At 62.2% G+C, this 57,169-nt stretch carries 46 protein-coding genes and 10 tRNA genes (1 of these 56 cut by a window edge); 11 read left to right on the top strand and 45 right to left on the bottom strand.

Annotated elements, in window-relative coordinates:
- The 5 genes from ACK59H_RS09865 to ACK59H_RS09845 all read left to right on the top strand — a co-directional run.
- A protein-coding gene (locus tag ACK59H_RS09865) for a tetratricopeptide repeat protein (RefSeq protein WP_060477740.1) crosses the window boundary here: on the top strand, positions 1-1,668 show its 3' portion. Its footprint begins 51 nt before the window's first position; the window shows 1,668 of its 1,719 coding nt (coding positions 52-1,719); its start codon lies off the left edge, out of view; its stop codon occupies positions 1,666-1,668.
- On the top strand, positions 1,665-3,290 hold the full coding sequence (locus ACK59H_RS09860; RefSeq protein ID WP_060477741.1) for a BatD family protein: 1,626 nt from the start codon (positions 1,665-1,667) through the stop codon (positions 3,288-3,290). Before ACK59H_RS09865 ends, ACK59H_RS09860 begins: the two co-directional genes overlap by 4 nt.
- 147 nt (positions 3,291-3,437) lie before the next feature.
- Positions 3,438-4,676 (top strand): exonuclease SbcCD subunit D C-terminal domain-containing protein, encoded by a 1,239-nt coding sequence (locus ACK59H_RS09855; protein ID WP_060477742.1) that lies wholly within the window; start codon positions 3,438-3,440, stop codon positions 4,674-4,676.
- Positions 4,673-8,317, top strand: coding sequence for an AAA family ATPase (locus ACK59H_RS09850; protein ID WP_060477743.1), 3,645 nt, complete (start codon positions 4,673-4,675; stop codon positions 8,315-8,317). Before ACK59H_RS09855 ends, ACK59H_RS09850 begins: the two co-directional genes overlap by 4 nt.
- Positions 8,314-8,907: a glutathione S-transferase gene (locus ACK59H_RS09845; protein ID WP_060477744.1), complete on the top strand. Its 594-nt coding sequence runs from the start codon at positions 8,314-8,316 to the stop codon at positions 8,905-8,907. The genes ACK59H_RS09850 and ACK59H_RS09845 overlap by 4 nt, the downstream gene beginning before the upstream one ends.
- Positions 8,908-8,962: 55 nt before the next feature.
- Here ACK59H_RS09845 and ACK59H_RS09840 read toward each other — a convergent pair whose 3' ends face one another.
- The 11 genes from ACK59H_RS09840 to ACK59H_RS09790 form a co-directional block, all read right to left on the bottom strand.
- Positions 8,963-9,139 carry a hypothetical protein gene (locus tag ACK59H_RS09840; RefSeq protein ID WP_196375126.1) on the bottom strand — a complete coding sequence of 59 codons (177 nt, stop codon included), beginning with the start codon at positions 9,137-9,139 and terminating at the stop codon, positions 8,963-8,965.
- 123 nt (positions 9,140-9,262) lie between these two features.
- On the bottom strand, positions 9,263-10,393 hold the full coding sequence (locus ACK59H_RS09835; protein WP_196375128.1) for a lactonase family protein: 1,131 nt from the start codon (positions 10,391-10,393) through the stop codon (positions 9,263-9,265).
- A complete protein-coding gene (locus ACK59H_RS09830; protein WP_060477746.1) occupies positions 10,359-10,649 on the bottom strand; it encodes a DUF5629 family protein in 291 nt (96 codons plus the stop codon). The genes ACK59H_RS09835 and ACK59H_RS09830 overlap by 35 nt, the downstream gene beginning before the upstream one ends.
- Before the next feature lie 68 nt (positions 10,650-10,717).
- On the bottom strand, positions 10,718-13,093 hold the full coding sequence (locus tag ACK59H_RS09825) for an RND family transporter (protein WP_186476898.1): 2,376 nt from the start codon (positions 13,091-13,093) through the stop codon (positions 10,718-10,720).
- 20 nt (positions 13,094-13,113) lie between these two features.
- Positions 13,114-14,139, bottom strand: a complete 1,026-nt coding sequence (locus ACK59H_RS09820; protein ID WP_371326764.1) for a WD40/YVTN/BNR-like repeat-containing protein — start codon at positions 14,137-14,139, stop codon at positions 13,114-13,116.
- Positions 14,140-14,396: 257 nt separating this feature from the next.
- Positions 14,397-17,054, bottom strand: a complete 2,658-nt coding sequence (gene pepN / locus ACK59H_RS09815) for an aminopeptidase N (RefSeq protein WP_409264422.1) — start codon at positions 17,052-17,054, stop codon at positions 14,397-14,399.
- A 13-nt stretch (positions 17,055-17,067) separates the two neighbouring features.
- Positions 17,068-17,898 (bottom strand): DUF2797 domain-containing protein, encoded by an 831-nt coding sequence (locus tag ACK59H_RS09810; protein WP_207936292.1) that lies wholly within the window; start codon positions 17,896-17,898, stop codon positions 17,068-17,070.
- Complete coding sequence (locus ACK59H_RS09805) at positions 17,895-18,155, bottom strand: YeaC family protein (protein WP_054885767.1); 261 nt, start codon at positions 18,153-18,155, stop codon at positions 17,895-17,897. Before ACK59H_RS09805 ends, ACK59H_RS09810 begins: the two co-directional genes overlap by 4 nt.
- 13 nt (positions 18,156-18,168) lie before the next feature.
- Positions 18,169-19,035: a rhomboid family intramembrane serine protease gene (locus ACK59H_RS09800; protein WP_060477750.1), complete on the bottom strand. Its 867-nt coding sequence runs from the start codon at positions 19,033-19,035 to the stop codon at positions 18,169-18,171.
- On the bottom strand, positions 19,032-20,003 hold the full coding sequence (locus ACK59H_RS09795) for a metallophosphoesterase (protein WP_060477751.1): 972 nt from the start codon (positions 20,001-20,003) through the stop codon (positions 19,032-19,034). Before ACK59H_RS09795 ends, ACK59H_RS09800 begins: the two co-directional genes overlap by 4 nt.
- The gene (locus ACK59H_RS09790) at positions 20,003-20,893 is read right to left on the bottom strand and encodes an NAD(+) kinase (protein WP_060477752.1); all 891 of its coding nucleotides are present in this window, start codon (positions 20,891-20,893) and stop codon (positions 20,003-20,005) included. The genes ACK59H_RS09795 and ACK59H_RS09790 overlap by 1 nt, the downstream gene beginning before the upstream one ends.
- Positions 20,894-20,937: 44 nt before the next feature.
- On the opposite strand from ACK59H_RS09790, the gene ACK59H_RS09785 reads away from it, so the two are divergent.
- Together ACK59H_RS09785 and ACK59H_RS09780 are read left to right on the top strand one after the other, a co-directional pair.
- Positions 20,938-21,963, top strand: coding sequence for a DUF1853 family protein (locus ACK59H_RS09785; RefSeq protein WP_397468357.1), 1,026 nt, complete (start codon positions 20,938-20,940; stop codon positions 21,961-21,963).
- Between the two features lie 57 nt (positions 21,964-22,020).
- Entirely contained in the window at positions 22,021-22,566 is a 546-nt protein-coding gene (locus tag ACK59H_RS09780; protein WP_060477754.1) for a cytochrome b, read from the top strand.
- Here ACK59H_RS09780 and ACK59H_RS09775 read toward each other — a convergent pair.
- Together ACK59H_RS09775 and ACK59H_RS09770 are read right to left on the bottom strand one after the other, a co-directional pair.
- Positions 22,557-23,447, bottom strand: a complete 891-nt coding sequence (locus ACK59H_RS09775) for a 1-aminocyclopropane-1-carboxylate deaminase/D-cysteine desulfhydrase (RefSeq protein WP_060477755.1) — start codon at positions 23,445-23,447, stop codon at positions 22,557-22,559. The genes ACK59H_RS09780 and ACK59H_RS09775 overlap by 10 nt on opposite strands.
- A gap of 51 nt (positions 23,448-23,498) precedes the next feature.
- Positions 23,499-25,535 carry an NADPH-dependent 2,4-dienoyl-CoA reductase gene (locus tag ACK59H_RS09770; RefSeq protein ID WP_060477756.1) on the bottom strand — a complete coding sequence of 679 codons (2,037 nt, stop codon included), beginning with the start codon at positions 25,533-25,535 and terminating at the stop codon, positions 23,499-23,501.
- 184 nt (positions 25,536-25,719) lie between these two features.
- Between ACK59H_RS09770 and ACK59H_RS09765 the strand changes: the two genes are divergently transcribed.
- Complete coding sequence (locus ACK59H_RS09765) at positions 25,720-26,838, top strand: nitrilase-related carbon-nitrogen hydrolase (RefSeq protein WP_060477757.1); 1,119 nt, start codon at positions 25,720-25,722, stop codon at positions 26,836-26,838.
- A gap of 4 nt (positions 26,839-26,842) precedes the next feature.
- Positions 26,843-27,883 (top strand): AraC family transcriptional regulator, encoded by a 1,041-nt coding sequence (locus ACK59H_RS09760; protein ID WP_261745115.1) that lies wholly within the window; start codon positions 26,843-26,845, stop codon positions 27,881-27,883.
- Between the two features lie 222 nt (positions 27,884-28,105).
- On the opposite strand, the gene ACK59H_RS09755 is transcribed toward ACK59H_RS09760, so the two are convergent.
- The 21 genes from ACK59H_RS09755 to leuC form a co-directional block, all read right to left on the bottom strand.
- On the bottom strand, positions 28,106-28,951 hold the full coding sequence (locus ACK59H_RS09755; protein WP_060478263.1) for a DUF2242 domain-containing protein: 846 nt from the start codon (positions 28,949-28,951) through the stop codon (positions 28,106-28,108).
- Between the two features lie 192 nt (positions 28,952-29,143).
- Positions 29,144-29,220, bottom strand: a tRNA-Asp gene (locus ACK59H_RS09750).
- A gap of 140 nt (positions 29,221-29,360) precedes the next feature.
- A tRNA-Asp gene (locus ACK59H_RS09745) sits at positions 29,361-29,437 on the bottom strand.
- A gap of 98 nt (positions 29,438-29,535) precedes the next feature.
- Positions 29,536-29,612 (bottom strand) — tRNA-Asp (locus ACK59H_RS09740).
- Between the two features lie 67 nt (positions 29,613-29,679).
- A tRNA-Val gene (locus tag ACK59H_RS09735) sits at positions 29,680-29,755 on the bottom strand.
- 148 nt (positions 29,756-29,903) lie between these two features.
- Positions 29,904-30,674 carry an SDR family oxidoreductase gene (locus tag ACK59H_RS09730; protein WP_196375134.1) on the bottom strand — a complete coding sequence of 257 codons (771 nt, stop codon included), beginning with the start codon at positions 30,672-30,674 and terminating at the stop codon, positions 29,904-29,906.
- Positions 30,674-31,885, bottom strand: coding sequence for an O-succinylhomoserine sulfhydrylase (locus ACK59H_RS09725; protein WP_409264421.1), 1,212 nt, complete (start codon positions 31,883-31,885; stop codon positions 30,674-30,676). The genes ACK59H_RS09730 and ACK59H_RS09725 overlap by 1 nt, the downstream gene beginning before the upstream one ends.
- A 15-nt stretch (positions 31,886-31,900) precedes the next feature.
- Positions 31,901-33,406 carry an amidophosphoribosyltransferase gene (gene purF / locus ACK59H_RS09720; RefSeq protein WP_060478260.1) on the bottom strand — a complete coding sequence of 502 codons (1,506 nt, stop codon included), beginning with the start codon at positions 33,404-33,406 and terminating at the stop codon, positions 31,901-31,903.
- A 42-nt stretch (positions 33,407-33,448) separates the two neighbouring features.
- Positions 33,449-34,006, bottom strand: coding sequence for a CvpA family protein (locus ACK59H_RS09715; RefSeq protein ID WP_060478259.1), 558 nt, complete (start codon positions 34,004-34,006; stop codon positions 33,449-33,451).
- Between the two features lie 218 nt (positions 34,007-34,224).
- A complete protein-coding gene (locus ACK59H_RS09710) occupies positions 34,225-34,881 on the bottom strand; it encodes an SPOR domain-containing protein (protein WP_060478258.1) in 657 nt (218 codons plus the stop codon).
- 4 nt (positions 34,882-34,885) lie between these two features.
- The gene (folC, locus tag ACK59H_RS09705) at positions 34,886-36,172 is read right to left on the bottom strand and encodes a bifunctional tetrahydrofolate synthase/dihydrofolate synthase (RefSeq protein ID WP_060478257.1); all 1,287 of its coding nucleotides are present in this window, start codon (positions 36,170-36,172) and stop codon (positions 34,886-34,888) included.
- Entirely contained in the window at positions 36,172-37,065 is an 894-nt protein-coding gene (gene accD, locus ACK59H_RS09700) for an acetyl-CoA carboxylase, carboxyltransferase subunit beta (protein ID WP_060478256.1), read from the bottom strand. The genes folC and accD overlap by 1 nt, the downstream gene beginning before the upstream one ends.
- A gap of 221 nt (positions 37,066-37,286) precedes the next feature.
- Complete coding sequence (locus tag ACK59H_RS09695) at positions 37,287-37,907, bottom strand: phosphoribosylanthranilate isomerase (protein ID WP_060478255.1); 621 nt, start codon at positions 37,905-37,907, stop codon at positions 37,287-37,289.
- Positions 37,908-37,971: 64 nt separating this feature from the next.
- Positions 37,972-38,832, bottom strand: a complete 861-nt coding sequence (truA, locus tag ACK59H_RS09690) for a tRNA pseudouridine(38-40) synthase TruA (RefSeq protein ID WP_060478254.1) — start codon at positions 38,830-38,832, stop codon at positions 37,972-37,974.
- A 181-nt stretch (positions 38,833-39,013) separates the two neighbouring features.
- Positions 39,014-41,692: a FimV/HubP family polar landmark protein gene (locus ACK59H_RS09685; RefSeq protein ID WP_409264420.1), complete on the bottom strand. Its 2,679-nt coding sequence runs from the start codon at positions 41,690-41,692 to the stop codon at positions 39,014-39,016.
- 72 nt (positions 41,693-41,764) lie between these two features.
- Positions 41,765-42,769, bottom strand: a complete 1,005-nt coding sequence (locus ACK59H_RS09680; protein WP_207936279.1) for an aspartate-semialdehyde dehydrogenase — start codon at positions 42,767-42,769, stop codon at positions 41,765-41,767.
- Positions 42,770-42,972: 203 nt separating this feature from the next.
- Positions 42,973-44,085 carry an aspartate-semialdehyde dehydrogenase gene (gene asd, locus ACK59H_RS09675; RefSeq protein WP_060478251.1) on the bottom strand — a complete coding sequence of 371 codons (1,113 nt, stop codon included), beginning with the start codon at positions 44,083-44,085 and terminating at the stop codon, positions 42,973-42,975.
- A gap of 63 nt (positions 44,086-44,148) precedes the next feature.
- Entirely contained in the window at positions 44,149-45,231 is a 1,083-nt protein-coding gene (gene leuB / locus ACK59H_RS09670) for a 3-isopropylmalate dehydrogenase (RefSeq protein ID WP_060478250.1), read from the bottom strand.
- 54 nt (positions 45,232-45,285) lie between these two features.
- Positions 45,286-46,050, bottom strand: a complete 765-nt coding sequence (locus ACK59H_RS09665; protein WP_261745109.1) for a class I SAM-dependent methyltransferase — start codon at positions 46,048-46,050, stop codon at positions 45,286-45,288.
- A 111-nt stretch (positions 46,051-46,161) separates the two neighbouring features.
- Positions 46,162-46,806: a 3-isopropylmalate dehydratase small subunit gene (leuD, locus tag ACK59H_RS09660; protein WP_027919154.1), complete on the bottom strand. Its 645-nt coding sequence runs from the start codon at positions 46,804-46,806 to the stop codon at positions 46,162-46,164.
- Positions 46,803-48,236: a 3-isopropylmalate dehydratase large subunit gene (gene leuC, locus ACK59H_RS09655; protein WP_060478247.1), complete on the bottom strand. Its 1,434-nt coding sequence runs from the start codon at positions 48,234-48,236 to the stop codon at positions 46,803-46,805. The genes leuD and leuC overlap by 4 nt, the downstream gene beginning before the upstream one ends.
- 131 nt (positions 48,237-48,367) lie before the next feature.
- Between leuC and ACK59H_RS09650 the strand changes: the two genes are divergently transcribed.
- Positions 48,368-49,246: a LysR family transcriptional regulator gene (locus tag ACK59H_RS09650; RefSeq protein WP_060478246.1), complete on the top strand. Its 879-nt coding sequence runs from the start codon at positions 48,368-48,370 to the stop codon at positions 49,244-49,246.
- A gap of 61 nt (positions 49,247-49,307) precedes the next feature.
- On the top strand, positions 49,308-52,604 hold the full coding sequence (locus tag ACK59H_RS09645; RefSeq protein WP_060478245.1) for a PAS domain S-box protein: 3,297 nt from the start codon (positions 49,308-49,310) through the stop codon (positions 52,602-52,604).
- A 63-nt stretch (positions 52,605-52,667) separates the two neighbouring features.
- Here ACK59H_RS09645 and ACK59H_RS09640 read toward each other — a convergent pair whose 3' ends face one another.
- From ACK59H_RS09640 to ACK59H_RS09590, 11 genes are all read right to left on the bottom strand, one after another.
- Entirely contained in the window at positions 52,668-53,111 is a 444-nt protein-coding gene (locus tag ACK59H_RS09640) for an Hsp20 family protein (protein WP_060478244.1), read from the bottom strand.
- A 222-nt stretch (positions 53,112-53,333) separates the two neighbouring features.
- Positions 53,334-54,305, bottom strand: coding sequence for a tRNA-dihydrouridine synthase (locus ACK59H_RS09635; protein WP_060478243.1), 972 nt, complete (start codon positions 54,303-54,305; stop codon positions 53,334-53,336).
- A 51-nt stretch (positions 54,306-54,356) separates the two neighbouring features.
- Positions 54,357-54,791: a thioesterase family protein gene (locus ACK59H_RS09630; protein ID WP_060478242.1), complete on the bottom strand. Its 435-nt coding sequence runs from the start codon at positions 54,789-54,791 to the stop codon at positions 54,357-54,359.
- An 85-nt stretch (positions 54,792-54,876) separates the two neighbouring features.
- Positions 54,877-55,704 (bottom strand): alpha/beta hydrolase, encoded by an 828-nt coding sequence (locus ACK59H_RS09625; RefSeq protein ID WP_060478241.1) that lies wholly within the window; start codon positions 55,702-55,704, stop codon positions 54,877-54,879.
- A gap of 24 nt (positions 55,705-55,728) precedes the next feature.
- Positions 55,729-56,268 carry a TetR/AcrR family transcriptional regulator gene (locus tag ACK59H_RS09620; RefSeq protein ID WP_060478240.1) on the bottom strand — a complete coding sequence of 180 codons (540 nt, stop codon included), beginning with the start codon at positions 56,266-56,268 and terminating at the stop codon, positions 55,729-55,731.
- A gap of 165 nt (positions 56,269-56,433) precedes the next feature.
- Positions 56,434-56,509 (bottom strand) — tRNA-Glu (locus ACK59H_RS09615).
- Positions 56,510-56,551: 42 nt separating this feature from the next.
- Positions 56,552-56,627 (bottom strand) — tRNA-Ala (locus ACK59H_RS09610).
- A gap of 64 nt (positions 56,628-56,691) precedes the next feature.
- Positions 56,692-56,767, bottom strand: a tRNA-Glu gene (locus ACK59H_RS09605).
- Positions 56,768-56,809: 42 nt separating this feature from the next.
- A tRNA-Ala gene (locus ACK59H_RS09600) sits at positions 56,810-56,885 on the bottom strand.
- A gap of 52 nt (positions 56,886-56,937) precedes the next feature.
- A tRNA-Glu gene (locus tag ACK59H_RS09595) sits at positions 56,938-57,013 on the bottom strand.
- A 72-nt stretch (positions 57,014-57,085) separates the two neighbouring features.
- Positions 57,086-57,161: transfer RNA gene (locus tag ACK59H_RS09590), tRNA-Ala, on the bottom strand.
- Between the last annotated feature and the right edge of the window lie 8 nt (positions 57,162-57,169).

Below are 57,169 nucleotides of genomic sequence, written 5' to 3'. Positions count from 1 at the left end.
CCTCTGCTCGGCTGGCTGTTGTTCAAGCTATGGCACCGGCGCAAACGCGCCGGGCGCTGGCAGATGATTCTGCCAGTGGCGTTCCAGCCGGTACTGCTCGGCGGCGGCAGCGGCAGTAACAGCAAGCTACCTTGGGTGGCCCTGGGCTTGGCCTGGCTGCTGGTGGTGCTAGCCCTGCTGGGCCCGAGTTGGCAGCGCCTGGAAGAAACCCGTCAGCGCCCGGCCGATCCGCTGGTGATTCTGCTCGAACTGACCCCGCAGATGCTTGCCGAGGATGTGACCCCCAACCGTCTGGAACAGGCCCGGCGCAAGATCCTCGATCTGCTCGAACATCGCAACGATAGCCAGACCGCGCTGGTGGTCTATGCCGGCAGCGCACACACCCTGGTGCCGCTGTCGGATGACCTGAGCACCACGCGCAACCTGCTGGAGGCCATCGACCCATCGATCATGCCCAAACCCGGGCAGCGCGCCGATTTGGCCGTACAGAAAGGCCTGGCACTGCTGGCCCAGAGCGGCCTGGGTCAGGGTCGCCTGTTGCTGGTGGGCTCGGCGCTCAGCGCAGCCGAGCGCCAAGGCATCACCCAGGCTCTAGGCCGTCAGGGTCCAAGCCTGCTGATGCTGGGCATCGGCACACGCGACGGCGCACCGGTGCGTCAGCCCAACGGAGAATTCCTCAAGGATGACCAGGGTGGCATCCTCGTGCCGCGGCTCGACAGCGCCAGCCTCAAAGGTTTCATCAATGGCACCGGCGGGCGCTACCGGCACGCCCGTATTGATGACCTCGACCTGCGCGGCCTGGGGCTGTTCGACAATCCGCGGCAATTGCGCGATGCTGACCAGACCCTGCAACTGGACAGCTGGGCCGACCAGGGCCACTGGCTGTTGCTGCCCTTGCTGCTACTGGCCGCCTGCGCCGGACGGCGCGGCTGGCTGTTCTGTCTGCCGCTGCTGCTGGCCCTGCCACAGCCCAGCCAGGCTTTGGAGTTCAACGATTTGTGGCTGCGCCCCGACCAGCAGGGCCAACAGCTGCTGAACAAGCAACGCCCTGCCGAGGCCGCACAGCACTTCCGGGACCCGCAATGGCGTGGCATGGCGCTGTACCAGGCCGGTGACTTCGCCGGCGCCGCCGAGGCTTTCGCTCAGGGCGATAGCGCTGCCGACCACTACAATCGAGGCAATGCCCTGGCCCGCAGCGGCGAGTTGGAGGCTGCTTTGGATGCCTACGAACAGGCCCTGGAGCGGCAGCCCGACCTGCAGCCGGCGCTGGCCAATCAGGCACTGGTGCAACAGTTGCTGCAGCAACGCGAGGGCCAGGCGCAAGATCAACCTGCCAACAGCGATGCGCAGAGCACCCCTGGCAGCGAAACTGAAGGCAACAGCAGCTCGGCCAGTAACCCCGCACAAGGCACGCCAGGCAACGAAGAACAAGCCGCAACCGAGCATGCCGGTGACGGCAACAACGACAGCCAGGCAGCCCCTGGCAACCAGGGCGGCGATGACGACAGTGTCACCCAGCCCCCCCAGCGCCCGGACTCGAGCAACCTCGATGCCGAACAGCGCCAGGCCCTGGAACAATGGCTGCGCGAGATCCCCGACAATCCGGCGGAGCTGCTGCGGCGCAAGTTCTGGTATGAACAGCAATTGCATCAGGAAAAAACACGATGAGTCGCTTCGGCGTCTTTGTTCTGAGTCTGTTTTGGGCCGTCATGGCCCATGCCCTTCCTACGCTGCAGGCTAGTGTTGACCGCACGCGCCTGGAGGCTGGCGAAACCCTTGAGCTGACCCTGGAAAGCCAAGATGTGACCCAGTTCGGCAAGCCCGACCTGCACGCGCTGGAAGACGACTTCGAAGTGCGTGGCACACGCCAGTTGAACAGCCTGCATACGCTGGATGGTGAAACCCGGGCCAGCACCCGCTGGATCATCACCTTGCTGCCAAAGCGCAGCGGCAGCCTGCGAATCCCTGAGCTGCAACTGGGCCAGTCGCAGAGCCAGCCCATCGATGTGCAGGTGGTGCAAGCCGACGCCAGCCGCCCCGAAACCGCCTCGCAAGTCTTCATCGAAGCCACCTTGGACAGCGATGAGGTCTACGTCCAGGCCCAGGCCGTGCTGACGTTGCGCATTTACCATTCGGTGTCGCTGTACGATGACAGCACCTTGAGCCCGCTGCAGCTGGACAACGCCAAGGTGGAACCGTTGGGGGAGTCGCGCACCTACGAGAAAGAAATCAACGGCATACGCCACGGGGTGATCGAAACCCGCTACGCCGTGTATCCCCAGCAAAGCGGTAGCCTGGATATCCCCCCGCTGACCTTCACCGCCACCGCCGCCGACAACGGCGAGCAGCCGGCTGGCACTACCCGCGCTGGCCGCCAAGTGCAGGTCAGCTCACTGCCACTGCACCTTAGTGTTCGCCCGATCCCCAGCGCCTGGCCTGCCAGTGCACCATGGCTACCGGCACGCGAGCTGACCTTGGAAGAACACTGGAATCCCGACCCAGCCAACCAGCCACCGCAGATTGGCGACTCGCTGACCCGTAGTATCACCTTGCGCGCGCAGGGCTTGTCCAGCACCCAGCTGCCACAGTTGCCGGCCACCGAAATCGTCGGCTTGCGCCGCTATCCGGACCAACCGCTGCTACGCAACGAGATCAGCGAACGGGGCATGACTGCCAACCGCGAGGAACGTGAAGCGCTGGTGCCGACCCACAGCGGCAAACTGGCCCTGCCAGCCCTGGAAATCACCTGGTGGAACACGCGTGAAGACCACCTTGAGCACAGCAGCCTGCCAGCGCGTACTCTGGATGTGCAGGATAACCCGGCACTGAGCGCCGACACCCCGGTCGCGGATAACAACGCAGCCAGCCACCTGATCTGGCCGTGGCAGCTGGCGACTTTGGTGTTCGCCCTGACCACGCTCATGGGGTTCGCTCTTTGGTGGCGCGCCCGCTCGCAACCGGCGGTATTACGTGCTGCGCAGAACGGCCCGAGCCCTCGCACCTTGCTGGACGACCTGAAACGCGCATCCCAGGCCAACGACCCGCAGGCTACCCGCCAGGCCCTGGATGCCTGGGCGCGGCAGCAGCCTGAAACATTGGCCGAGATGGCTGCGCGCTTCGTGCCGCTGTCCGATGCGCTGGATGGGTTGAACGGGGCGTTGTACAGCGAAAGTGGCCAGTACTGGCAGGGTGAGGATCTGTGGCGCGCGATCAGGACGATTCCGCCGGCTGAGCAGGTATTGTTGCCGGCGGGTGACGGTGGGAGCTTACCGCCGCTTTATCCCAAGTGAGGGGTGTGGCGCAGAGGTGCACGCCTTGGGATTTTCAGCGCCTGTGAGATCGAGCGCCGCCCGGCCTTGGGTTACCATACCCGGCTGCGCAAAGCCCACCATTCACGCCAAGCCCCGGCTTGCTGACTCGACATCGACAGGTCATCCATGCGTCTGTTTCACACCTCCGACTGGCACCTTGGCCAAAGCCTGCACGGCCAGGAACGCGACTTCGAACACGCCTGCTTCCTTGACTGGCTGCTCGGCCAGCTGCACCTTCGCCAGCCGGACGCGCTGCTGATCGCCGGGGACATCTTCGACACGGTCAACCCTCCGGTCAAAGCCCAGGAACGGCTCTATGACTTCATCGTCCAGGCCCACGAGCAGCAGCCCAAGCTGCAGATCGTCATGATCGCCGGCAACCACGATTCGGGCTCGCGCATCGAGCTGCCCGCCGCCCTCATGCGCCGCCTACGCACCCACGCGCTGGGCCGGGTGCAATGGCTCGACGAAGGCCAGCTCGATGCCGACCGCCTGCTGATCCCGCTCACCAACAGCCGCGGCAAGGTCGCTGCCTGGTGCCTGGCCCTGCCCTTTCTGCGCCCGGCTGAAGTCACTGGCCCGCAGTTGGGCGACGACTACCTGCAAGGCATTACCCAGGTGCATCAACAGCTGATCGGGGCGGCGCAGAAGAAACGCAAGAAAGACCAAGCCCTGATCGCCATCAGCCATGCGCACATGGCAGGTGCAGCCGTGTCGGAGGACTCCGAGCGCAGCCTGATCATCGGCAACGCCGAGGCCCTGCCGGCCAAGTTGTTCGATAAATCGATCAGCTACGTCGCACTCGGCCATCTGCACAAGCCGCAGAAGGTCAACCGCGAAGACCGTATCCGTTACAGTGGCTCGCCGATCCCATTGTCGTTCGCCGAAATCAGCTACCCGCACCAAGTGCTTGAAGTCGAGTTCCAAGGCAGCGAACTGGTCAGCGTCGAAGCTCGCCCGGTACCCCGCGCCGTGGCCCTGCAGCGGGTCGGCCCGGCGCCGCTGGGCGAATTGCTGGAACAACTGGCCGAGTTGCCAGTGATCGACCTGCTCGATGACCCCAACCGCCAGCCGTGGCTGGAAGTGCGGGTAAGGCTGGATGAACCGCAGCCCGACCTGCGCCAGCAAATTGAGGGCGCCCTGCATGGCAAGGCCGTTAGGCTGGTCCGCATCAGTACCGAATATGCAGGCAAAGGCCCTGCAGAAGACGATGACCAGGTGTTCGTCGAGCTGGCGCAGATGACCCCACAGGACCTGTTCAGCCGCGCCTGGGAGCAGGCCTATGGCAGCCCCGCCGACGAGCAGGCCCTGGCCGACTTCGCTCTGCTGTTGCAGGACGTTCAGTTGCAAGAGGAACAGCCATGAAGATTCTCGCCATCCGCCTGAAGAACCTGGCCTCCCTGGCCGGCCCAGTCGACATCGATTTCACCACCGAGCCCTTGGCCAGTGCCGGCCTGTTCGCCATCACCGGGCCGACCGGCGCCGGCAAGAGCACCCTGCTCGATGCCTTGTGCCTGGCCTTGTTCGGCACCGTGCCGCGCCTGAACGATATCGCCCGTGAAGCGAAGGTACCGGACGGCGAAGGCGAGATCCCTACATCGGACCCGCGCAACCTCCTGCGTCGCGGGACCGGTAGCGGCTTTGCCGAAGTTGATTTCATCGGCATCGATGGCCATCGCTACCGTGCGCGCTGGGAAGCCAACCGCGCCCGCGACAAGGCCAACGGCAAGCTCCAGCTCAGCCGCCAGAGCCTGTATGACCTCGACAGCGAACAGGTGCTGGGCAGCGGCAAGAGCGAATACAAGCAATTGATCGAAGCCCGCCTGGGCCTGAATTTCGAGCAGTTCACCCGTGCGGTGATGCTGGCCCAGAGCGAGTTCGGCGCGTTCCTCAAGGCCGATGACAAAGAGCGCAGCGAGCTTTTGGAAAAGCTCACCAACACCTCCATCTATACCCGTTTGGGCCAGCGTGCGTTCAGCAAGGCCCGGGAAACCGCCGAAACCCACAATGCCCTCAAAGAGCGCGCCAGCCATCTGCTGCCGATGGCCGCTCAAGCGCGCGCTGAGCTCGACCAGCGCCTGGAGCAGGCGTTGCAGCAGTTTAAGGCCGACCAGGCCGGTGAGCGTCAGCTGGAGCAGCAGCGCAACTGGCTCGCTGAACAACGTCAGCTGAACACTCAGCACGCCCAAGCCCAGGCCAGCCTGCAAGCTGCCGAGCAAAGCTGGCAGCAACTGGCCGACCAGCGCATGGACTTGCAGCGCCTCGAGCGCCTGGCGCCGCAGCGGCATCAATTCCACCGCCAGCAGATGCTGCGCCTGCAACTGGCCCCGCTGGCCGAGCAGCTCACCGAACAGCAACGCCAGCAATTGGAGCTGCAGACACACACCGCGGCGTTGGAGCAGGCGCAAATAGCCGCCCGTGAAGCCTTGGCCCACAGCCAGGCCCTGCACAGCGAAAGTGCGCCGCGCCTACGCCAGGCGTTCGCAGGCCAAGACACCTTGGCCCGCCTCGGCCAGCAGCAGCTCGAGCAGCAAACTGCCTGTCAGCTTGCCGAACAGCAGGTGGCCGACGGGCAGCAGCACCTGCTGCAAACCGAGCAACAGCAGCAGCGTTGCGAACAACAGTTGGCGATGATCGACGCCGCCCTGGTCGACAGCCAGCATCTGGCTGGCCTGGCCAATGCCTGGCAGGCCTACCTGCCACAACTCAAGCAAGTGATGTTGATTGGCGGCCGCCTGGCCAAGGGCCGCGAGGAGCTACCGGCCCTGCAGGCTCAAGCCAGTCAGGCCAACGCACACCTGCAAGCTGAACGTGAGCAGCTCGAGCTGTTGTTCCGCGAAGCCAAGGCTGAACCCCAAGCACTGGCCGAACAGATCGACCTGCTCGGCAACATGCTGCAGGACAACCGCAAGCAACAACGCGCCGTCGAGGAGCTATCACGCCTACATGGCCGTGAACAGGAACTGCGCCAACAGCTGGATGCCGTGCGTGAACGTCAGCAGCAAGCCATGCAACAGCGCCAGCAGCTCATTGGCGAAGGGACCGCGGCCAAGGCTGAGCTCGAAGCGGCCGAACAGGCGCTCGATCTTACCCGTCAGTTGCTGCAACGCCAGCGACTGGCACGCAACACCAGCGTCGAAGAACTGCGCGGCCAACTGCGCGATGGCGAGCCCTGCCCAGTGTGCGGCAGTGCCGATCATCCGTTTCACCAGCCCGACGCACTGCTGCAAAGCCTCGGTCGCCATGATCAGGCTGAAGAGGACGCCGCGCAAAAGCAGGTCGAAACCCTCAACGGCAAACTGGTTGAGCTGCGCACTCAACTCGGTGTGGTGAACGCCCAGCTCAAGGACCATCAGCAACAGCAGCAGACCATCAGCGAGCAGTTGCAGCCACTGCTGGCACAATTGCAAGCCCATAGCCTCTGGCCCGCGCTCGCGCCGCAAGCCGACAAGGCCCGCAGCGCCTGGCTCGACAGCCAGTTACGACGCCTGGAGGAGGAAATCGGCAAGGACGAGAAACGTCAAAGCACCCTGCTCGCCCTGCAAAAAGATGCCGCCCGCCTGAACCAACAATTGCAGGTAGCCGAGCAGGCCCAACAGCAGGCCCAGCGTTATCTGGACCAACAGCACCAGGCAATGGCCAGCGATGAACGGCTGCTGCAACAAGGGCTCGATGACCTGGCAGGTGTGCTGCCAGGCGATGTGCTCAAGGCCTTGGGCGATGACCCAGCCAACGCTTTCATGGCCCTCGACCAGCAGATCTCCCAACGCCTGCAGCAACTGGAGCAGCGCAAGGACGAACAAGGCGAGCTGCAGGCGCGCCAGCAACAGTTGGACAAACTGCGCGACCAGCAACAGCTGCGCATTCAGGCGCTGGCGCAGGCGCAGCAGCAGCTCGCCGAACTCGACACGCAAAACCAGCAGGCCCAGGCCGCCTTGACCGAGTTGCTGGCCGAGCACGCCAGCGCCGAAGCCTGGCAACAGCATCTGGACAGCCAGCTCGAACAAGCCCGCGCCGCCGATGCAGAAACCACCCAGCGCCTTCAGGAACTGCGCACACAGGGCGTGCAACTGGCAAGTGAGCTGAAGGCCACCGCCCAGCAACAGCAGGCGCTGAACGATGAATGCCAGCAGCTGCAAGGCGATATCAGCCAGTGGCGCGCAGCGCACCCAGAGCTCGACGACGCTGGGCTCGATCGCCTGCTAGCCATCGACGAAGGCCAGTTGAGCGAGCTACGCCAGCGCCTGCAACTGGCCGAGAAAACTCTCGAACAGAGCCGCGTATTGCTTCAGGAGCGGGCGCAACGGCTAGAGCAGCACGCGGCGCAGATGAGTGTGCAGGCGACCGTCGAAGAGCTTGAGCTCGCCCTGGGCTCGATACGCCAACGCCTGGCCGAGCATGAACAGCTCTGCGCCGAACTGCGCGCGCAGCAAGCCGATGACCAACGCCGCCAGCAGGCGAGCCAGGTGCTGGCGGCAGAAATCGAGCAGGCTTACACCCAGTGGCAGCGTTGGGCCCGGCTCAACGCGCTGATCGGCTCGGCCTCAGGCGATGTGTTCCGCAAAATCGCCCAAGGCTACAACCTCGACTTGCTGTTGCACCACGCCAATGCCCAATTGCGCCAATTGGCGCGTCGTTATCGGCTCAAGCGTGGTGGCAGCGCCCTGGGTCTGCTGGTGCTGGATACCGAAATGGGCGATGAACTGCGCTCGGTGCACTCACTGTCTGGCGGTGAAACATTCCTGGTTTCGCTGGCATTGGCCCTGGGCCTAGCCTCGATGGCCTCGAGCACCTTGCGCATTGAATCGCTGTTCATCGATGAAGGGTTTGGTAGCCTGGACCCCGAGTCGCTGCAACTGGCCATGGATGCCCTTGACGGTTTGCAGGCACAGGGACGCAAGGTCGCGGTCATCTCCCACGTACAGGAAATGCACGAACGGATCCCAGTGCAGATCCAGGTGCGCCGCCAGGGCAATGGGTTGAGCGATGTGCAGGTGTGCGGATGATCCTCTATTCATTCCGCCGCTGCCCCTGGGCGATGCGTGCACGCCTGGCGCTACGCTACGCAGGCTGCACGGTGCAGGTAATCGAGGTGGCGATGAAAAACAAGCCTGCAGCACTGCTGGCTCTGTCGCCCAAGGGCACGGTGCCGGTGCTCGATACTGGGGCAGGTGTACTGGATGAGAGCCTGGACATCATGCGCTGGGCGCTCGAGCAGCACGATCCACAGGACTGGCGCCTGTTGGCCGACCCCGCTGCCGCACAGCATGCCCAAGCCCTGATAGCCCGTAACGACAGCACGTTCAAGGCACAGGTGAACCTGTACAAATATGCCGAGCGTTACCCTGAGCATACCCGCGAGCACTACCGCCAGCAGGGGGAGTATTGGCTGGCGGAGCTTGAACAGTTGCTCGAGGGCCGGCCGTATTTGCTGGCCGATCATCCAAGCCTGGCCGACGCCGCCCTGCTTCCGCTGGTGCGCCAGTTTGCCGGGGTCGAACCGCAGTGGTTCGCCGAGGCGGCTTATCCGCGTGTGCGCAGCTGGCTGGCGGGGTGGTTGGCTTCGCAGCTGTTCACGTCAGTGATGGCTCGCTAGAACCTGCTCTGCTGCAGCTTGGTTCCTGCTGATGCGGGTTTACCCGCAGGCCAGATCAGTGGCTGTGCTTGCCACTCAAAGCGGCATAGAAGGTAGCGCTTTGGCGCAGGTACTGCTGGGTGTAACTGTGGGTTGCCGTTGCCTTGATGCCGTCGGCATGGGCATGGGCTGGCAACACCACAGAAGCAGAAATGGCCGATGCGGCGATGACGGGGAACAGATTGAAGTTCATGGTGGCGGACCTCGACTTATAGAGTTTGACGTTGAGCCACTTGGGCCTTGGGTCAAACGTACGCCGCCCAGATCCGCTGCAGAAATTCATTGCACTGCTAAGGTTTATCACCGCTATCGATGGTTACTCGACGAACTTGAGATCCGATGGCGCATCCTGCGCGAAGGTCTGCACCGTCTCGCCGAGCATGCCGCTGCGCAGGTCACGGCGCATGACCACGATCTGGTTACTTTTCTGGTTGGCCACCAGCAGGTAGTTGCCGCTGGGGTCCAATGCAAACTCCCGCGGGTGATCGCCTTGCACCGAATGGCGCTGCAGCAACGTCAGCTGACCGTCGTCCTTGTTTACGCTGAACACCACGATCTCATTCGCTGTGCCGCGGTTGCTCACGTAGAGAAAACGCCCATCGGCCGACAAGTGCAGCCCGCCGGAAGCCTTGGCGGCGGCATCCTGCTGATCGGTAAGCGGCAGGCGCTGACGCGCCTGCAGCACGGCGTCCTTGACGTCGAACATTACCACCTCGCCGCTCATCTCCAGCGTCAGGTAGGCATGCCGGCCCTTGGCATCGAACAGCAGGTGCCGCGGCCCACTGCCAGGCGGCAAGTCGACCGACGCCGGCACCGCCGCACTCAGCGGCTGGTCGGGGCTGGCGCCGTCATAGCGGTAAATGAACACCTTGTCGGCCCCAAGGTCGCAGGCATACACATGTTGGCCGTCCGGCGACAGTACCAGCGAGTGAACGTGCCCGCCGGCCTGGCGCTCAGGGTTGACGCCGCTGGGTGCATGGCGCAATTGCTGTATACCGTCCTGGAGCTTGCCGTCCTTGGCCACCGGGATAACCACCAAACTGCCACCGGGGTCGGGGGCGACGGCGTAGTTCGCGACGAACAGATAGCGCTGGTCGCGGCTGAGGCTGGCGTGGGTTGGCTCATCGCCCCGGCTGCTCACCTGGTTCAGCAACTTGATCTGCCCGTCGGCAGCGATACTGAAGCTGGAAACCTTGCCGTCAGGCGTTTCGTTGACAGCAAACAGCTGGCGATGGTCCGCTGAGAGCACCAGCCAGGACGGGCTTACGCTGTCAACGACCTGTAGCGGCGGCGAGGCAATCTGGCCGGTCTTGGGATCGAAGGCATAGCGATAGATGCCTTGGCTCTGGCCGTCTGTGTAGCTGCCCACGAGCAAGGTGGCAGCATTGGCGGTGATTGTCAGGCTCATCAGGCTAGCGGTCAGCAGGCTGGTCCAGGTCCGGTTCATCATCGTCTTCATCCGGGGCGCGAAAGGCACTCATACAGACTAGACGATGCTCGCCCTGGGCATCGCTGAGTTGCCATTGATCACCTTCGCCTACAGCGGCCGCGACCTGCTCCGGGGTGAACGACCAGCGGCGGTGCTGGCGGCCGTCCATGCATTCGATGGAAAGGCCCGATTCGTCGCAGGTGAACTCGAAGGCATGCAGGCCATCGATCAGGAGCATGTCGCAGCAAGTGAGGGCGGTAGCGAGGGGGGACATGGGAGTACCGTAGAGAAATGAGCCAGCAGTATAACCTGAGGGCCGCATTGCGGCCCCCCGGTGATGCATCAATGGGCGAAGATCGAACCGCCCTGCTTACCTGCCATTTTCTCAGGCTTGATCAGGAACCGCGCCAGTGCTGGCAGCAGCCATAGCGCACCGAACATGTTCCACAGCAGCATGAAGGTCAGCATCAGGCCCATGTCGGCCTGGAACTTGATGGCCGAGAAGATCCAGGTGCACACGCCGATCGCCAGGCACAGGCCGGTGAACAACACGGCCTTACCCGTCGAGCGCAGGGTCTGATAGTAGGCTTCCTGCAACGGCAGCCCGGCACGCAGGAAGCTTTCCAGCCGGCTGTAGATGTAGATGCCGTAGTCCACGCCGATGCCCACGCCCAGGGCCACCACCGGCAAGGTAGCGACCTTCACGCCAATGCCCATGAATGCCATCAAGGCGTTCCCCAGCACCGACGTCAGTACCAGCGGTAGCACGATGCAGAGTGTTGCAGCAAACGAGCGGAAGGTGATCATGCACATCGCCGCCACGCACAGATAAACCAGGATCAGGATGGTCAGCTCGGCCGACTTGATGACCTCGTTGGTGGCCGCCTCGATACCGGCATTACCTGCCGCCAGGAGGAACTGCAGGCCCTCTTTGTCATGGCTGTCGGCGAACGCCTTGGCCACGGCTGTCACCCGTTCCAGGGTTTCGGCTTTGTGGTCGTTGAGGAACACCAGCACCGGTGCCAACGAACAGTCGGCGTTGTACAGGCCGTCAGCGCGGGCGATGGAGTTGTTGAGGATGTCCGGGTTGCGCGACAGGGTTTCCCATTTCAGGCTGCCCTCGTTCATGCCCTTGATCACCTGTTTGGAAACGGTTACCAAGGAGATCGCCGACTGCACGCCTGGGGTGTTCTGCATGGTCCACATCAACTCGTCGATCGGCGCCATGGTCGAGTAGACCGAGCAGCTTTCAGCCGGGGTCTTGACCATGATCACCAGCACATCGGAGCTGGTTGAATAGTTACTGATGATGAAGTTGTTGTCCTGGTTGTAGCGCGAGTCCGGGCGCAGTTCTGGCGCGCCCTGGTCGAGGTCGCCGATCTTCAGGTTCTGGCTGTACCACAGGCCACCTGCGAACGCGATCAAGGCCAGAACGATCGACACTGGAGCCACCTTGGCGCTGGCGAAGTTCGCCAACAGGCGCCAGAACGGGTGCTCGCGGGTAGCGTCCTTCTTGCTGCGCTCGATGGCCTTCTTGCTGATGCCAACATAGGAAATCGCTACCGGGAGCAAGATCAGGTTGGTGAACACGATCACCGCCACCCCGATGGACGCGCCGATGGCCAACTCGCGGATCACCCCGATGTCGATGATCAGCAGGGTGATGAACCCGACGGCGTCGGCAAGAATGGCAATCATCCCAGGCAGGAACAACTGGCGGAAGGTGCGCCGGGCGGCGGTCAAGGCATTGTCCGCATCACTGGATTGCAAGGCGATGCCATTGATCTTCTGCACACCGTGGGAAATACCGATCGCGAAGATCAGGAACGGCACCAGCATCGAGTAAGGGTCCAGGCCGAAGCCGACCGCATGCATCAGGCCCAGTTGCCAGACCACTGCCACCAGGGTGGTGATGAGGACGGCGATGGTGCTGCGGATGCACCAGGTAAACCAGTAGAGCAGCACCCAGGTAATCACCAGCGCGATGCCGAAGAACATCGCCACCATCACCAGGCCGTCGATCAGGTCACCGACCTTCTTGGCAAAGCCAATGATGTGGATCTTGACGTTGGGGTTCTGCGCCTGGAACTTGTCGCGGATCTTTTCTTCAAGTTGGTGCGAGAACTGCTGGTAGTCGAGTTTGACCTGCTTGCCGGGGTCGTTGGGGTCAGGGAAGCTTTCAAGCAGCGGCACGTCGACGATGCTGGACTTGAAGTTGTTACCCACCAGGCGCCCAACCTGGCCAGATTTGAGCACGTTGTCGCGCAGGGTATCCAGGCTCTGCTGTGACCCATCATAGGTATTGGGGATCACCTCACCGCCTGAAAACCCTTCTTCTGTCACCTCGCTCCAGCGCACGCTCGGGCTCCAAAGCGACTTGAGCCCGGCGCGATCGACGCCTGGAATGTAGAAAACCTCGTCATGGATCTGGCGAAGGGTTTCCATGTAGTCCTTGTCGAAGATGTCGCCGTTGACCGCCTCGACCGAGATACGCACGGTGTTGCCCAAGTTGGCCAGGTCGCTGCGGTGGGCCATCATCTGTTCGATGAATGGATGCTGCAGCGGGATCATTTTCTCGAAACTGGTCGAGGGGCGGATCTGCGTGGCTTGCCAGAACAGGAAAATGCTCACCAGCAGGCACAGGGCGATGACCACCGGGCGGTTGTTGAAGATCAGGCGTTCTAGCAGAGTCGCCTTGTCCTGATGATGCGGGTGCATGGTGATGCTCTCCCTGCTGGTCATGGGCGCACCTGCTTAGCCGCAGGCTGCGCACCGTCGGCACTGGCCAGATGTACGCCACCCTGCCCCACCAGCAACAGGCCGCCGTCGGCCAGGCCAGTGACACCGGCCAGCGCGATGCGGTCGCTGCGGTTGTAGACACTGAACGTCTGCCCGTCATCGATGCTGCGCAGCACGCTGCCGCCGTTGCCGACCAGTACCAGGCTGCCATCCTCGACAAGCGTAGCGCCTGCCAGGCCGAATTCGAGCTCGCCACGGGCGACCTTGAGGGCGATCGGCTGCCAACTGTCACCGAAGTCGCTTGAGCGGAACAGATTGCCGCGTAGCCCGTAAGCCAGCAGCGTCTGCGCCTTGGCGGTGCCTATCACGCCGAACAGCGAGCCTTCATAAGGGCCCTGCACCTTGGTCCAGCTCTGCCCTTCGTCGCTGGAGCGATACATACCGCCCTGCTCACCGACGATGAACAGGCCAGCATCGCGCACGCGGGCGATGCCATTGAGGTGCAACTGGTCGGGGTTGTCCAGGCGCTCGGCGATGTCCTGCCAGTGCTGGCCGCCGTCGCGGGTTTCCAGCAGCGCGCCATAGGCGCCCACGGCAAAACCATGCTGTGCATCGAGGAAGGTGACATCGAGCAGAGGCGCTTCGCGGGCCAGGTCTTCGAATTGCTTGGTCCAAGTAGCGCCGCCGTCGCTGCTGGCAAGAATCTGCGCATCGTGACCCACCGCCCAGCCGCGCTTGTCGTCGAGGAAGAACACGGCGGTGAGCAATTGCCGGGTGGGCACCCGGGCCTGGGTCCAGGTGATGCCTTGGTCATCGGAAAACAGAATGTGGCCACGATCACCGACCACCACAAGGCGCTTGCCGGCATGGGTCGCGCCAATCAGCAGGCTCTGGCTGGCCTTGACGGATTCGGTGGAGTATTCATCGGCAGCAGCGGCCTGCGCGCTGTCGGCCCATATTCCCAGTACCAGCGCCAGCATTGCGCCGGCCGCCGACGGCCAGGCACCACGCCTGGCCTGCGTCATCACCCGCTGCTTCATGACCATCCCCTGTTGTTTTGTTTTTGATGGGTCCGTGCTGTGAAAGGCCTGCATTAGAGGCTTGTGGGGATCGTATCGGGGAAGTTTGAAGGATTACAACGTGCGGGACGTTATGTTTTGTTAACCGCTAAACAGCTTCGCGGATAAACCCGCCCCAGCAGGTCTGGCCCAGGCCTCAAAGCCTGGGCGGTCTCTGTTGGAGCGGGTTTACCCGCGAAGCGGTCAGTTGCGGTTACAAAACCTCAAGCCAGGCTCTTGCTCACCACCTCATAGACATCACTGGACAGCTCCCCGGAGGCGAGAATCCGCTCCAACTCACCCTTCATCAGCACCTGCCGGGCAGCGTCATACTTACGCCAGCGGGTCAGCGGTGCCAGTTGACGCGAAGCAATCTGCGGGTTCAGCGCATTGAGCTCGATCACCAGGTCCGCCAAGAAGCGATATCCGGAACCATCGGCGGCGTGGAAGTTGACCAGGTTCTGCCCGGCAAAGGCACCGATCAGCGCCCGCACCTTGTTCGGGTTTTTCAGGGTGAATGCCGGGTGCTGCATCAACGCTTTAACCCGCGCCAACCCGCCTGGCAGCGTGCTGGCTGCCTGCACGCTGAACCACTGGTCCATGACCAATGGGTTGTCCTTGAAGTGCTCGGCGAAGCTTGCCAGGGCCTCAGCGCGCTCAGCTTCGAACGGCGAGTTGACCAGCACCGCCAGCGCCGTCAGGCGTTCGGTCATGTTGTCGCACTGTTCGAACTGCTCCAGGGTCGCCTTGAGCACCTGAGGTTTGCCGGTCAGCATCAGATAAGACAGGGCGATGTTCTGCAGGCTGCGGCGGGCAAAGTGCTCGGCGGCGGCCACGTAAGCGGTGCTGCGCGACACGTCGCGGTTGGCCTGGTAGCGCGCCCACAGCGCATCGAACAACTGCTCGGCGATCTGCTGGCGAGCGAATTCGCGGGCGGCGTGGATGGCATCGACGTCGGCCACTTGGCTGATCTCGGTCAGATACGCTTCGCCAGGCAGCGAGAGCATTTCGGCAACCATGGCCGGGTCCAGCGATTCGTTGCCCAGTACCGTGCCCAAGGCCGTGATCAGGCGCTGGTCGAGCGCCAGTGCTTCGCCGCGCTGATGCTGGCCGATCAACTCCTGCAGCACCTGCACCGACAGCTGCTGGCCCGCCTCCCAGCGGTTGAAGCCGTCGCTGTCGTGCTGCATCAGGAATATCAGCTGGTCGCGGTCATAGGGGAAGCTCAGCTTGACCGGTGCGCTGAAACCACGCAGCAGCGAAGGCAGTGGTTTGCTCGCGATACCCTGGAAGGTGAACGTCTGCTCGGCTTCGGTCACCGACAGCACCCGCGAATGACCAACGGCCGTTGTTTCCCCGACCAGTTGCAGCGCCAGATCGTTGCCTTGGGTATCGAGCAAGCCCAATTCCACTGGTATCACGAACGGAAGTTTCTCGGCCTTGTCAGGCGTCGGCGGGCAGCTCTGACGGAAGGTCAGGCTGTAAGTCTGGGCGCCAGCGTCATAGGCCTCGCTGACCTCCAGGCGCGGAGTACCGGCCTGGCTGTACCAGCGCTTGAACTGGGCCAGATCGACGCCATTGGCGTCTTCCATGGCCTTGATGAAGTCGTCGGTTGTCACCGCCTGGCCGTCGTGGCGTTCGAAGTACAGGTCGCTGCCTTTGCGGAACCCCTCGGCGCCCAGCAGAGTGCGGACCATTCGCACCACTTCTGCGCCCTTTTCATACACCGTCAGGGTGTAGAAGTTGGAAATTTCGATGAAGCTTTCCGGGCGCACGGGGTGGGCCATGGGGCCGGCGTCTTCGGCGAACTGGTGCGTGCGCAGGTAAGCCACATCCTCGATGCGTTTGACGGTACGCGAGTTCATGTCGGCACTGAACTCGGCATCGCGGAACACCGTGAAGCCTTCTTTGAGCGACAGTTGGAACCAGTCGCGGCAGGTCACACGGTTGCCCGACCAGTTGTGGAAGTACTCGTGAGCGACAACCCCCTCGACTCGCTGGTGGGCAGCGTCCGTAGCCGTTTCGGCACGGGCCAGCACGCAGCTGGAGTTGAAGATGTTCAGGCCCTTGTTTTCCATGGCGCCCATGTTGAAATCGTTGACCGCCACGATCATGAAGATATCCAGATCGTACTCGCGACCGTAGACCTCTTCATCCCAGCGCATGGACTTCTTCAGGCTGACCATGGCGTGGTCACACTTGTCGATGTTTTCGGGCTCGACATAAATGCGCAGGGTGACATCACGGCCAGACTGGCGCGTGAAACTGTCTTCGACGCACCAAAGATCGCCAGCCACCAAGGCGAAAAGGTAGGCCGGTTTCATGAACGGGTCTTCCCAGGTGGCCCAGTGACGGCCATCTTCGGCCGGCCCGCTGCCAATCGGGTTGCCGTTGCTGAGCAGCACCGGGTAGCGATGCTGTTCGGCGATCACGGTGGTGGTGAAGGTACTCATCACGTCCGGACGATCGAGGTAATACGTGATCTTGCGAAAACCCTCGGCCTCGCATTGGGTGCAGAACATCTTGCCGGACTTGTACAGGCCTTCCAGCGCGGTATTGCTCTCGGGGTGAATTTTCACGCTGGTGTCGAGGGTGAAACGCTCGGCCTTGGGCTGCACGGTCAGGCTGTCGGCGTCGAGCTGGAACTCGCCCGCGTCGAGTTCATGATCGTCCAGCGAGGCGCGCAACAGCTCCAGTTGCTGGCCGTCCAGTACCAATGGCGGCAGGCCAGCCCCAAGCGCCGGATTGCGGCGCATGACCAATTGCGCGTGGACCAGGGTGTGGTCCTCGAACAGCTCGAAGGTCAGGTGCGTCTCGTCGATCAGGTACTCGGGCGCCTGGTAATCCTTGAGGTAGATCACTTGCGGTTGTTCGGTACGCATGTGCAGGTCCTTTTTACTGGAGCACGGCCAACTGGTAGGCCGTGTACTTGCGAATATTGATCACGCCGGTATCGAAGATCAGGTACTGACCCTTGATGCCGAGCAACGTGCCTTCGGCGACCGGGTCTTTGTCGAGGTTGAAGCTGACGACCTTTGTCGGGTAGGCCTGAACCGGGTAGCGCATGTGCACCACTTCGGCATCGGCCAGCGGCTGGATCGCCTGCAAGCCAAAGCGCCCTTGCAGCTCGCGCAAGCCATCGGCGCAGGCGTGGAAAATCTGCTCGCGAATCGCGGGCAGGTCGAGCACTTCGGCGTCGCCCTTGAGCAGCGTGCGCCAGTTGGTGCGGTCTGGCACCTGGCTGCGCAGAATGTCTTCGACCAGGCCCGATTGCTGGCGGGTAGCGACGCGCATGATCGGCAGCGCCTGGCTGGCGCCTTGATCGAGCCATCGGGTGGGCAACTGAGTGGCGCGGGTAATGCCGACCTTGATACCCGACGAGTTGGCCAGGTAAACCACATGGTCGGTCATGCAGAACTGCTCGCCCCATGACGGCTCACGGCAGGTGCCCGAATCGTAGTGGCACTTCTCCGGCGCCATGATGCATACATCGCACTGGGCCAGCTTGGTCATGCAGGGGTAGCAATAACCCTGGCTGAAGCTGGTCTTGGTGCGTTTACCGCAATGGCTGCAGTGGATGGCGCCAAGGTATTGCAGACGCAGACGCTGGCCTATCAAGGGATTGACCGGCACCAGGGTGTCATCGAGCCGAAAGCTGTACTGCACCACAGGCGCCTGCAGGCTGACGGACATCTTGCTCAAAGAGCCACGAGCGATTTCGATCAATGTACCGAGTCCGACTTGAACAGAATGTTGGCGATGGGTGCGGACTTCGAGGCGCACTCCTGCGGGCCCATGTAGCCAGTGCGCTGCTCTTCGGGCAGGTTTTTCATTTCCCAGGCGATCACCGCCTGCAGCGACAGCTCTTTCTGCTCGGCGGTGAGCTTGCGGCCGTCCGACCATTTGCCGATTTCCACCGCCAGCTTCAGGCTCTGGTAGATCTCCGGGGTGATGTTTTCAATCATTTGCGCGAAAGTGGACATACAGTCTCCTGATTCAAGCCGACAGTTTACGCCGGGCCAGCGCCCCACCCAAGAGGCCGGTCAGGCATCCGATGAGCAACCCGCCCACATGGGCGGCGTTGGCGATCTGGCCAAAACCCAGCTGGCCGACCACACCGCTCAGGCAGATCACCAGCCAGATCAGCATCATCACCAATACGCCTTTGGGCAGCCTGAAGTACGGGTTGGGCGCCAGCCACTGGTACAACCAGACATGGCCGAGCAAGCCATACAGTACCCCGGACAGGCCACCGAACAAGCTCGGGCCGCTGGTGTAGTGCTGGGCAAGGTTCGACACCAGGCTGAACAGCAAGGTGAGGCCCAACAGCTTCCAGGGGCCCTGGTGCAATTCGATGCGTTTACCCAGCTCCCAGTACCACAGGCCGTTCATCGCCAGGTGCAGCACACCGAAATGCAGCAACATGGGCGACACCAGGCGCCACCACTGGCCGTCGGCCAAGCTTTGGGCCAGCGGCGTGAAATGCAGGTAGTCACCCTGCACGCGAAAGTCGAGGAAGGTGAACCAGCTGATGGCATTGAGGTTGTCGCCCAGGCCCGTGAGGCCGGCGACCACAAGGCACATCACCAGCACAGTGGCAGTCACCTTGCAGGCCTTGGCCTGCTCGGCAAGCGAAGGCTGGGTGGTCATCTGCGCCGAGGCGTCTTGCACCACGTCGGCATTGCCATCGGGGTAGCGCTGATACAGCTCGCGCACCTGCGTAGCCATGCTGTCGGGGGCCCAGAGCACCTGGTCCTCGCCCTCCTCGCTGACCCGGTGCGGCACCTGCAGGCGCTGCAGCAGGTTAACGAAGCCGCTGAGGTCAACTGCCAGCGGCAAGCGCATCACTTCGATGATATTCATGGGTTGGCCTGCGGGCGTTCGACGTCGACCCAGACGAACTTGTGCGGGTCGATGCGGGTTTCATCATCCAGCCGATAGGCCACAAGCTTGCCGTACAGCACCGCACTGTAGTCCAGGCAGGCCAAGTTGGCGCGGATCGGCCCAGGGCGACCGCTGCGCCAGTAATGCCCGACGAATAGCATCGGTTCGTCCTCGGCATAGCGCAGCAGTGCGTTCTTTTCGGTGTGGCTCAGGGGGGTGCGGGCAACATTTTCGGGCAACGCATCGGGCTGGAAGACGATGTCGCCATAGGTTTGTGGGTCTTCTTCCCAGAACTTGGTGCGGAAGAAGGCTCGGGTCAGGCCGTCGCCACCGGTCAACGTCAGGCCATCAGGCAGGCGCATGTCAGTACCGCGCAGCAAGCGGTTGCACACCGTGGCAGCAAAACTACCGGCCACCGCCGATGACTGAATGAAGTGCTCATCGATAACCCCGCCGGGGTACTGCTGGCGCAGTGGCTCGATCAGCCGCGCATCCCAACAGGCGTGCACCAGCCGGAAACGCCCGGCGTCGACGAACAATGGCATTTGATAGAACCACTGAAGAAAGTCGTGCCAGTCGCCAGGGTGGTGGGCGAACTGGGTCAGGGTTTCGTCGATCAGCCGCGCGTGGCGGGGGGTATGCTCGCGCACGAACGACTTGCCGCTACCAGGTAAGGCCGGTGTTACCCAGCCCAGGGCGTTGTACTCGTGGTTGCCCATGATGCAGAAGGCCTGCCCAGCCTCGACCATGTCATGAACGATATGCAGGGCCTCGCGGATACGTGGGCCGCGGTCAACGATGTCACCCAGGAACAACGCTTGGCGCCATGGATGGCGCCATACACCGCCGACGCGCTTGTAGCCAAGGGCATCGAGCAAGCGTTCGAGGGTCTGTGCACAACCATGCACGTCACCGATGATGTCGAAACTGCGCGCCGGATCGAGCATCAGTCGTCCCTGCCCCCCAGGCGGCTGCCCCAGCCGAGCTTGGTACGGCACACCTCATAGTAATTGTGGTCCAGCGGGTGAATCAGGCGCAGTTTCTGAGGTTTCTTGCTGACCGTGATGGTGTCGCCGGGAGCGCAGGTGAAGTGGTTCTGGCCGTCGCAGGACACTTGCGGGTAGATCTGCAGGTCCTTGGCTACGACGATCTTCAGCTCGCTGTTGCCGTCGACCACGATCGGCCGGCCCGACAGGGTGTGCGGGTACATGGGCACGATCACGATGGCGTCGAGCTTGGGGTGCATGATCGGGCCACCGGCCGACAGGGCGTAGGCGGTCGAGCCGGTGGGAGTAGCGACAATCAGGCCGTCGGCCTTCTGGCTGCAGACGAACTGACCATCGATGTAGATTTCGAATTCGATCATCCGCGTCGACTTGCCAGGGTGCAGTACCACGTCGTTGAGCGCATCGCCCTGGCCGATAGCCTCATGATGGCGACGTACCTCGGCCTGAAGCAGGAAGCGGTTTTCTACCAGGTAGTGGCCGTCGAGCACTTCGGCGACTTTCTGCTCAAGCTCATCGGGGCGGATGTCGGTCAGAAAGCCCAGATTGCCGCGGTTGATACCCAGTACCGGTACATTGTGCCGGGCCAGCGCGCGGGCAGCGCCAAGCAGGCTGCCGTCGCCACCGACCACGATCACCAGGTCACAGACCTCACCGAGTAGCTTGCGCGTCGAGGTTTGCAGGCCATGGCCGGGCAACACTTCGGCGATGGTGTCCTCGAGAATCACATGCAGGTGGCGCTCGATAAGGAATTTTTTCAGTCGGCGAATGGTGTCGAGCACCTGCGAGCTGCCAAGGCGGCCAATGATACCGATATTGCGAAATTGCTCCATGGGGCTCCTGGGAGGCTCTGCGGCGGGGTGACTATGTGGCGATTATGGGCGAAACGACCGGGCAGCGGCAAACCGGCTATGCTCGCAGCATGATGCCATTTGCCGAACTCAACGAACTGCCCCGCTGCCTGCACCGCCCTGCCGTGCGTGACTTGGCCTGGACGCTGCTGTCGCCGCCACTGCTGAGCGCACCGCCCTGCCCCCAGCGCCACCCGCTGGCGGGCAGTGCTTGGGCGGGCGACCCACAACGCCTGTGCGACTGGTTACGCGCCTTGGATGCCGATGACCTGCCATTGCGCAGTTGGTTGGCAACCATCACCAGCAAGCGCCTCGGGCTGTATTACGAAGGGCTTTGGCAATTTGCCCTGACCCACGCGCCCGGCGTGCAGCTGCTGGCATCCAACCTTGCCATTCGGGCTGGGGGCCGTACCCTGGGCGAGCTGGACATCCTGCTGCGTGATGGCCAAGGCACTCATCATCTGGAGTTGGCGATCAAGCTCTATCTCGGGCCGACCGTGGGCGACGCAGGTGATGCTACGAATTGGCTGGGGCCAGGCTGTCATGATCGCCTGGGGAGCAAGCTGGCGCACTTGGCCGCACATCAGTTGCCCATGTCACGCGATGCCCACAGCCGCCAAGCGTTGGCAGCCATCGGGGTCACCCAAGTGCAGGCGCATCTGTGGCTGGGCGGCTACCTGTTTTACCCAAGCCCCGGTCATGCCGAGCCACCGGCTGGTGCCCACCCCGCTCATTTACGCGGGCGCTGGATGCGCCGGCGGGATTGGGCAGCGACGCCGGGCGAGGTCTGGCAACCGCTGCAACGCCACGCCTGGCTTGCGCCAGCACGGGCGCAGGCTGATGCGCAATGGTCCTCGACGCAGTTCCAAGCCTGGTTGGCCGCGCTGGCGCCACAGGCGCCCGCGCAGTTGCTGGCCAGGCTGGAGCCGGACGGTGATGGCGCCTGGCAGGAAGCCGAGCGGCTATTTCTGGTGCCCGATGATTGGCCGCATTCACCAGACAACACAATTTTCACCGGCCTAGCGCAAATATCTGCTGCAAAAAGCATCTAGAGTGCTACCCAGAGCGCCATCAAGAGCGCCACTTAAACCTGATGACGAGGACCGATCATGGTTTCATCCACCCCTTCACCCCGTTACGCACGCCTGTCCATCGCCCTGCATTGGCTGATGTTGGTGCTGCTGGCCGCTGTTTACGCCTGTATGGAATTTCGCGGCATATTTCCCAAGGACAGCGCCGAACGAAACTTGATGAAAGACCTGCACTTCATGCTCGGGTTGAGTGTATTCGTGTTGGTCTGGCTGCGCCTGGCCGTACGCTTGATCAACCCGACTCCCCCTATCGTGCCCAAGCCGCCAGCCTGGCAGACAGGCCTTGCGCACCTGATGCACTTGGCGCTGTACCTGCTGATGATCGGGTTGCCGCTTGCCGGCTGGCTGATTCTCAGCGCTGCCGACAAGCCTGTGCCGTTCTATGGGCTGGAACTGCCTCACCTGATTGGACCGGACCCGGACCAGGCCAAGTTCATCAAAGGCTGGCATGAACGAGTGGCGAGTTGGGGTTACTGGCTGATCGGCCTGCACGCGTTGGCTGGGCTGTACCACCACTACGTACAACGCGACAACACACTGCAGCGCATGCTGCCCTACAAGTAACCGCGCCGCCCCTGCAGGCCACCGGTGTGCAGGAAGATCAGGCGAGTCCCGGCCGCAAACAGCCCGGCCTCGACCTGATCGTGCAGGGCCAGCAAGGCCTTGCCGGTATAAAGCGCCTCCAGCGGCACACCACTGTGCTGCTCGCTCTGGGCGATGAAAGCCAACAGCTGCTCATCGAACCTGGCAAACCCCCCACGGCAGGCATCGTGCAACCGGTAGCCCTGGTTGCCAGCCAATTCGGCGACACAGTCCGGAACGCCGTGGTCCATGGGCACCGCTAGTGCGCCATGGACGGTGCGCGCGCCTGCCTCGGCCAGTACCAGCCCTGCCAGGGTGGTCCCCGTGCCTGCCGCCAGCCACCAGGCGTCATAACCTGACCACCCCAGGGCCGACACCTGAGCACGGGCTTGCTCGACGATCAGCGAACACCCTCGGGCACCCTCGACGCCACTGCCCCCTTCCGGGATACAGTGCCAGCCAGGATAACGGGCCTGCCAGGGCTGCCAGAACCCTTCCTGATGGCGGGCCCGATAGCCACCGTAGCCCAGCCAATGCAGCGTCATGCCCAATGCCTGGAGGTCACGTACCGTAGGCGTCTCCTGGGGGTGGCCACGCAACAGACCAACGGTGGCGAAACCAAAGCGTTTGCCGGCGGCAGCCAAGGCATGCAGGTGGTTGGAGTGATTACCGCCCAGACTGATCAGGCCGGGGGCACCGGTTTGATCAGCTTGCAGCAGATGGTAGCGAAGCTTGAACCACTTGTTGCCGCTGATCAGCGGGTCAATCAGATCCAGGCGCAGGACTGCAGCCTGAACGCCGGCGCTTGCCAGCCACGGCAGGTGCAGTGGCTGAAGAGGGGCTTTGGGTAGATGCTCAAACATGCTACCCAGTCTACAGGGAAAGCCACGGGGGCGCTGTGCACCCCAGCGAATTCAAAGTTCGGCAGCCAGACGCGAACCTTGGTTGATAGCCCGCTTGGCGTCCAACTCAGCCGCCACATCGGCGCCACCGATCAGATGCACCGACTGCCCCGCGGCCAGCAGCCCGTCCTGCAGCTCTCGCAACGGTTCCTGCCCGGCACAGATCACCACATTGTCCACCGGTAGAACCTGCGGCTGACCTTCGCCGATACGAATGTGCAGGCCGTCGTCATCGATCTTCAGGTACTCCACGCTGTTGAGCATCTGCACGTGTTTGTTTTTCAACCCGGTACGGTGAATCCAGCCAGTGGTCTTGCCCAGGCCATCGCCAACTTTGGATTTCTTGCGCTGCAGCAGGTACACCTGGCGCGCAGGCGCATGGGGTTCTGGCTTGATCCCGGCCACGCCACCACGTGCCTGCAGATGGGTGTCGATCCCCCACTCTTTCCAGAACGCTTCGCGGTCCAGGCTGCTGGCCACGCCCTGTTGCACCAGGTACTCGGAAACGTCGAAACCGATACCACCGGCACCGATCACAGCGACCGACTTGCCCACCGGTTTGCGCTCGAGCAGTACATCCAGGTAGCTCAGGACTTTTGCATGCTCAACGCCGGGAATGGCCGGTGTACGCGGCGCGATACCGGTAGCCAGGATGATCTCGTCGAACTTTGCGTTTATTAGCGTCTGTACATCCACTCGAGTATTCAAACGCAGGTCTACACCGGTGCTTTTCAACTTGTTACGGAAATAGCGCAAGGTTTCGTAGAACTCTTCCTTGCCCGGCACCCGCTTGGCCACATTGAACTGCCCGCCGATCTCGCTGGCGGCATCGAACAAGGTCACGTCATGGCCGCGTTCGGCGGCCACGGTGGCGGCTGCCAGGCCGGCCGGGCCAGCGCCCACCACGGCGATGCGCTTCACGGTGCGCACCGGCAGGTAATTGAGCTCGGTTTCATGGCAGGCCCGCGGGTTGACCAGGCAGCTGGTGAGCTTGCCGCCGAAGGTGTGGTCCAGGCACGCCTGATTGCAGCCGATGCAGGTGTTGATCTGGTCAGCACGGCCCTCGGCCGCTTTGTTGACGAACTCGGGGTCGGCAAGGAACGGCCGGGCCATCGACACCATGTCGGCGTCACCCTCGGCAAGCACTGCTTCGGCAACCTCCGGGGTGTTGATGCGGTTGGTGGTGATCAGTGGAATGCTGACAGCCCCGCGCAGCTTGGCGGTGACCTTGGTGAATGCCGCGCGCGGTACTTTGGTGGCGATGGTCGGGATGCGCGCCTCGTGCCAGCCGATGCCAGTATTGATCAAGGTCGCGCCAGCCTGCTCGATCGCCTTGGCCAGCAGTTCGATTTCATCCCAGGTGCTGCCACCCTCGATCAGGTCGAGCATCGACAGGCGGAAGATGATGATGAAGTTCGGCCCGACTGCCTCGCGCACCCGGGTGACGATCTCTACCGCCAGGCGCATACGGTTTTCGTAGCTGCCGCCCCAACGGTCGCTGCGCTGGTTGGTGTGGGCAGCGAGAAACTGGTTGATGAAGTAACCTTCCGAACCCATGATTTCAACGCCATCGTACCCGGCCCGCTGGGCCAGCACGGCGCAATTGACGAAGTCGGCGATCTGCTTCTCGATACCTGCCTCGTCAAGCTCCTTGGGCTTGAACGGGTTGATCGGTGCCTGAATGGCGCTTGGCGCCACCTGCCGTGGACTGTAGGCATAGCGCCCGGCATGCAGGATCTGCAGGCAGATCTTGCCGCCTGCAGCATGCACCGCTTCGGTGACGATGCGGTGTTTTTCAGCCTCTTCATCGGTGCTGAGCTTGGCAGCACCGGCGTACACCCCGCCTTCATCGTTCGGCGCAATGCCACCAGTGACCATCAGGCCTACACCGCCGCGAGCGCGCTCGGCGAAATAAGCAGCCATGCGCTCGAAGCCACCCGGGCGCTCCTCGAGGCCGGTGTGCATCGAGCCCATCAGGGTACGGTTGCGCAAAGTGGTGAAGCCCAGATCCAAAGGGGCCAGCAGATGTGGGTAGCGGTCGGCAGCCATGGTTCGGTTCCCAAGGTGGCGTGATCACGGAGTGCGGGCACCTCGGCGGGGCCCGTCGTTGTCTAGCTGCGACATTAAACAGCCGTTTGAAACGGCTCAATGATCGAAACTGACAACTTATTGATCCAATCGCACAGCAGGACTACCCTAGGTCACCGCCATTTTCAAGGTGCTGTACCGCTCGATGCGTAAACTCCTGGCAGGCGCCCTGGCGCTGGTGATGATTGCCGCCATCGGCGGCTACGGCTTGTGGACTCAACAGCGGCCTGAAGGTCACTACCTTTCCGATCTGCGCATCGCGGTGGCGCTCAACCATGGGGTGCCCGGCGAGCGGGGCAACCTGCTCGGTATCGAGCCATTACTGTTCCCCAGCGACTACCAGAATTTGCAACGCCTGCACCGCAAGCTTGCCGCCTACCTGGAACAGGCCCGCGACCAAGGCCTGGTAGGCCCGCGCACGGTGGTGGTGCTGCCAGAGCACATCGGCACTTGGCTTTGGGCGCGCGGCGAAAAGAACGAGCTGTATCAGGCCACCCGCAACCGCGACGCCGAGCAATGGCTTGAGCTTAGCAACCCGCTTCGCTATGGCCTGGCGATGCTCGCTGCCAGGGGCGATGACCGGCGTGCCGACGCCCATTTGCGTATGAAGGCGCAGCAGATGGCTAGCGACTACCAACAGCTGTTCGGCGGCCTTGCCAAAGAGTTCGGCGTTACCTTGGTGGCAGGCTCTATCGTGCTGCCAGCACCCTATGTCGAGCAGGGGGTTTTGCACATCGGCCGGGGGCCGCTGTTCAACAGCAGCATGGTATTCGCCGCCGACGGCTCGCTCATGGGTCAGCCCCAGCACCAGCAATACCCGGATAGCGAAACACGGCGGTATATCCACTCTGGTCACCCGTTTCCATTACAGGTTTTGCAGACCCCTGCCGGACGCCTCGGGGTGCTTGTGGGCAGTGACAGCTGGTATCCTGAAAACCTGCGTCAGCTGCAGCAACAGCAGGTGCAATTGATCGCCAACCCGGTGTTTCTCAGCGGCAAAGGTAGCTGGCAGGCACCTTGGCGCGGCAATCGTCATCAGGATGCCGCTGCCGCACTGGCTTTCAAACGTGGCGAGGTCAGTGAACAGAGCGCCTGGCAGCGCCTGACCCAAGTTGGCGGCGACGGCGTGAGCAGTATGAGCGTGTTCATGCGCGGGCAATTCTGGGAGGTGGGCAGCGACGGCCAGGGCTTCGCCCACCAGGCAGGCGAGCTGTTGACGGGTTCCACCAGTCACGGCGCGCGCCTGCTGAACCTGTGGCTATAAACTCATGAGCCGCCCACGGGTACGTCTGGGCGATCTGTCGGTGGGCTTTGTGCAACCACTGGCAGAAGCCCTGCTCGAGCTGGGCCATGACCCGGCTCCCCTGCTTGAGCAATACGGGCTGGATGCCGCGCGGCTGGCCGAGCCTGGGGCACGTCTGTCGATCCCACGCTATATGCACCTTGGGCATGCCGCCATCGCACTGAGTGGCGAACCGGCACTCGGGCTGCGAATGGGGCGTTTGAGTCGCATTGCACAGGCCGGGCTGGCCGGCGTGACTGCGGCACAGGCCCCGACGGTAGGCGACGCTGCACGTACGCTGCTGCGGTTCGAACCTCTTTACGCTGCCAACTACCGTGGCCACTCCAGTTACCAGGAAGACGCCCAGGGCGCCTGGCTGCACTTCTATTCGATCAGCCCCTATAACGACTACAACCGCTTTGTGGTCGATTCGCTATTAGCCGGCTGGTTGGCTCAACTGGGGGCACTGACAAACGCACCTTTGCAAGCCGAGCGACTGGAGCTCGAATTCAACGCCCCCGGCTATGCCGCCGCTTACCAAAGCCTGTGCAGCACGCCTGTGCAGTTTGCCGCCAGCGGGAACCGCTTGCGCCTTGCCCGCAGCACGCTCGAGCAGGCGAACCCTCAGCACTGCCCCAGCACCTTCGCGCACTTGATGCAGTTGTGTGAAGCACAAATGCTCCAGCGCACACGCGTTCGCAGCCTGGGCGAGCGTATCACCCACTTGCTCGGCCCTTTACTCAATGGAGGCCGAGAACCTGACCTGGAAGAAGTAGCGTTACAACTGCAGCTGCCCACCTGGACACTCAGGCGAAAGTTGGCTGAAGAAGGCACGCGCTTTCGCGACCTGCTCAATGACACGCGGCGCGACCTCGCCGAGGCCTACATACGCGATACGGAGCTGGCGTTCGGGGAGATCGCCTATCTGTTGGGGTTTGCATCGGCAGAGGCTTTCCAGCGCGCATTCAAGCGCTGGACAAGCCTTACGCCGGGAGAGTTTCGCCGCAGCCAGCGGCGAGCAGGCTAGAGCTCTGTAGCGTCGTCAGCCGGTTCAGGCGGATCCAGTTCGTAAGCGTGAAACTCGAGCAGCTCTTCCTGATAGTCGTCCATGGTCCTGCGTCCTCTTCTCATCTGTCTTCGTTAGTCATGTCATCAACCTAAGCGGGCACGGTGACGAAATGATGACAAGCTTATGAGTACTAAACGTAGCAGGCGTTCCAAGCGTTAGCGACAGTCCTGTAACAACGCGTTAAAGCGATGGCGAGGTTGCCGCTTCGGGTGATGCGCCCTGCTCCACCTGAATCGGTGCGGGCTGCGCCGGCGGCGCAATCGGCTGCGAACCTTGGCTGTCATCGACCACCGGTGTGGCAGCGGCTTCACTGGCGGGCGCAGGCGTGGTTACAGGGGCGGAGGCCGCCGCTTCACTGGCTGGCACAACCGCAGGTGCAGCGTCACTCACCGGGCTGGCAGCAGCGGCCGCTGCAGCCTGCTCAGGCAGACCCAAATCGGGTGCCAGCTTTTCGGGCTTGGTCACAGGTGTTTCGACTTTGGCTTTGACGGCCTTCTTGGGTTTGGGCAGGTAACTTTCGACCAGGGCGAAATAGCGATCATAGAACTGGGCGGCCGTGACCGTCTCACTGGCGACTTTCACCATCGAGTCGTCACTGGAGCCAATAGGCATGGAAACCGAGCCAAGCACCCCTACACCCAGGCTTGCCGAGCTGTTGGACTTTTTCAGGCTGTAGCGGTCCTGCAGGGCGTTGGCGAACATGGTCGAACGCTTTTCGTCATTCACGTCTGGCGCGCACGTGACATTGAAGCTGATCTGCAGATGGTTTTCGCTGTTCTGTTGAAAGCTCTTGTTGCCCATCACCTGATTGGCGCCACTACTGGTGATGATGTAACCCTGGCTGAGCAAAGCGCGACGAGCCGCTTCGCAAGACCCTGCGTCACTTACCGCAAAGCTGCGCGAGTAGGTCCCCGAGTCATCGAAATGCTCATGCTCGTAGATGGCAGGTTTCTTCGCAGAGCAGCCAGCCACGCCCGCCAGCACCAGGGCCAGCCCGAGCGCATTGAAGACGGATGATCGAGTCATTGCAAAGTCCGGGTGAGTCTAAAAGAGGCCTATTGTGCATCACAGCAGGCAGCCACAGGAACCGTTGATCGGTGAAGAGTCTGTTAGGTTCGTGTAAATATCGTTACCGCAAGCAAGTACAGAAACGAAAAAAGCGACCCTAAGGTCGCTTTCTCGTTGCTGCAAGGCGTTCAAGGGGCCTTGTAGCGAATATGGCGCAGCGGACGGGACTCGAACCCGCGACCCCCGGCGTGACAGGCCGGTATTCTAACCGACTGAACTACCGCTGCGTATCACTCAGGCTTACGCCCGATTGAAACCTGGGTCTACCCCGGAAGCACGATGGCCTTAGGGCAGGCACAAAAAAAGCGATATTCGATCGCTTCATTTGCGTTTGCTTCAAGGTGTTCTAGGGCCCTTGAAACGAAGATGGCGCAGCGGACGGGACTCGAACCCGCGACCCCCGGCGTGACAGGCCGGTATTCTAACCGACTGAACTACCGCTGCGTATCGTACAGGCTTGCGCCTGATTGAAACTGGGATCAGCCTCAGGCTTTTGCCTTTGGCTACAGACCGGTGTTTGGCACCCATCTGTTACTGAAAAATGGCGCAGCGGACGGGACTCGAACCCGCGACCCCCGGCGTGACAGGCCGGTATTCTAACCGACTGAACTACCGCTGCGCAGTGCGTTTCTCTCCGGCTTATCGGCTTCTTTGAAGCTTCAAGCACTAGAAACACTCTCAGGAAGTGGTGGGTGATGACGGGATCGAACCGCCGACCCTCTGCTTGTAAGGCAGATGCTCTCCCGGCTGAGCTAATCACCCTCGCGATGTTGCTTGTTGCGTTTGCTTCGCTGAGGCCGCGAAATTTACGCAGGTACCGAAGCTAAGTCAATAGCCCCATTGAATTTTTTTCAAAAAAGCGGAAAACGAAAAAGGGACCTTTCGGTCCCTTCGGGTGATCGCTGCCTGCTCAGGTATAGATCATCTTGCGGGTCATACCACCGTCGACCACGAACTCCTGCCCGGTGACGAACCCTGACTGGCGTGACAGTAGCCAGGCAACCATGGCCGCGACATCTTCCACGGTGCCTACCCGGCCCGCTGGATGCTGGGCGTGGTCGGTATCGCTCAAAGGCTCGGCACGTCGCTGGGAGGGATCACGGGCATCGATCCAGCCTGGGCTCACGGCATTGACCCGAATCTCAGGGCCAAGGCTGATCGCCAGGGCGTGGGTCAAGGCTACCAGGCCACCCTTGCTTGCCGCGTAAGCCTCGGTGTCGGGCTCCGACTGGCGGGCACGGGTAGAGGTCAGGTTGACGATCGCGCCATTGTGCGCGCGCAGGTACGGCGCACAATGCTTGGCCAGCAGCATAGGGCCATTGAGGTTCACCGCTAGCACCCGGTTCCACTGCGCAAGGCTGAGGCTTTCCAGGCTGTGGGTATGCGGATTGGCGACTGCCGCGTTACACACCAACGCATCCAGCCGCCCGAACTGGCCAAGCACCTGCGAAACGCCGGCACTGACCTGGGCCTCATCGGCCACATCCATGGTGATGAACCAGGCGTTGTCGCCCAGGGCCTTGGCCACTTTAGCTCCGCGCTGGCGGTCCAGATCACTGAGCACCACTTGCCAACCTTCGCAGATCAACCAGGCGGCAATACCCAAGCCGATGCCGCGCGCAGCACCCGTGACCAGAGCAACCCGACCATTATGGCCAGGTACACCGCCTGTGATTTCCATCAAAGCACCGCCAGCCCACGAGCCAGGTCAGCCTGCAGATCGGCCACGTCTTCAAGGCCAACGGCAACGCGGATCAAGCTGTCGCGAATACCCGCGGCTTCACGCTCCTGCGGCGTCAGCCTGCCGTGGGAGGTAGTGGCCGGGTGAGCGATGGTGGTTTTGCTGTCGCCTAGGTTGGTGGTGATCGAAATCACTCGGGTGGCATCGATGAAGCGCCAGGCGCCCTCCTTGCCACCTTTGACCTCGAAGCTGACCACCGCGCCGAAGCCGCTCATCTGGCGTTTGGCCAACGCGTGCTGCGGGTGGCTCGGCAGGCCGGCGTAATGCACCTTTTCCACGCCATCCTGTTGCTCCAGCCACTCTGCCAGGCGCTGGGCGCTCTCGCAGTGCGCGCGCATGCGCAGCTTGAGGGTTTCAAGGCCCTTGGTGAAGATCCATGCGTTGAACGGGCTAAGCGTCGGCCCGGCGGTGCGCAAGAAGCCCACCACTTCTTTCATCTGCTCGGCACGGCCAGCTACCGCCCCGCCCATGCAACGGCCCTGACCATCGATGAACTTGGTGGCCGAGTGGAACACGATGTCGGCACCGAGCTTGAGCGGCTGCTGCAACGCCGGCGTGCTGAAGCAGTTGTCCACCACCAGCATGGCGCCGTGGGCATGGGCAATTTCGGCCAAGGCGCTGATGTCGACCAGTTCAGCCAAGGGGTTGGAAGGCGACTCGACGATCAGCAGCTTGGTATTGCCTTTGATGGCCTTTTCCCAGCCAGCCAGGTCGACCAGCGGCACGTAATCAACCTGCAAGCCGAAGCGCTTGAAGTACTTCTCGAACAGGCTGATGGTCGAGCCGAACACGCTCTGGGAAACCAGCACATGATCGCCAGCACTGCAGAGCGACATGACTACGGCAAGCAGTGCAGCCATGCCGGTGGAAGTCGCCACCGCCTGCTCGGCACCTTCCATCGCCGCCAAGCGCTCCTCGAAAGCGCGCACCGACGGGTTTGTGTAGCGCGAGTAGACGTTGCCCGGCGTTTCGCCGGCAAAACGCGCAGCAGCATCGGCGGCCGTGCGAAATACATAGCTGGAAGTCAGGAACAGCGCTTCGCTGTGCTCGGCTTCCGGTGTACGGTGCTGACCGGCGCGCACCGCCAGGGTGTCGAAGCCGACACCCTCGAGGTCACTGTCCAGTCGCCCGGCATCCCATTGATCTGTCATGCCGTCGCTCCCCAATCAGTTGTTGTAGAGGTCGATGATCGCGCTGACGGCCTGGTTCTTGACCTTGGCCATGTCGTTACGGGCCTGCTCGATGCGGTCGAGATAGGCTTCGTCGATGTCGCCGGTGACGTATTCACCGTTGAACACCGCGCAATCGAATTGATCGATCTTGATCTTGCCGCCGCCAACCGAATCGATCAGGTCCGGCAGGTCCTGATAGATCAGCCAGTCGGCGCCGATCAGTTCGCCCACCTGCTCGGTGGTCCGGTTGTGGGCGATCAGCTCATGAACACTCGGCATATCGATGCCGTAGACGTTGGGGTAACGCACCGCAGGCGCTGCGGAGCAGAAGTAGACGTTCTTGGCACCGGCTTCGCGGGCCATCTGGATGATCTGCTTGCAGGTGGTGCCACGCACGATCGAATCGTCCACCAGCATCACATTCTTGCCGCGGAACTCCAGCTCGATGGCATTGAGCTTCTGACGCACGGATTTCTTGCGCGCGGCCTGGCCAGGCATGATGAAGGTACGGCCGATGTAACGGTTCTTGACGAAGCCTTCGCGGAACTTCACGCCCAGACGGTTGGCCAGTTCAAGCGCAGCTGTACGGCTGGTGTCCGGAATGGGGATGACCACGTCGATATCATGGTCAGGGCGCTCGCGCATGATCTTGTCAGCGAGCTTTTCACCCATGCGCAGACGCGCCTTGTATACCGAAATACCGTCGATGATCGAGTCTGGGCGGGCCAGGTAGACGTGCTCGAAGATGCACGGCTGCAGTTTCGGCGCTTCGGCGCACTGCTTGGTGTAAAGCTGGCCTTCCTCGGTGATGTACACCGCCTCTCCGGGCGCCAGGTCGCGGATCAGGGTGAAGCCGAGCACGTCCAGGGCAACGCTTTCGGAGGCGATCATGTATTCCACACCTTCGTCGGTATGGCGCTGGCCGAACACCACCGGGCGGATGCCGTTCGGGTCACGGAAGCCGACGATGCCGTAGCCGGTGATCATCGCCACCACCGCGTAACCGCCCACGCAGCGGCTGTGAACGTGGGAAACGGCGGCGAACACGTCTTCTTCGGTCGGTTGCAGCTTGCCACGCACGGCCAGCTCATGGGCGAACACGTTCAGCAGCACTTCCGAATCGGAATTGGTATTGACGTGGCGCAGATCCGATTCGTAGATCTCTTTGGCCAACTGCTCGACATTGGTCAAGTTGCCGTTGTGCGCCAGGGTGATGCCGTATGGCGAGTTGACGTAGAACGGCTGAGCCTCGGCCGAGGTCGAGCTGCCCGCAGTCGGGTAGCGCACGTGGCCGATCCCGATGTTACCGACCAAGCGTTGCATGTGGCGCTGCTGGAAAACATCGCGCACCAGGCCATTATCCTTGCGCAGGAACAACCGGCCGTCGTGGCTGGTCACGATACCGGCAGCGTCCTGGCCGCGGTGCTGAAGGACCGTAAGCGCGTCATACAGCGCCTGATTGACGTTCGACTTACCGACGATACCGACGATGCCACACATGCGACGCAACCCCTACTTTGATGAAACTTGAACGAACAGCGCTCAGGGCTTTGCCGGCCCGAGCAACTGCTCCTTGAATGGAAGATCAGCCGGAGCGCTGATCACCCCACTGGAAGACCACTGACTGGTGAAACCCAGAATCAGGTTTTTCGACCAGTCGGCGATTAATAGAAACTGTGGTATCAGGCGCGATTCCTGCCACCACGCGTCCTGCTGCACCGGCCCCAGGCTGAGCAGGCCGACTGCCACCACCACCAGCAAGGCGCCGCGGGCGGCGCCGAAGGCCATACCCAGAAACCGATCGGTCCCGGACAGCCCAGTCACCCGGATCAACTCGCCAATCAGGAAGTTGAGCATGGCCCCCACCAGCAAGGTGGCGACGAAAAGAATGGCGCAGCCGGCAATGGTGCGCATCGATGGCGTCTGAATGTAGCTCTCAAGGTACACCGAAAGGGACCCGCCGAACATCCACGCCACCGCCCCTGCAACGATCCAGATGAGCAGGGACAGGGCCTCCTTGACGAAGCCACGCTTGAGACTGATCAGTGTGGAGACGGCGATGATCGCGATGATCGCCCAATCAACCAGGGTAAAGGCCACGGTGCTGCCTACAGACGTTTGAGGCGGCGCATTTTACCAGAGCCAAAGGCCGGTAGTAAGCGGAATGTCAGGTGGATCCCTGGGTCAGGTTTTTCGCATTTGGCCTGCCCTGCACAAGGCCTTGGGTGTTACTCGAACCCTGGCGAAAACGCCCGAGCGAATGGGCGTCTGTAGCGCCCATTGACGGTTGGTCCGCCGCCGCCAAGGCCGCCGTCTTGTCAGCCTTTTTCGGGCTGGAAACGCACTACGAAACCGTTGAGCTTATGCTGGCGATTGATCGCCTCACGCAGCTTGTCCGCTTCGGCACGTTCGATCAATGGCCCGACATAGACGCGGTTCATGCCACCTGCCGAGCGGATGTAGGCGTTGTAACCCTGGCTGCGCAAGGTTTTCTGCAGGTTTTCCGCGCCGGCCCGGTTGGACAGGCTGGCCAACTGAATCGACCAGCTCACCGGCAAGCCATTGACGTCGATTTTCGACGCTGCAGGCGCCGTCGCGACCGGCGCAGTTGACTTGGCAGCGGTCGCAGGGGTCGGCGCAGCGACCTGTGGCTTGGCTTGGGCCTGGGCTTGAGGCTGAGTCTGCGGCGATGGCGTGATGGGCTGGCTTGGCGTCTTGGCTGGTGCGCTGGACTCGTTGACCACCACGGGCGGCTGCTCGGGCTCCTCTGCCAACGGCTGCGGCTCGGGCACGGTCACCGGGTCGACCTTGACCTCAGGCAGAGCCGGCATCGCAGGGGCTTGGGGGGCCTCGACATGCACCTGGCGCATCTCGTCCTGGCGAGTGAACAACATCGGCAGAAAGATCACTGCCAGGGCCACCAGCACCAAAGCACCCACCATGCGCTGCTTCATCCCTTTGTCCAGCACTGCCATCTAATCACCCCTCCAGGGCCTGCCGCTCCAGCCACTCCAGAGCCTCGGCGACACAGAAAAACGAACCGAACAGCAGAATCTGGTCATCTGCTGTCGCCTGCGCGCATTGCCCTTCGAGGGCAGCGTCGACACTGGCGTAAGACTTCACCACTGCGCCGTGGTTCGCCAGTGCCGTGGCCAATTCGGCTGCGGGGCGGCTGCGGGGCGAGTGCAATGGCGCAACCGCCCAGTCGTCGACGAGCCCGTGCAGCGCAGCGACCACACCCTCCAGATCCTTGTCGGCTAACAGGCCGAACACCGCCAGCCGCCGACCTGCCAGAGGGCGCGACGCCAAGCGCCGAGCCAAATACTGTGCCGCGTGGGGATTGTGACCCACATCGAGCAGCAACTCGACCGACTTGCCCTGCCAGGTCAGCTGACGACGATCGAGGCGACCGGTGATGCGAGTATCGAGCAATGCCTGGCGAATTTGCCCTGCATCCCAAGGCAACCCCATCAACACAAACGCCTGCAGCGCCAGGGCTGCGTTTTCCATGGGCAGGTCGAGCAGCGGCATGCCATGCAGCTCAACCGCTTGGCCGTCCGCGGCCACGCCGCGCCAGCTCCAAGCATCGTCGGTGCTGGCCAGATCAAAATCACGGCCACGCAGGAAAAGCGGCGCGGCCAGTTCGGCGGCTTTGTCCAGCAATGGCTGTGGTGGGTCCAGATCGCCGCACAGTGCAGGCTTGCCAGCACGGAAGATGCCGGCCTTCTCGAAGGCCACCAGTTCGCGGGTATCGCCCAGGTAATCGACATGGTCAACGCCGATGCTGGTCACCAACGCCAGGTCTGCATCCACCACGTTCACGGTGTCCAGGCGACCGCCAAGGCCTACCTCCAGTACCACAGCATCGAGCTGCGACTGGTAGAACAACCAGAACGCAGCCAGCGTGCCCATCTCGAAGTAGGTCAAGGAAATTTCGCCTCGCGCCGCTTCGACAGCGGCAAAGGCCTGGCACAGGCGCTCATCACTGGCTTGCTGGCCATCGATCAGCACCCGTTCGTTGTAGCGCAGAAGATGGGGCGAGCTATACACGCCCACTTTCAGGCCCTGGGCGCGCAACAACGAGGCCACGAAGGCGCAGGTCGAGCCCTTGCCGTTGGTGCCCGTGACGGTGATGACTCGAGGCGCCAGTTTGCCCAGCGCCAGCCGGGCAAGCACCTTCTGCGACCGCTCAAGGCCCATGTCGATGGCCGAAGGGTGCAACTGCTCGAGGTAGGCGAGCCACTCGCCCAGGGATCGTTGTGTCATCACGCGACCGCAGCCACCTCACGGGCCTGCTCTGGGGTTTGCTGGCCGGTCATCTGCGCCAGCAGGCGAGCCAGCCGCGGGCGCAGCTCGCCACGCGAGATGATCAGGTCGATGGCGCCGTGCTCAAGCAGGAACTCGCTGCGCTGGAAGCCCTCAGGCAGTTTTTCGCGCACGGTCTGCTCGATGACCCGCGGGCCGGCGAAGCCGATCAGCGCCTTTGGCTCGCCAACGATGACGTCACCGAGCATGGCCAGGCTGGCAGATACGCCGCCGTAGACCGGGTCGGTGAGCACCGAGATGAACGGAATGCCTTCTTCACGCAGGCGTGCCAGTACAGCCGAAGTCTTGGCCATCTGCATCAGCGAGATCAGCGCTTCCTGCATCCGCGCACCGCCTGAGGCAGAGAAGCAGATCATTGGGCAGCGGTTTTCCAGGGCGTAGTTGGCGGCACGCACGAAACGCTCACCGACGATGGCGCCCATGGAACCACCCATGAACGAGAACTCGAACGCACTGACCACGATCGGCATGCCCATCAGGGTGCCGCTCATGGAGATCAACGCGTCTTTTTCGCCAGTCTGCTTCTGCGCAGCGGTCAGGCGGTCCTTGTACTTCTTGCCGTCACGGAATTTCAGGCGATCGACCGGCTCAAGCTCGGCACCCAGCTCGGTGCGGTTTTCCGGGTCGAGGAAGATGTCGATACGGGCACGCGCGCCGATGCGCATGTGATGGTTGCACTTGGGGCAGACATCCAGGGTTTTTTCCAGCTCCGGACGATACAGCACGGCCTCGCAGGCCGGGCACTTGTGCCACAGGCCTTCGGGCACCGAGCTCTTCTTCACCTCGGAACGCATGATCGAAGGGATCAGTTTGTCGACTAACCAGTTGCTCATGCTTTCTTTCTCCAGTATTGGCGGACGGGGACCGGACTGGCCGGCCTGCCCTGCCCTTGAGCTCAAATTCTTCTATGAAACGATGACGGCCCGGCCGCAGGGGCTGCCCGCGTAGCGCACCGTCTTCAATCTGTCATTTTGCCAGGCGGCATGCCGCTGGCCGCCCCGCAGGGCTGCGAAAGCTATGGACGATGGCGCGCCGCCAGCCGTCACATCTGCCTTCACGCCTGCTTCACCGCACGCATGAAGGCTTCGATCTTCGCTGCATCTTTGATGCCTTTGGCATATTCCACACCGCCGCTGACATCCACCGCATACGGCCGCACCTGGGCAATGGCCTGAGCCACGTTTTCAGCCGACAATCCACCGGCGAGGATGACCGGCTTGCTCAGGCGTGCCGGCACCAGCGACCAGTCGAAGGCCTCGCCGGTACCACCAGGTACACCGGCCACGTAGGTGTCCAGAAGAATGCCACGGGCGCCGGCATAGTGCTGGCAGGCCGCTTCCAGGTCATCACCAGGGCGCACCCGCAGCGCTTTGATCCAAGGGCGGTGATAGCCCTCGCAGTCGGCCGGGGTTTCGTCGCCGTGGAACTGTAGCAGGTCCAGCGGCACCACCTCGAGAATCTCGTTCAGCTCACAGCGCGAGGCGTTGACGAACAAGCCCACGGTAGTTACGAAAGCAGGCAGCTGAGCGATGATCGCGCGGGCCTGGCGGACGTCCACCGCACGCGGGCTTTTGGCATAGAAGACGAAACCGATGGCATCGGCCCCCGCCTCGGCGGCGGCCAGCGCGTCTTCGATGCGGGTGATCCCGCAGATCTTGCTGCGAACGTTGCTCATGAACAGCAAACCCTAGGTGATTGGTCAAAAGTCCGATGGTAGCAAATGACTACCGATGCGTCAGTCAGTCAGCCAGCGTTTGGTAACCGGTCAAAAAGTGTGGGCCGATGTAGCGCTGCGGCAATTGGTAGGCCTGCGGGTACTCCACCTGCACCAGGTATAGGCCGTATGGGTGTGCGGTCACCCCGCCCTCGCGGCGGTTGCGCCCCTCCAGCACCTGCCGTGCCCATTCAACCGGGCGCTCGCCAGCACCGATGGTCATCAGCACGCCGGCGATGTTGCGCACCATGTGGTGCAGAAAAGCAGTGGCACGCACATCCAGGACGATCATCTGACCGTGGCGAGTGACCCGCAGATGATGGATGTGCTTGATCGGTGATTTGGCCTGGCACTGGCTGGCACGGAACGCACTGAAATCGTGGGTTCCGAGCAGGTATTGAGCAGCCTGGGCCATGCGTTCGACATCCAGCGGGCGGTGGTTCCAGGTGACTTCTTCGGCCAGGTGCGCGGGGCGAATCGGATCGTTGTAGATCACGTAGCGGTAACGCCGGGCGCAGGCCTTGAAGCGCGCATGAAAATCTGCCGGCATTGGCCGCGACCATACCACGCTGATGTCGTGGGGCAGGTTGAAATTGGTGCCAAGGGTCCAGGCGCGCTCGTCACGCACGGCGCGGGTGTCGAAATGCACAACCTGCCCACAGCCATGTACACCGGCGTCGGTGCGCCCGGCGCAAATCACGCTGATCGGCTCGTCGGCCACCTTCGACAGCGCCTGCTCCAGGGCCTGCTGGACGCTGGGCACGCCGCTGGCCTGGCGCTGCCAGCCACGATAGCGCGAACCTTTGTATTCCACACCCAGCGCAATGCGGGTGAAGCCTTCGGCGGCCGATTCGGCGGCGGCGGTGTCGATGATGTCCAAGAGCATGAAACCTGTGGGTGATACGAAATGGCGGGGATTATAACGACAATGGCAGCCATAGGGCTGCCATTGAATGTGTATGGGCTTGAGGGCCGCTTCGCAGGTGAACCCAGAGCATGGCAACGGCTAAAGACCGGTGCAGCGCTCGCGAGGGCGGTTCACCGGCGAAGAAGCCGGGACGGCATGCTCAAACCAAGCGCGATAGCATGTCTTCGGCTTCTTGACGCTGGCCGTCATCACCATCCTTGACCACCTCATCGAGGATGTCACGGGCGCCCTGATGGTCACCCATGTCGATGTAGGCACGCGCCAGGTCGAGTTTGGTCGCCACCTCATCGGCACCAGAGAAGAAGTCGAAGTCCAGATCGTCCAGCGGCTCAGGCTCAGCGGCAGCGTCTTCAGCGGTGAAGTGCGGCTCCAGTGAAGGTGATTCCAGGCTCTGGGACAGCTTGTCGAGCTCGGCGTTGACGTCGTTCAGCTCCGAAGCGAAATTCTTGGCAGCGGGCGAGTCGTCATCCAGCGACAGTGAAAGGTCGAAGTCGTCCGGCAATTCCAGCTCGGAAATCGGGTCGAATTCTGGAATGGCGTCGAAAGCTGCAAGTTCCGCTGCGACATCCACTGGCTCTTCGTCCTGCACGACCGAAGCAGCCGGGGTCGTTGCTTGCCCCGCATCAAGCTCGAAATCGGCCAAGTCGAAATCAGCCAGGTCGTCGACGTTCTGAGGCTCGGCTTGGGCTTGAGCCTGGGCCAGCATGGCTTCGAAATCGTCATCGGCATCGGTCGGCGCCTGGTCGACTGCCGCTTGCGGCTCGGCCAAAGACATTTCATCGAGCATCGGCGGTTCGGCCGGCTCACCCGCTGGCAACTCGTCCTCCAGGCTCAAGTCGAAGGCGCTGTTCAGGTCGTGATCATCAAGGACCGACGTCTCGGTGAAAGCTTCGGCGGCGGCGTCGAGATCCACCTCAGGTTCTGCTGCAGGCTGCGGTGCTTGCTCGGGCGCCGCTGGCGTTTGCGGCTCTTCCTTGAGCAGCTCATGGACATACTGCTCGTCCATTTCAGCGGCCAGCGCGGCGGCACCCACGGCGCCGGCAGCCAGGCCCAGCATCGCCGGGTAGCGCTCTTTGAGGCTGTTGACCTGCGCAGCGTTCACCTCGCTGCCAGCCAGCTTACGCTCCTGGTCGACGAATGCGCTGTGGTCACCCTGACGGGCATAGACGTCCATCAGTTTAAGGCGCAAGGCGTCATTTTTGGGCTGCGCCGCCACGGCTGCTTCCAGCAGATCGGCCGCGTGGTTGAGCCGACCACGCGAGAGGCTCAAATCGACTTCGGCCAGCAATGCGGCGTTCGGGTCCAGCTGCGGCTCAGGTTCAGCCGCTGGCGTTGCTGGGGCTGCGGGCTTTTCGGCGGCAACGGCGGCAGCAGCCGAAGCGGCTACCACTGCAGGCGAAAGGGTCACGCTAGGTGCGGACACTTCCAACTCATCGAAACTGCTCGGCGGCAGGTCAAGATCTGGGCTGCGCTCGCCTTCCTCAGCCAGCGCACGGGCCATGCGCAAATGTTTTTCCGCTTCCTGCTGGGCCTTGCGCTTGCGCGCCAGCAACAGCAGAAGCAGCAGCAGAACCAGGAAGGCGGAACCGGCGATCAGCCCCAGCAAGAGTGGGTTGCCCAGCATGTCATCGAGTGCGCTTGGCGGCTCTGACGCAGTTGGCGCCTCATCGACAGGAGCCTGAGCAGGTGCGGTATCTGCAGCAGCTGGCGCAGGCGCCACCACTGGCTCGGCAGGGGCAACATCGGCCGCCGCTGGCTGTACCGGCGCTGATTCACCCGGCAACGGAGCTGCCGGCGCTTCGGTTGCAGCCCCCTGCGCTTCCAGACGAGCCAGTTGATCGTTCTTGAGCTGGATCAGCTTTTGCAACTTGTCCATCTGGCTTTGCAAATCGCTGACGCGGCTTCTCAGCTCTTCGTTGTCACGGCGGCTGGTGTCCAGGCTTTCCTGAGCCACCGCAAGCTTGTCGCTGACAGCCTTGGCGCTGTCAGCACCAGCCTGGTTGCCCGGGGTCACCAGGCGCAGGTTGTCACCCTGGGCGATACGCTCAGGCGCTGCATCGGCGGCACCCCGCCGGGTAGCGTCGAGTTGGCGCGCCCGCGGCCCCAGACGCCGGCCCTCACGCCAGGCTGCGTACTGTTCAGCCACTTCGCGGTTGGCCTCCCCTTGGGGAATGCTCTGGATCTGCTGTTGGTCAGGCAGGCGCAATACCTGGCCAACTTTCAGCTGGTTGATGTTGTTGCCGATGAATGCATCGGGGTTGAGCGCCTGAATGGCGATCATGGTCTGCTGTACCGAACCGCCGCCCTGGGTGTTGCGAGCTGCGATCTGCCACAGGGTGTCGCGCCGCTTGGTGGTATAGCTGGCGGCACTGCTGGTAGCCGGCGTGATGTTGCCCGCCGCTGACTGCTGGCCCTGAGCCTGCGCCTGGTCGAGCAGCACGCTGTAGTCACGCAGCAGGCGGCCCTGGGGCCACATCACCTGAACCAGAAACTTGACCACCGTTCCCGGCAGTGGCTGGGTCGAAGTGACCCGCAGTACGCTCTTGCCGTTAGGGTTGATCACCGGTGTGAAGGTGAGGTCTTGCAGGTAAGCCGCAAGCGGCACCCCGGCTTTGCTGAACTCTTCGGGCGGTGCCAGGCTTGGGGCCACTTCGGCTGCGGTGAGGTCGCGCACATCAAGCAGTTCGATCTCGGCATCCAGCGGTTGGTTCTGCGCCGACTTCAATGTCAGCTCACCCAACCCCAGGGCATTCGCCATGCCCGACGTCAGCGCAGACGCTGCCGCCATGGCCAGAACCAATTTGCGAATTCGAAGCATGACCTCTTCCCTTGTATGAATCGTCCCAAAAACCCGTACGTGGCGCGGGACAAAAGTGCTCGCCAGTATCTTTTACACCATGTGTTTAATCAACAATTGCGCCACCTGGACGGCGTTCAGCGCTGCGCCCTTGCGCAGGTTGTCGGTGGTCAGCCACAGGTTCAGTTGCTGGCTGTCGTCAATTCCACGGCGTACACGACCAACATAGACCACGTCTTGGCCGACTGCGTCACCGACTGGGGTGGGATAGTCATCGTTTTCCACCAGCTCGAGGCTGTCGGCCTGCTCTAACGCCTGGTTTACCTGCGCCAGATCGACGGGTTCGCGGCACTGCAATGCCACACTGAAGCTATCGCCGAAAAACACCGGGACTTGAATGCAGCTCACGGAAATATTCAGCTTCGCCAGCCCCAGCAGTACGCGCAACTCCTCCACCAGGCGGCGCTCCACGCCGGTATGGCCGTGCTCATCGACCGGGCCGACCTGAGCCAATAGGTTGAAAGCCATCTGCCGATCGAAGAAACGTGGCTCCAACGGGCGGGCGTTCAGCAGCTCTGCCGTTTGCCGGGCCAGCTCGCTGACCGCCTCGCGACCCTGGGCGGACACCGCCAGCGCGGCCATTACCTGCACCCGTTCGATGCCCAGTTGACCCTTCAGTGGAGCCAGGGCGACCGCCAAGGCAACGGCGGCGCAGCTAGGGCTGGTGATGAGCGCCGGCAGCTTGAGCGTGGCAATACTGTCACCATTGGCCTCGGGGACCACGGCCAGGGCATTTTCAAGAGCGCCGGAAAGATCAATGACGGTACAGCCGGCCTGCTGAGCTTTGCTTGCAAAGCTGCGGCTGACCGCCGGGCTGGCGGCGAAGAAGGCCAGCTTGACCTGGGCGAAGTCGAAGCTATCGACTTCCCGCACCTTAATCTTCTTGCCAGCGAACATCACGCTGCTGCCCGCCGATTCCATGCTGGCCAGCAGGTGCAGGGTTGCGACCGGGAAAGCCAGCTCTTCGAGGATCTGCACGAGGGTTTCACCCACGCTGCCGGTAGCACCGACAATGGCGATATCCAGGGGAGTGGTCATGGTAGAGGTCCTTTTACTGAAACGGCGGGGGCGGCACTTTACTTGGATTGTAGTGGTTTGTCTGTGCTGGCCCTTTCGCGGGTGAACCTGCTCTTGCAGGGATCCTATTATGGCGTGGTGCGGGTTCACCCGCGAAGAGGCCCGCACAGGCATAAAAAAACCCGCGCTGTCACCAGCACGGGTTTTCGGCACCGCAAAAGCGATCAACGCTCCAGCAAGATCCGCAGCATGCGGCGCAGCGGCTCAGCGGCGCCCCACAGCAATTGGTCACCTACGGTGAACGCGCCCAGGTACTGCGAGCCCATGTTCAGCTTGCGCAGGCGGCCAACCGGAACGTTCAGGGTACCGGTGACGTTGGTCGGGGTCAGCTCTTGCATGCTGATTTCACGGTGGTTAGGCACCAGTTTGACCCATGGATTGTGCTGGCTGATCATGCCTTCGATGTCGGCCAGCGGCACGTCCTTGTTCAGCTTGATGGTCAGCGCCTGGCTGTGGCAGCGCATGGCGCCGATGCGCACGCAGATGCCGTCCACCGGGATCGGGCTCTTGAAGCGGCCAAGGATCTTGTTGGTCTCGGCCTGGGCTTTCCACTCTTCACGGCTCTGCCCGTTCGGCAGTTCCTTGTCGATCCACGGAATCAGGCTGCCTGCCAGCGGCACGCCGAAGTTCTCGGTGGGGAACGCTTCGCCACGCATGGCTTCGGCCACCTTACGGTCGATATCGAGGATGGCGCTGGCTGGGTTGGCCAAGTCATCGGTAACTGCCCCATGGGTAGCGCCCATTTGCTTGATCAGCTCGCGCATGTTCTGTGCGCCAGCACCCGAGGCTGCCTGGTAGGTCATGGCGCTCATCCACTCCACCAGGCCGGCTTCGAACAAGCCACCCAGGCCCATCAGCATCAGGCTGACGGTGCAGTTGCCGCCGATGTAGTTCTTGGTACCGGCATCGAGCTGGTGATCGATGACCTTGCGGTTGACCGGGTCCAGAACGATCACTGCATCGTCCTGCATACGCAGCGACGAAGCGGCATCGATCCAGTAGCCCTGCCAGCCGGCTTCACGCAGCTTGGGGAACACCTCGTTGGTGTAGTCGCCGCCCTGGCAAGTCAGGATCACGTCGAGGGTCTTGAGTTCTTCGATCGAATAAGCGTCCTTGAGCGGAGCAATGTCCTTGCCCACGTTCGGGCCCTGGCCACCTACGTTGGAGGTAGTGAAGAACACCGGCTCAATGAGGTCGAAATCCTGCTCCTCCAGCATCCGCTGCATGAGCACGGAACCGACCATACCGCGCCAACCGATCAGACCTACACGTTTCATCGCAACTACACCTTTGCTAAAAGTGGGCCGCCACCTCGGGTTCGTGGTGGCGGGCCAGAGAGATTACAGATTCCGCAGCGCTGCGACTACTGCGTCGCCCATTTCCTGCGTGCCTACTTTGTCGCAGCCAGCCGACCAGATGTCGCCGGTACGCAGACCTTGATCGAGCACCACACTGACCGCCTTCTCGATCGCCTCGGCCGCAGCCTGCTGGTTGAAGCTGTAACGCAGCATCATCGACACCGAGAGGATGGTCGCCAGCGGGTTGGCGATACCCTGCCCGGCAATGTCCGGAGCCGAGCCATGGCAAGGCTCGTACATGCCTTTGTTGTTGGCGTCCAGGGAGGCCGAAGGCAGCATGCCTATGGAACCTGTGAGCATGGAAGCTTCATCCGACAGGATGTCGCCGAACATGTTGTCGGTCACCACCACGTCGAACTGTTTCGGTGCGCGCACCAGCTGCATGGCGGCGTTATCGACGTACATGTGGCTCAGTTCGACGTCCGGATAATCCTTGGCCACATCCTCGACCACTTCGCGCCACAGCTGGCTGGAGGCAAGAACGTTGGCCTTGTCCACCGAGCACAGCTTCTTGCCGCGCACGCGCGCCATGTCGAAACCAACGCGGGCGATGCGACGGACTTCGCTTTCGCTGTACGGCAGGGTGTCGTAGGCCTGACGCTCGCCGCCTTCAAGCTCGCGCTGGCCGCGCGGTGCGCCGAAGTAGATGCCGCCGGTGAGTTCACGGACGATGAGGATATCCAGGCCCGCAACGATTTCCGGCTTGAGCGACGAAGCATCGGCCAACTGCGGGTAGAGAATCGCCGGGCGCAGGTTGGCGAACAGGCCCAGTTGCGAACGGATTTTCAGCAGCCCGCGCTCAGGGCGGATGTCACGCTCGATCTTGTCCCACTTCGGGCCGCCCACGGCGCCCAGCAGTACGGCGTCGGCTTTGCGTGCGCGCTCAAGGGTTTCATCGGCCAGCGGCACGCCGTGCTTGTCGATGGCGGCGCCGCCGATCACGTCATGCTCGAGGCTCAAGTCAAGCTGGAACTTGTCGTTGGCCAGCTCCAGCACCTTGACCGCCTCGGCCATGATTTCCGGGCCAATGCCATCACCTGGGAGAATCAGAATCTGCTTGCTCATGCTTTCCTCTATCCATTCACGCGGCGTGCCCGATGGGGCCCCACCGAAAAATTCTCAACGCTCGGCCCACAGCACCAGCACATCGGTGCTGAACGAACCATCGGCCTCGATTTGGTAATACTGCCGTACTTCTTCGCCCATGGCTTGCTGCAATTGGCGGATGGCAACACGCATCGGCTCAGGGGTGCGCATGCGCTCGACCCAGCTGGCGAACTCCAGGCGCAACGCCTGGCGGCTGTGGCTGCGCACGTGCAGGCCCGCCTCGCTGACCTGCCGCTGCCACTGGGCCGCCGAGTAATCACGCACGTGGCTGGTATCGCGCAGCACTTCGACCGTTTGCAAGTAAGTATCGAGCAGCGGGCTACCCGGCGACATAACGTCGATGAACGCTGCTACGCCACCAGGCTTGAGTACCCGTCGTACTTCCCGCAGCGCCAGCCCCAGGTCGCTCCAGTGGTGCGCCGAGTACCGGCTGAAAACGAAGTCGAAGGAGGCATCGGCGAACGGCAGGCGCTCGGCCGCACCGCGTTGGGTAGCGATATTGCTCAGGCCCCGCTCTGCGGCGGCGCGGGCCACCACGTCGAGCATGGACTGCGACAGGTCGTAGGCGACCACTTCAGCGACCAGCGGGGCGACATGGAAGCTGACATGCCCGGCACCGCAACCCAGGTCCAGCACACGGGCAGCGCCCTGGCCAGCCAGCTCGGCCTGTAGCAACGCGAATTCGCTGCCTTGAGCGTGTACGGCGCTGCTCAGGTATGCACTCGCCTGTTCGCCGAACTGGCGCTGGACGACGTCGGTGTGTTGGGTGCTGGTCATGGGTCAGTCCTTTATATTTTCAGTGCCAGTGCTGGCCATCTCGCGTCTCAAGCCCCTGCTACTGAGTTCACGACCCTTGTGCATCAAGGCCAGCGATGCCGACTACGGCATTCAGGCATCACGGAACAGCCAAGGCTGGCTGGCGCGGTGTTTGCCTTCGAATGCCTTGATCGCGTCGCTGTCTTGCAAGGTCAGGCCGATGTCGTCAAGACCATTGAGCAGGCAATGCTTGCGGAAAGCATCGATTTCAAAGTGCAGTACCTTGCCGTCCGGGCGCGTCACCGCCTGCGCTTGCAGGTCGATGGTCAGTTGGTAACCTGGGTTGGCTTCCACCTGCTTGAACAGTTCGTCCACTTCCTCATCGCTGAGAATGATCGGCAGCAAACCGTTCTTGAAGCTGTTGTTGAAGAAGATGTCGGCAAAACTCGGCGCAATCACGCTACGGAAGCCGTACTCATCCAATGCCCACGGCGCGTGCTCCCGGCTCGACCCGCAACCGAAGTTCTCGCGCGCCAAGAGCACGCTGGCACCCTGGTAACGCGCATGGTTGAGTACGAATTCCTGGTTCAGCGGGCGCTTGCTGTTGTCCTGGTACGGCTGGCCGACATCCAGGTAACGCCATTCGTCGAACAGGTTGGGGCCAAAGCCGGTTCGCTTGATCGACTTGAGGAACTGCTTGGGGATGATCTGATCGGTGTCGACGTTGGCACGATCCAACGGCGCGACGAGACCGGTATGCTGGGTAAAGGCTTTCATGCTGCGCTCCCTTGGATCAACTCGCGGACATCGATGAAGTGGCCGGTCACTGCGGCGGCGGCGGCCATGGCCGGGCTCACCAGGTGGGTACGGCCACCGGCGCCTTGGCGGCCTTCGAAGTTACGGTTGGAGGTCGAGGCGCAGTGCTCGCCGCTCTCCAGGCGGTCTGGGTTCATCGCCAGGCACATCGAGCAGCCCGGTTCACGCCATTCGAAGCCAGCTTCGATGAAAATCTTGTCCAGGCCTTCACGCTCGGCCTGGGCTTTGACCAGGCCCGAGCCTGGCACTACCAGCGCCTGCTTGACGGTGGCAGCAACCTTGCGGCCCTTGGCGATTTCGGCAGCTGCGCGCAGGTCTTCGATGCGCGAATTGGTGCAGGAGCCGATGAATACGCGGTCAAGCTTGATGTCGGTGATCGCCTGGTTGGCGGCCAGGCCCATGTACTTGAGGGCGCGCTCGATAGAACCGCGCTTGATCAGGTCTGGCTCGGCGGCCGGGTCCGGCACACGTTGATCCACGGCCAACACCATCTCTGGCGAAGTACCCCAGCTGACTTGCGGCTTGATTTGTGCAGCGTCGAGCTCGACCACAGTGTCGAACACGGCATCGTCGTCAGAAACCAAGTCTTTCCACGCTTCAACAGCGCGCTTCCAGTCCTCGCCCTTGGGCGCATACGGGCGGCCTTCAACGTAGGCCACGGTGGTGGCATCGGTCGCCACCAGCCCCACACGCGCACCGGCTTCGATGGACATGTTGCAGATGGTCATGCGGCCTTCCATCGACAGATCGCGGATGGCGCTGCCCGCGAATTCCATCGCGTGGCCGTTACCACCGGCGGTGCCGATCTTGCCGATCACCGCCAGCACGATGTCCTTGGCGGTAACGCCGGCCGGCAACTGGCCTTCGACACGCACCAACATGTTTTTCATCTTCTTGGCGACCAGGCACTGGGTGGCGAGCACGTGCTCCACCTCGGAAGTACCGATGCCATGGGCCAGGGCACCGAATGCGCCATGGGTGGAAGTATGCGAATCGCCGCAGACCACGGTCATGCCTGGCAAGGTCGCGCCCTGCTCCGGGCTGATGACGTGGACGATGCCCTGGCGTTCGTCGTTCATCTTGAATTCGACGATGCCATATTCGTCACAGTTTTCATCGAGGGTCTGCACCTGCAGCCGCGAAACCTGGTCGACGATGGCCTCGATACCGCCCTTGCGCTCTGGCGTAGTCGGCACGTTGTGATCGGGGGTTGCGATGTTGGCATCGATGCGCCAAGGCTTGCGATTGGCCAGGCGCAGGCCTTCGAAAGCCTGGGGCGACGTCACCTCGTGGATGATATGGCGGTCGATGTAGATCAAGGACGAGCCGTCATCACGGCGCTTGACCTCATGGGCTTCCCAGAGTTTGTCGTAAAGCGTTTTGCCAGCCATCGGACTGTTCCTCATCAGCGTCTTTCTATGCCAAAAACCCCTTGGCTTGTACGGACGATGCTAGGGGTTTAGATTGAATAACTCAAATTCATAATTTTTATGCTTTGGATAACCAAAAGGAATTCGACCACGTGGACTTGGCCAACCTCACCGCGTTCATTGCCGTTGCTGAAACCGGCAGCTTCTCCGGTGCCGGGGAGCGGCTGTTTTTGACTCAGCCAGCCATCAGCAAACGCATCGCCGGCCTTGAGCAACAACTGGATGTGCGCTTGTTCGATCGCTTGGGCCGTGAAGTGACTCTGACCGAAGCCGGTCGCGCCTTATTGCCGCGTGCCTACCAGATCCTCAACGTGCTCGATGATACCCGCAGAGCCTTGACCAACCTCAACGGCGAGGTGAGCGGCCGCCTGACCCTGGCTACCAGCCATCACATCGGCCTGCACCGCCTACCGCCGCTGCTGCGAGCCTTCACCCGCCAGCATCCGGCGGTGGCCCTGGACATCCAATTCATGGATTCGGAACAGGCCTACGACGAAATCCTCCATGGCCGGGCCGAGATTGCCGTCATCACGCTAGCACCCGAGCCGCACCCTGTGGTCAAGGCAATACCGGTGTGGAACGACGCACTGGACTTCGTGGCCGCGCCCGAACATCCGCTGGCCAGCAACCACTCGGTCACTCTGGCCGATGTCGCCCGCCACCCAGCGGTCTTTCCCGGCGGCAACACCTTCACCCACCATATTGTCCAGCGGCTGTTCGAAAGCCAGGGCCTTACCCCAAACATCGCCATGAGCACCAACTACCTGGAAACCATCAAGATGATGGTGTCGATCGGCCTGGCTTGGAGCGTGCTGCCCAGGACCATGCTGGACGATCAGGTTGCACCCATCGCATTGCCCGGCATACAGCTGTCGCGCGAGCTAGGCTACATTCTGCACACGGAGCGCACGCTATCGAACGCTGCTAGGGCCTTCATGGCCCTGCTCGACAGCCACGCAGGGTCCGCCTGACCGGTCGTCAGCTCGGCATTTCCAATTCATGGACGCGTCCCACGCCAAAGGTCTGGTACCAATGCCCAAATCAGCAAATCGCTTTCCGCGCCTGCCGCGCATCCCTGCGGCCGATCCCCAGGAATCAGAGCAGGCGTGGCAGAACGCGCCGCAGCTGCTGGCCGCGCTCAACGGCGCCAGGCTGGGTGCCTGGCTGTGGGACATCGATAGCGGCCGAATCAGCTGGTCACGGGGTACGCAGGCGCTGTTCGGCTTCGACCCACATCGGCCGCTACCCGCCGACATCGACTACCTCGACCTGCTGGCAGAGCAAGACCGTGCCCGCACCCGCCAACTGTTCCACGCTGTCGTCAACGGCGAACCGGTGGAGCAGGCTATGCGCCATCGCATCCTGTGGCCGGACGGCAGCGTTCATTGGCTGGAAATCAACGGCAGCCTGACTCAGGACCAGAACGGCCGACGCCAGATGATCGGAGTGATCCGGGAAATTACCCGCCAGCGCGAACGCGAAGCTGCGCTGATCAACTCGGAAAAGCGCTTCGCTACGCTGTTTCACCTGAGCCCCAACGCCATTCTGCTCAGCCGCCGGCATGACGGCATGATCATCGAGGTCAACCAGCATTTCGAGGACATGTTCGGCTGGCCCGGCGACCAGGTGATCGGCAAGACCAGCATCGAGCTAGGTCTGTGGGTGAACCCTGACCAGCGCCATCAGGTCATCGAGGCCACCCGTAACAGCCAGGGCCCAGCGATCATGGAAGTGCAGTTTCGTGCCAGCACGGGCAAGCTCCACGATGGCATCCTCTGCGCCCAGAGCATCGATATGGAGGGGGTCCCCTACCTGATCAGCACCTTCGTCGACACCACCGAGCGCAAGCGCGCCGAACAGGCGCTCAAGGACAGCCAGGAACGGCTTGACCTGGCGCTGGACTCGGCGCAGCTAGGGACTTGGGACTGGCACATACCCAGCGGGATGCTGTACGGCTCGGCTCGCGCCGCGCAGCTGCATGGATTGCCCCCGGTACCCTTCCATGAATCGTTCGAGGCTTTCTTCGAAGGCGTTCCGGAGCATGAGCGGGCCAACATGCGCCAGGCCTATCGCAGCCTGCGTGAAGGGCCTGCCGGCAATTACCAGATCACGTACCACGTACAGCTGGAAAACGGCACCTCACGCTACATCGAAAGCCGTGCACGGCTCTATCGCGATGACCAAGGCAACCCATTGCGCATGGCTGGCACGCTACTGGATATTACCGAACAGGTAGAACGGGAACAGCGCTTGAGCGCCTCGGAAGAGAAATTCGCCAGCCTGTTCCAAGCAAGCCCAGACCCCATCTGCGTCACCCGTCAGGACACCGGTCAGTTCATCGAAATCAACCCCGCCTTCACCCAGACCTTCGGTTGGACTGCCGAACAGGTGATAGGCCACACGGCCGAAGAAATCGGTCTGTGGGCCGAGTCGGTCGAACGCGCCCAGCGCATCGAGCGGGTGATCCGCGAACAGGCACTGAGCAACGTGGCAGTGGTGGTCAACCACCGCAATGGCTCACCGCTGACCTGTGTGATCGCCAGCCGCTTGATCAGCGTCGACGACCAACCGTGCAGCGTCACTACTCTGCGCGACATCACTCAACAGCAACGGGCCGAGGCGGCGCTGAAGTCCAGCGAAGAGAAATTCGCCAAGGCCTTCCACTCCAGCCCCGACGCTATCACCATCACCGAGCGCCACACCGGCCGCTACCTGGAAGTCAACGACGGTTTCAGTCGCCTGACCGGATATGGCACCAGCGAGGTCGTCGGCCGCAGCGTCTATGAAATCGGCATCTGGGCAGACGAAAAGCAGCGCAGTGCGCTGCTCAACGAGCTCAAGGAGAGCGGCCGCGTGCATCACCGCGAGATGCTCGGGCGCAACAAGCGAGGCGACATCCTGACCGTTGAAGTATCAGTGGAGCCGATCAGCCTCAACGAGGCCGATTGCCTGCTGATGACTGCCCGCGATGTGAGCCAGTTGAAGAACGCCCAAGCGCAAATACGCCACCTGGCCTATCACGACCCGCTGACCAACCTGCCCAACCGCGCCATGTTGATGGACCGCCTGAGCCAGCAGATCGCGCTGTTGCGCCGGCATAACCTGCGCGGCGCGCTGCTGTTCCTCGACCTGGACCACTTCAAGCACATCAACGACTCTCTCGGCCACCCGGTGGGCGATACCGTGCTGAAAATCATCACCGCGCGCCTGGAGGCCAGCGTGCGCTTGGAAGACACGGTGGCGCGCCTGGGCGGCGATGAGTTCGTGGTGCTGCTCAGCGGCCTGGAAGGCAGCCGCGAAGCAGTGGAAGCCAAGGTGCGCGAGCTGGCCGACACGCTGCGCGAGCTGCTGGCCGAGCCGATGTCACTGGACGGCCAACGCTTGCAAGTGACCCCAAGCATCGGTGTGGCACTGATTCCTGACCACGGCACTACCCCTGCCGACCTGCTCAAACGTGCCGATATCGCGCTTTACCGGGCCAAGGATTCAGGGCGCAACACTACCGAGCTGTTCCACACCACGATGCAAAAGGCCGCCAGCGAACGTCTGCGCATGGAGAGCGATCTGCGCCTGGCCTTGGCCCGTGGCGAGCTCGCGTTGAATTTCCAGCCGCAGGTGGACGCCAGGGACAACCACATTGTCGGGGCCGAGGTACTGCTGCGCTGGCACCATCCGCAATTGGGGCAGCAACCGCCGAGCCAGTTCATTCAGGTGCTGGAAGAAAGCGGCCTGATCCTCGAAGTGGGCAGCTGGATCCTCGATGAAGCCTGCAACGCCTGCGCCGGCATGCTGCAAGACCGGCTGATCGATGCCGATGATTTCAGCCTGTGCGTAAACATCAGCCCCCGGCAATTTCGCCAGAACGATTTTGTCGAGCGCGTACTACGCAGCCTCGATGAATACTGCTTGCCGCGGCACATTCTGAAACTGGAGATCACCGAGGGTATCGTCATCCAAAACCTTGAAGACACGATCAGCAAGATGCGCGAGCTCAAGCGCTACGGCGTAAGTTTCGCCATGGATGACTTTGGTACTGGCTACTCATCACTGACCTACCTCAAGCGCCTGCCGGTGGACGCGCTGAAAATCGACCAGACTTTTGTGCGTGACGCGCCCCAAGACCCTAATGACGCCGAAATTGTCCGCGCTATTGTGGCGATGGCGCACAGCCTTGACCTGGCGGTGATTGCCGAAGGGGTGGAGCTGAGCGAGCAGTTGGCCTTCCTTGAAGGCCTAGGCTGCCACTTGTACCAGGGCTATCTGCATAGCCGCCCTCTGCCACTGGGGCAATTTCGGCAAATGCTCATGGAGGCACCCGCCGACTATTGAAAACGCAGAAAGGGCACCCGAAGGTGCCCTTTCTCATTGGGTTCCGGGCGTAGCCCGTGAACATCAGTTCAGCGCAGGCTGATCACCGTTGATCGGGATCCGCTTGGCCTTGGCTTCTTCCGGCACGATGCGCAGCAAATCGATGCTGAGCAGGCCGTTGGCCAGGCCCGCGGCCTTGACTTCGATATGATCGGCCAGGCGGAACGACAGCTTGAATGCGCGCTGGGCAATGCCCTGATGCAGGTAGGTCACTTCAGCCGCAGCGTTTTCGCGCTTGCCACCGGTCACGGTCAGGACACCTTTTTCGACCTGCAGATCGAGGTCCTGCTCCTGGAAACCAGCTGCGGCAACCACGATGCGGTAGTGATCATCGCCATGCTTTTCCACGTTGTAGGGCGGGTAGCTGCTACCGGCCTCGTTACGTGCCGCAGATTCGAACAGGTCGTTGAACCGGTCGAAACCAACGGAGTGGCGGAACAATGGAGCGAGAGAGAAAGCGGTAGTCATGGTCATAAACTCCTGAGATTCAGCAAGTAAAGTCACTGCGCGACCCGAATTCGGCATCGCGTACTCAAGAGATATGGCCTGCGCAAAAGCTTTCAAGGGGACGGATAAAAAAATCTGAAAGCAGCGTCTGCATAGATGACCCCTTCGCGGCTAAAGCCGCCCCCTACAGGTCCAAGCCGGCTGAGCCTCTGTAGGAGCGGCTTTAGCCGCGAAGGGGCCGGATCAGGCGACGCATACTTCCAAAGATGTAGCTTCGACCCCAAGCAACCGGCTGATGCGTGCGCAATCATCCTCACGACGCAACTCGGCAAAAAGCACCACTGCCTCGGGATAACTGCGGGTCAGCATCGCCAGCCATTGCTTCATTCGCCCCGGCGCGTATCGCGGCGAGAGTTTGGCCTGGGCCTGGCGCCAGAACTCGCGCAACAACGGCATCAGCTCATCCCAACTCATCGGCTGGTATTGGACTCCATCCCGCGCAGCGGCGATCTGCAAGGCCAGGTCCGGCCGCGACACCAGGCCGCGCCCTAGCATGATGTCCTCGGCACCGCTGACCTCTCGGCAGCGCCGCCAGTCGTCGACAGTCCAGATTTCACCATTGGCGAACACCGGCACCTGAACCACATCCTGCACCCGCGCCACCCATTCCCAGTGGGCCGGTGGCTTGTAGCCTTGGGCTTTGGTGCGCGCGTGCACAACCAGGTGTGCCGAACCGCCCTCGGCCAAGGCCGTGGCACAATCCAGGGCACCGTCCGGGCTATCGAAACCCAAACGCATTTTCGAGGTGACCGGGATATGCGCCGGTACGGCGCGGCGCACCTCATGCACGATGGCATGCAGCAGCTCCGGCTCCTTGAGCAGCACTGCACCGCCACGGGACTTGTTCACCGTCTTGGCCGGGCAACCGAAGTTCAAATCGATGACCGGCGCGCCCAGCTCACACGCCAGGGCGGCGTTATCCGCCAGGCACACTGGGTCCGAGCCGAGCAATTGCACGCGCATCGGCACGCCCGACGCCGTGCGTGCGCCGTGGCGCAATTCGGGCGCGAGCTTGTCGAACGAAGAAGCCGGCAGCAAGCGATCACAGACGCGAATGAACTCAGTGACGCACCAATCGATGCCACCTACTCGGGTCAGAACGTCGCGCAGGATGTTGTCGACCAGCCCCTCCATGGGGGCCAGGGCAATTTGCATGGCTGGGTCTCGGCGCAAAAAGGCGCCAGTCTAGCAAAAAAACCGCTTGCCTCAGCTGCCGATCAGCGCCGGGCCGTAACCCTCGAGGAATTCGCCAGGCATGCGCTTGGGCTTGCCGCTGGACAGCTCGATACAGGCGAAGGTGGTTTGTGCGCGCAACAAGGTAACCCCGTCACGTGGACGCTTGAGCTGGAAGCGCCGAGTCATGCGCAGGCGCAGGTCCCAGTCGACAATCCAGGTAGCCAGCTGCAGCTCGTCATCCTCGTAAGCGGCGGCAAGGTAGTCGATTTCGTGGCGCACCACTGCCATGGCCCGGTCCAGCCGCCGGTACTCGGCCAAGTCAAGGCCCAGCCGCTGGGAGTGGCGCCAGGCGCAGCGCTCCAACCAGGTAACGTAGACCGCGTTGTTGGCATGGCCGAGGCCGTCGATGTCCTCGCTGCCCACACGCAGGTCGATGATGAATGGCGTTGCCAGGTCCCAACTCATGCCCGCTCCTGCTGATCGATGGCGAAAAAGCTCGAGAAGCTGATACTCAGCCCTCTCTAGTAATCTGGCCGAGTGTAACGGATGTTCAGGCACGCTGCCGCGCAGGTTCTCGGGCGAGCAGCTCCAGGACTGCCGCACTCAGCCGCGGATCAGCCAAGAGGCGTTGATGGCCACCCTGGTCTAAAAGCATGAGCCGGCTGTCGAACCAGGCTTTGTGAATTAGCTGCGCCTGGTCAGCAGGCACGAGCGCATCATCGACGGCATGTACCACCAGGCCCGGCAGGTCCAACTGATAGCCCTCAACATCAAGGCGCGCTATCTGGATGCCGATATCTTGTTCGACCTGACTAATAAACGCCGCCCTGGCACGCGCCGGCAATCCCAAGTGGCGAGCGAAACGCCGCAGCACGCCCAGTAACTGTGCTGGCGCGGCAATACTTACGGCAGCTTCGGCACGCAGCCCCATCTGTAGCGCCAGCAGCACGCTGGCGCCACCCATGGAATGACCGATCACCGCTCGCAACGGCGGCAGCTGCGCTGCAGCCTCAAGCAATGCGCGAGCGAACAACGCTACATGCGCCTTGCGCCCTGGAGAGTGGCCATGAGCAGGGCCTTCCAGCGACACCACGGTATACCCGGCCTGCACCAGGGTGTGGATCAATGACGCGAACTGCGTCGGGCGCCCTTCCCAACCGTGCATCAGCAGTACCGTCGGCCCTTTGCCCCAGCGCAGAGCCGACAGCCCGAAGCGCAAGGTCATGCGCTCGGCACTGGCCAGTAACGGCAGCTCCCAATCCCGAGGCGCAAAATTGCGCGGCGTCATGAAGGCCCGGCGCATCTTGCCGGCGATATGCGTCGGCATCAGCCGGCCTAGGGTGCCATTTACGCTTCGAATCCAGCTCAGGGTAGTCATTGCCTTGCTCCAGAACCTTCGGTATCAGAGAACAGCCGATTTGGCGGCACGCAACAGTCGGTCGGACAACTCTCCCGGGCCCAGCGCGCGCGCCAGGGCCAAGCCACCAATCATCAGGGCCAGGTCAGCCAACGCTTTGTCGGCATCCTCGGGGCGGTCGACCATGGCCGCCGTCATCAACTCGATGTGCTCGGCCAGCACTTCGCGAAAAATATCGGGCAGCCGCTGCATTTCGCCGAGCGAATTGGGCAAGGGGCACGCGTGAACTTCGGCGTCCCGGTGCTTGCGAGAAAGATAGAAAGCGCTTACGAGGGCGCGTCGCCCCTCCCCGTCCAGATGCGGATCGACCTGAGCCAACAGGGCACGACGCTCGCAGAGCAACTGGCGAAACGCTTCGAGCATGAGTTCATCTTTGCTCTGAAAGTGCGCGTAAAACCCACCCACCGTCAGCCCTGCCGCCCCCATCACCTGGCTGACACTGGGCTCGGCAGGGCCGTGCAGAATCAAAGCACTGCGGGCGGCCTCCAGAATGCGTTCGCGGGTTCTGCTTTTCTTGTCGCTCACGGCTCGCCCCCTGAAAATATGATGCAGGTAATATTATTCACATCATATTTTTTGGCAAACAAAACTGCATGCCGCTCGTCAGCCGATTATCAGGGAGAGAAAAAACAAAAGGCCCATTCAATATGCGAATGAGCCTTTAAAGTCCCGCAAAACGCGGGTAAAAATTGGCGTCCCCTAGGGGACTCGAACCCCTGTTACCGCCGTGAAAGGGCGGTGTCCTAGGCCACTAGACGAAGGGGACGTAACCTTCGTGCCGATCCGCTTATGCGAACCGCGGCAAAATTGGTGGAGCTAAGCGGGATCGAACCGCTGACCTCCTGCATGCCATGCAGGCGCTCTCCCAGCTGAGCTATAGCCCCGAAACAAAAGACTCATTCAATATGCGAACGAGCCTTTTTAAGCCCCGCAAAACGCGGGAAAAAGTGGCGTCCCCTAGGGGACTCGAACCCCTGTTACCGCCGTGAAAGGGCGGTGTCCTAGGCCACTAGACGAAGGGGACGTAACCTTCGTGCCGATCCGCTTACGCGAACCGCGGCAAAATTGGTGGAGCTAAGCGGGATCGAACCGCTGACCTCCTGCATGCCATGCAGGCGCTCTCCCAGCTGAGCTATAGCCCCGGATTTCTAGCCTCTCGGCCCAGCGACATGCAAACCATCGCTTGTGCAAAACTGGCGTCCCCTAGGGGACTCGAACCCCTGTTACCGCCGTGAAAGGGCGGTGTCCTAGGCCACTAGACGAAGGGGACGAACCTTCTTACCTTCAAGACCTGATTGCTGGATCAGCTCTTGCTTGCCAGCCTTGGCTGGCAAACGGAATTTGGTGGAGCTAAGCGGGATCGAACCGCTGACCTCCTGCATGCCATGCAGGCGCTCTCCCAGCTGAGCTATAGCCCCACAATGTC

The organism is Pseudomonas sp. KCJK9000, assembly GCF_046230725.1.
Classification (GTDB): domain Bacteria; phylum Pseudomonadota; class Gammaproteobacteria; order Pseudomonadales; family Pseudomonadaceae; genus Aquipseudomonas; species Aquipseudomonas promysalinigenes.
This window is presented reverse-complemented; position numbering and strand designations above follow the sequence as displayed.

Excerpts from the sequence above, each read along its gene's own strand:
- asd (WP_060478251.1), bottom strand. The coding sequence starts at position 44,085 with ATGAAACGTGTAGGTCTGATCGGTTGGCGCGGTATGGTCGGTTCCGTG.
- ACK59H_RS09800 (WP_060477750.1), bottom strand. The coding sequence starts at position 19,035 with ATGAATATCATCGAAGTGATGCGCTTGCCGCTGGCAGTTGACCTCAGC.
- truA (WP_060478254.1), bottom strand. The coding sequence starts at position 38,832 with ATGCTCTTGGACATCATCGACACCGCCGCCGCCGAATCGGCCGCCGAA.
- ACK59H_RS09805 (WP_054885767.1), bottom strand. The coding sequence starts at position 18,155 with ATGTCCACTTTCGCGCAAATGATTGAAAACATCACCCCGGAGATCTAC.
- ACK59H_RS09760 (WP_261745115.1), top strand. The coding sequence starts at position 26,843 with ATGAGCCGCCCACGGGTACGTCTGGGCGATCTGTCGGTGGGCTTTGTG.
- ACK59H_RS09730 (WP_196375134.1), bottom strand. The coding sequence starts at position 30,674 with ATGGAAATCACAGGCGGTGTACCTGGCCATAATGGTCGGGTTGCTCTG.
- ACK59H_RS09640 (WP_060478244.1), bottom strand. The coding sequence starts at position 53,111 with ATGACTACCGCTTTCTCTCTCGCTCCATTGTTCCGCCACTCCGTTGGT.
- ACK59H_RS09860 (WP_060477741.1), top strand. The coding sequence starts at position 1,665 with ATGAGTCGCTTCGGCGTCTTTGTTCTGAGTCTGTTTTGGGCCGTCATG.
- ACK59H_RS09850 (WP_060477743.1), top strand. The coding sequence starts at position 4,673 with ATGAAGATTCTCGCCATCCGCCTGAAGAACCTGGCCTCCCTGGCCGGC.
- ACK59H_RS09665 (WP_261745109.1), bottom strand. The coding sequence starts at position 46,050 with ATGACCAGCACCCAACACACCGACGTCGTCCAGCGCCAGTTCGGCGAA.
- ACK59H_RS09795 (WP_060477751.1), bottom strand. The coding sequence starts at position 20,003 with ATGCTCGATCCGGCGCGCAGTTTCGACATCATCGGTGACGTGCATGGT.
- leuD (WP_027919154.1), bottom strand. The coding sequence starts at position 46,806 with ATGAAAGCCTTTACCCAGCATACCGGTCTCGTCGCGCCGTTGGATCGT.
- ACK59H_RS09710 (WP_060478258.1), bottom strand. The coding sequence starts at position 34,881 with ATGGCAGTGCTGGACAAAGGGATGAAGCAGCGCATGGTGGGTGCTTTG.
- ACK59H_RS09695 (WP_060478255.1), bottom strand. The coding sequence starts at position 37,907 with ATGAGCAACGTTCGCAGCAAGATCTGCGGGATCACCCGCATCGAAGAC.
- purF (WP_060478260.1), bottom strand. The coding sequence starts at position 33,406 with ATGTGTGGCATCGTCGGTATCGTCGGTAAGTCGAACGTCAATCAGGCG.
- ACK59H_RS09755 (WP_060478263.1), bottom strand. The coding sequence starts at position 28,951 with ATGACTCGATCATCCGTCTTCAATGCGCTCGGGCTGGCCCTGGTGCTG.
- ACK59H_RS09630 (WP_060478242.1), bottom strand. The coding sequence starts at position 54,791 with ATGAGTTGGGACCTGGCAACGCCATTCATCATCGACCTGCGTGTGGGC.
- ACK59H_RS09785 (WP_397468357.1), top strand. The coding sequence starts at position 20,938 with ATGGGCGAAACGACCGGGCAGCGGCAAACCGGCTATGCTCGCAGCATG.
- ACK59H_RS09770 (WP_060477756.1), bottom strand. The coding sequence starts at position 25,535 with ATGGCTGCCGACCGCTACCCACATCTGCTGGCCCCTTTGGATCTGGGC.
- accD (WP_060478256.1), bottom strand. The coding sequence starts at position 37,065 with ATGAGCAACTGGTTAGTCGACAAACTGATCCCTTCGATCATGCGTTCC.
- ACK59H_RS09835 (WP_196375128.1), bottom strand. The coding sequence starts at position 10,393 with ATGAACCGGACCTGGACCAGCCTGCTGACCGCTAGCCTGATGAGCCTG.
- ACK59H_RS09775 (WP_060477755.1), bottom strand. The coding sequence starts at position 23,447 with ATGTTTGAGCATCTACCCAAAGCCCCTCTTCAGCCACTGCACCTGCCG.
- ACK59H_RS09840 (WP_196375126.1), bottom strand. The coding sequence starts at position 9,139 with ATGAACTTCAATCTGTTCCCCGTCATCGCCGCATCGGCCATTTCTGCT.
- ACK59H_RS09855 (WP_060477742.1), top strand. The coding sequence starts at position 3,438 with ATGCGTCTGTTTCACACCTCCGACTGGCACCTTGGCCAAAGCCTGCAC.
- ACK59H_RS09635 (WP_060478243.1), bottom strand. The coding sequence starts at position 54,305 with ATGCAAATTGCCCTGGCCCCCATGGAGGGGCTGGTCGACAACATCCTG.
- ACK59H_RS09765 (WP_060477757.1), top strand. The coding sequence starts at position 25,720 with ATGCGTAAACTCCTGGCAGGCGCCCTGGCGCTGGTGATGATTGCCGCC.
- pepN (WP_409264422.1), bottom strand. The coding sequence starts at position 17,054 with ATGCGTACCGAACAACCGCAAGTGATCTACCTCAAGGATTACCAGGCG.
- ACK59H_RS09625 (WP_060478241.1), bottom strand. The coding sequence starts at position 55,704 with ATGACTACCCTGAGCTGGATTCGAAGCGTAAATGGCACCCTAGGCCGG.
- ACK59H_RS09725 (WP_409264421.1), bottom strand. The coding sequence starts at position 31,885 with ATGACAGATCAATGGGATGCCGGGCGACTGGACAGTGACCTCGAGGGT.
- ACK59H_RS09790 (WP_060477752.1), bottom strand. The coding sequence starts at position 20,893 with ATGGAGCAATTTCGCAATATCGGTATCATTGGCCGCCTTGGCAGCTCG.
- leuB (WP_060478250.1), bottom strand. The coding sequence starts at position 45,231 with ATGAGCAAGCAGATTCTGATTCTCCCAGGTGATGGCATTGGCCCGGAA.
- ACK59H_RS09645 (WP_060478245.1), top strand. The coding sequence starts at position 49,308 with ATGCCCAAATCAGCAAATCGCTTTCCGCGCCTGCCGCGCATCCCTGCG.
- leuC (WP_060478247.1), bottom strand. The coding sequence starts at position 48,236 with ATGGCTGGCAAAACGCTTTACGACAAACTCTGGGAAGCCCATGAGGTC.
- ACK59H_RS09685 (WP_409264420.1), bottom strand. The coding sequence starts at position 41,692 with ATGCTTCGAATTCGCAAATTGGTTCTGGCCATGGCGGCAGCGTCTGCG.
- ACK59H_RS09830 (WP_060477746.1), bottom strand. The coding sequence starts at position 10,649 with ATGTCCCCCCTCGCTACCGCCCTCACTTGCTGCGACATGCTCCTGATC.
- folC (WP_060478257.1), bottom strand. The coding sequence starts at position 36,172 with ATGACACAACGATCCCTGGGCGAGTGGCTCGCCTACCTCGAGCAGTTG.
- ACK59H_RS09825 (WP_186476898.1), bottom strand. The coding sequence starts at position 13,093 with ATGCACCCGCATCATCAGGACAAGGCGACTCTGCTAGAACGCCTGATC.
- ACK59H_RS09845 (WP_060477744.1), top strand. The coding sequence starts at position 8,314 with ATGATCCTCTATTCATTCCGCCGCTGCCCCTGGGCGATGCGTGCACGC.
- ACK59H_RS09820 (WP_371326764.1), bottom strand. The coding sequence starts at position 14,139 with ATGACGCAGGCCAGGCGTGGTGCCTGGCCGTCGGCGGCCGGCGCAATG.
- ACK59H_RS09680 (WP_207936279.1), bottom strand. The coding sequence starts at position 42,769 with ATGACCACTCCCCTGGATATCGCCATTGTCGGTGCTACCGGCAGCGTG.
- ACK59H_RS09780 (WP_060477754.1), top strand. The coding sequence starts at position 22,021 with ATGGTTTCATCCACCCCTTCACCCCGTTACGCACGCCTGTCCATCGCC.